The organism is Streptomyces sp. OZ13 (genome assembly GCF_052068155.1).
GTDB lineage: Bacteria > Actinomycetota > Actinomycetes > Streptomycetales > Streptomycetaceae > Streptomyces.
This window is the reverse complement of record NZ_JBQHCZ010000016.1, coordinates 114,341-170,924: the sequence shown is the minus strand read 5'-3', so window position 1 is coordinate 170,924 and position 56,584 is coordinate 114,341. Positions and strand designations below refer to the sequence as shown.

Annotated in this window: 52 protein-coding genes, 5 tRNA genes and 1 pseudogene (1 of these 58 only partly in view); 44 read left to right on the top strand and 14 right to left on the bottom strand. The window is 70.9% G+C overall.

The window, feature by feature from the left end; genetic code table 11:
* The 6 genes from ACTMTU_RS29305 to ACTMTU_RS29280 all read left to right on the top strand — a co-directional run.
* A protein-coding gene (locus tag ACTMTU_RS29305; RefSeq protein ID WP_441266449.1) for an HAD family hydrolase crosses the window boundary here: on the top strand, positions 1–207 show its end. It extends 516 nt beyond the left edge of the window; 207 of the gene's 723 nt are visible here — the last part of the coding sequence; its start codon lies beyond the left edge, outside the window; it ends in the stop codon at positions 205–207.
* A gap of 90 nt (positions 208–297) precedes the next feature.
* A tRNA-Gln gene (locus tag ACTMTU_RS29300) sits at positions 298–369 on the top strand.
* Positions 370–390: 21 nt separating this feature from the next.
* A tRNA-Glu gene (locus ACTMTU_RS29295) sits at positions 391–463 on the top strand.
* Between the two features lie 87 nt (positions 464–550).
* Positions 551–623 (top strand) — tRNA-Glu (locus ACTMTU_RS29290).
* Between the two features lie 16 nt (positions 624–639).
* A tRNA-Gln gene (locus tag ACTMTU_RS29285) sits at positions 640–711 on the top strand.
* 17 nt (positions 712–728) lie between these two features.
* Positions 729–801: transfer RNA gene (locus ACTMTU_RS29280), tRNA-Glu, on the top strand.
* Positions 802–984: 183 nt separating this feature from the next.
* On the opposite strand, the gene ACTMTU_RS29275 is transcribed toward ACTMTU_RS29280, so the two are convergent.
* Together ACTMTU_RS29275 and ndgR are read right to left on the bottom strand one after the other, a co-directional pair.
* On the bottom strand, positions 985–1,233 hold the full coding sequence (locus ACTMTU_RS29275; protein WP_441266448.1) for an SCO4226 family nickel-binding protein: 249 nt from the start codon (positions 1,231–1,233) through the stop codon (positions 985–987).
* Positions 1,234–1,357: 124 nt separating this feature from the next.
* Positions 1,358–2,074, bottom strand: a complete 717-nt coding sequence (gene ndgR, locus ACTMTU_RS29270) for an IclR family transcriptional regulator NdgR (protein WP_005311436.1) — start codon at positions 2,072–2,074, stop codon at positions 1,358–1,360.
* Positions 2,075–2,218: 144 nt separating this feature from the next.
* Here ndgR and leuC point away from each other — a divergent pair, with 144 nt between their 5' ends.
* The 4 genes from leuC to ACTMTU_RS29250 all read left to right on the top strand — a co-directional run bounded on the left by leuC (position 2,219) and on the right by ACTMTU_RS29250 (position 5,368).
* Entirely contained in the window at positions 2,219–3,643 is a 1,425-nt protein-coding gene (leuC, locus tag ACTMTU_RS29265; protein WP_441266447.1) for a 3-isopropylmalate dehydratase large subunit, read from the top strand.
* A gap of 5 nt (positions 3,644–3,648) precedes the next feature.
* The gene (gene leuD, locus ACTMTU_RS29260) at positions 3,649–4,242 is read left to right on the top strand and encodes a 3-isopropylmalate dehydratase small subunit (protein ID WP_441266446.1); all 594 of its coding nucleotides are present in this window, start codon (positions 3,649–3,651) and stop codon (positions 4,240–4,242) included.
* A 104-nt stretch (positions 4,243–4,346) separates the two neighbouring features.
* Positions 4,347–4,574, top strand: coding sequence for a hypothetical protein (locus ACTMTU_RS29255; protein ID WP_005311433.1), 228 nt, complete (start codon positions 4,347–4,349; stop codon positions 4,572–4,574).
* Positions 4,575–4,717: 143 nt separating this feature from the next.
* Positions 4,718–5,368 carry an HU family DNA-binding protein gene (locus tag ACTMTU_RS29250; RefSeq protein WP_441266445.1) on the top strand — a complete coding sequence of 217 codons (651 nt, stop codon included), beginning with the start codon at positions 4,718–4,720 and terminating at the stop codon, positions 5,366–5,368.
* A gap of 134 nt (positions 5,369–5,502) precedes the next feature.
* On the opposite strand, the gene ACTMTU_RS29245 is transcribed toward ACTMTU_RS29250, so the two are convergent.
* Positions 5,503–5,706 carry a hypothetical protein gene (locus ACTMTU_RS29245; RefSeq protein ID WP_053556895.1) on the bottom strand — a complete coding sequence of 68 codons (204 nt, stop codon included), beginning with the start codon at positions 5,704–5,706 and terminating at the stop codon, positions 5,503–5,505.
* A 10-nt stretch (positions 5,707–5,716) separates the two neighbouring features.
* Entirely contained in the window at positions 5,717–6,433 is a 717-nt protein-coding gene (gene cofC, locus ACTMTU_RS29240) for a 2-phospho-L-lactate guanylyltransferase (RefSeq protein ID WP_441266444.1), read from the bottom strand.
* Positions 6,434–6,581: 148 nt separating this feature from the next.
* Between cofC and ACTMTU_RS29235 the strand changes: the two genes are divergently transcribed.
* The 3 genes from ACTMTU_RS29235 to ACTMTU_RS29225 are packed head-to-tail and all read left to right on the top strand — an operon-like array spanning position 6,582 to position 9,533.
* Complete coding sequence (locus tag ACTMTU_RS29235; protein ID WP_441266443.1) at positions 6,582–7,334, top strand: lysophospholipid acyltransferase family protein; 753 nt, start codon at positions 6,582–6,584, stop codon at positions 7,332–7,334.
* Positions 7,331–8,341 (top strand): NAD(P)H-dependent glycerol-3-phosphate dehydrogenase, encoded by a 1,011-nt coding sequence (locus ACTMTU_RS29230; RefSeq protein ID WP_307708487.1) that lies wholly within the window; start codon positions 7,331–7,333, stop codon positions 8,339–8,341. Before ACTMTU_RS29235 ends, ACTMTU_RS29230 begins: the two co-directional genes overlap by 4 nt.
* Positions 8,342–8,375: 34 nt before the next feature.
* A complete protein-coding gene (locus ACTMTU_RS29225; RefSeq protein ID WP_441266442.1) occupies positions 8,376–9,533 on the top strand; it encodes a D-alanine--D-alanine ligase family protein in 1,158 nt (385 codons plus the stop codon).
* A gap of 10 nt (positions 9,534–9,543) precedes the next feature.
* On the opposite strand, the gene ACTMTU_RS29220 is transcribed toward ACTMTU_RS29225, so the two are convergent.
* Both ACTMTU_RS29220 and ACTMTU_RS29215 read right to left on the bottom strand, forming a co-directional pair.
* A complete protein-coding gene (locus ACTMTU_RS29220) occupies positions 9,544–10,014 on the bottom strand; it encodes a DUF3515 domain-containing protein (RefSeq protein WP_441266441.1) in 471 nt (156 codons plus the stop codon).
* Positions 10,015–10,034: 20 nt separating this feature from the next.
* Positions 10,035–10,268, bottom strand: a complete 234-nt coding sequence (locus ACTMTU_RS29215; RefSeq protein WP_159686611.1) for an Lrp/AsnC family transcriptional regulator — start codon at positions 10,266–10,268, stop codon at positions 10,035–10,037.
* Positions 10,269–10,507: 239 nt separating this feature from the next.
* Here ACTMTU_RS29215 and ACTMTU_RS29210 point away from each other — a divergent pair, with 239 nt between their 5' ends.
* Positions 10,508–11,479 carry a thiamine-phosphate kinase gene (locus tag ACTMTU_RS29210; RefSeq protein WP_441266440.1) on the top strand — a complete coding sequence of 324 codons (972 nt, stop codon included), beginning with the start codon at positions 10,508–10,510 and terminating at the stop codon, positions 11,477–11,479.
* Positions 11,480–11,489: 10 nt separating this feature from the next.
* Positions 11,490–12,278 (top strand): bifunctional hydroxymethylpyrimidine kinase/phosphomethylpyrimidine kinase, encoded by a 789-nt coding sequence (gene thiD, locus ACTMTU_RS29205; protein WP_441266439.1) that lies wholly within the window; start codon positions 11,490–11,492, stop codon positions 12,276–12,278.
* Between the two features lie 159 nt (positions 12,279–12,437).
* Here the strand turns inward: thiD and rpmB are convergent, their stop codons facing one another.
* Positions 12,438–12,623 (bottom strand): 50S ribosomal protein L28, encoded by a 186-nt coding sequence (rpmB, locus tag ACTMTU_RS29200; RefSeq protein ID WP_003957616.1) that lies wholly within the window; start codon positions 12,621–12,623, stop codon positions 12,438–12,440.
* A 270-nt stretch (positions 12,624–12,893) separates the two neighbouring features.
* Between rpmB and ACTMTU_RS29195 the strand changes: the two genes are divergently transcribed.
* The gene (locus tag ACTMTU_RS29195; protein WP_441266438.1) at positions 12,894–14,483 is read left to right on the top strand and encodes a DAK2 domain-containing protein; all 1,590 of its coding nucleotides are present in this window, start codon (positions 12,894–12,896) and stop codon (positions 14,481–14,483) included.
* 387 nt (positions 14,484–14,870) lie between these two features.
* Here the strand turns inward: ACTMTU_RS29195 and ACTMTU_RS29190 are convergent, their stop codons facing one another.
* On the bottom strand, positions 14,871–17,846 hold the full coding sequence (locus tag ACTMTU_RS29190; RefSeq protein ID WP_441266437.1) for a tetratricopeptide repeat protein: 2,976 nt from the start codon (positions 17,844–17,846) through the stop codon (positions 14,871–14,873).
* A complete protein-coding gene (locus tag ACTMTU_RS29185) occupies positions 17,843–19,663 on the bottom strand; it encodes an HSP90 family protein (RefSeq protein WP_441266436.1) in 1,821 nt (606 codons plus the stop codon). The genes ACTMTU_RS29190 and ACTMTU_RS29185 overlap by 4 nt, the downstream gene beginning before the upstream one ends.
* Before the next feature lie 163 nt (positions 19,664–19,826).
* On the opposite strand from ACTMTU_RS29185, the gene recG reads away from it, so the two are divergent.
* The 8 genes from recG to mutM all read left to right on the top strand — a co-directional run bounded on the left by recG (position 19,827) and on the right by mutM (position 27,225).
* Positions 19,827–22,013, top strand: a complete 2,187-nt coding sequence (gene recG, locus ACTMTU_RS29180) for an ATP-dependent DNA helicase RecG (protein WP_441266435.1) — start codon at positions 19,827–19,829, stop codon at positions 22,011–22,013.
* Positions 22,014–22,067: 54 nt separating this feature from the next.
* Positions 22,068–22,652 carry a 16S rRNA (guanine(966)-N(2))-methyltransferase RsmD gene (rsmD, locus tag ACTMTU_RS29175; protein WP_441266434.1) on the top strand — a complete coding sequence of 195 codons (585 nt, stop codon included), beginning with the start codon at positions 22,068–22,070 and terminating at the stop codon, positions 22,650–22,652.
* Positions 22,653–22,678: 26 nt separating this feature from the next.
* Positions 22,679–23,161 carry a pantetheine-phosphate adenylyltransferase gene (coaD, locus tag ACTMTU_RS29170; RefSeq protein WP_053556892.1) on the top strand — a complete coding sequence of 161 codons (483 nt, stop codon included), beginning with the start codon at positions 22,679–22,681 and terminating at the stop codon, positions 23,159–23,161.
* 94 nt (positions 23,162–23,255) lie between these two features.
* A complete protein-coding gene (locus tag ACTMTU_RS29165) occupies positions 23,256–24,353 on the top strand; it encodes an ATP synthase F0 subunit B (protein WP_441266433.1) in 1,098 nt (365 codons plus the stop codon).
* Between the two features lie 166 nt (positions 24,354–24,519).
* Positions 24,520–25,125, top strand: a complete 606-nt coding sequence (locus ACTMTU_RS29160) for a YceD family protein (protein ID WP_441266432.1) — start codon at positions 24,520–24,522, stop codon at positions 25,123–25,125.
* A gap of 2 nt (positions 25,126–25,127) precedes the next feature.
* The gene (rpmF, locus tag ACTMTU_RS29155) at positions 25,128–25,301 is read left to right on the top strand and encodes a 50S ribosomal protein L32 (protein WP_026165248.1); all 174 of its coding nucleotides are present in this window, start codon (positions 25,128–25,130) and stop codon (positions 25,299–25,301) included.
* 19 nt (positions 25,302–25,320) lie between these two features.
* A complete protein-coding gene (gene rnc / locus ACTMTU_RS29150; RefSeq protein WP_441266431.1) occupies positions 25,321–26,214 on the top strand; it encodes a ribonuclease III in 894 nt (297 codons plus the stop codon).
* 150 nt (positions 26,215–26,364) lie between these two features.
* On the top strand, positions 26,365–27,225 hold the full coding sequence (mutM, locus tag ACTMTU_RS29145) for a bifunctional DNA-formamidopyrimidine glycosylase/DNA-(apurinic or apyrimidinic site) lyase (protein ID WP_441266430.1): 861 nt from the start codon (positions 26,365–26,367) through the stop codon (positions 27,223–27,225).
* A 98-nt stretch (positions 27,226–27,323) separates the two neighbouring features.
* On the opposite strand, the gene ACTMTU_RS29140 is transcribed toward mutM, so the two are convergent.
* A complete protein-coding gene (locus ACTMTU_RS29140) occupies positions 27,324–28,334 on the bottom strand; it encodes a CAP domain-containing protein (protein ID WP_441266429.1) in 1,011 nt (336 codons plus the stop codon).
* 139 nt (positions 28,335–28,473) lie between these two features.
* Here ACTMTU_RS29140 and ACTMTU_RS29135 point away from each other — a divergent pair, with 139 nt between their 5' ends.
* From ACTMTU_RS29135 to ACTMTU_RS29120, 4 genes are all read left to right on the top strand, one after another.
* The gene (locus tag ACTMTU_RS29135; protein ID WP_307708502.1) at positions 28,474–28,755 is read left to right on the top strand and encodes an acylphosphatase; all 282 of its coding nucleotides are present in this window, start codon (positions 28,474–28,476) and stop codon (positions 28,753–28,755) included.
* Between the two features lie 391 nt (positions 28,756–29,146).
* A complete protein-coding gene (locus ACTMTU_RS29130; RefSeq protein ID WP_005311394.1) occupies positions 29,147–29,365 on the top strand; it encodes a hypothetical protein in 219 nt (72 codons plus the stop codon).
* 189 nt (positions 29,366–29,554) lie between these two features.
* Positions 29,555–33,118, top strand: a complete 3,564-nt coding sequence (gene smc / locus ACTMTU_RS29125) for a chromosome segregation protein SMC (RefSeq protein WP_441266428.1) — start codon at positions 29,555–29,557, stop codon at positions 33,116–33,118.
* Positions 33,119–33,333: 215 nt separating this feature from the next.
* Positions 33,334–34,755, top strand: a complete 1,422-nt coding sequence (locus ACTMTU_RS29120; RefSeq protein WP_441266427.1) for a sugar porter family MFS transporter — start codon at positions 33,334–33,336, stop codon at positions 34,753–34,755.
* Between the two features lie 40 nt (positions 34,756–34,795).
* Here the strand turns inward: ACTMTU_RS29120 and ACTMTU_RS29115 are convergent, their stop codons facing one another.
* Both ACTMTU_RS29115 and ACTMTU_RS29110 read right to left on the bottom strand, forming a co-directional pair.
* Positions 34,796–35,767: an LLM class flavin-dependent oxidoreductase gene (locus tag ACTMTU_RS29115; RefSeq protein ID WP_441266426.1), complete on the bottom strand. Its 972-nt coding sequence runs from the start codon at positions 35,765–35,767 to the stop codon at positions 34,796–34,798.
* 59 nt (positions 35,768–35,826) lie between these two features.
* Positions 35,827–37,281 carry a cytosine permease gene (locus ACTMTU_RS29110; RefSeq protein WP_441266425.1) on the bottom strand — a complete coding sequence of 485 codons (1,455 nt, stop codon included), beginning with the start codon at positions 37,279–37,281 and terminating at the stop codon, positions 35,827–35,829.
* A gap of 167 nt (positions 37,282–37,448) precedes the next feature.
* Between ACTMTU_RS29110 and ftsY the strand changes: the two genes are divergently transcribed.
* A complete protein-coding gene (gene ftsY, locus ACTMTU_RS29105) occupies positions 37,449–38,672 on the top strand; it encodes a signal recognition particle-docking protein FtsY (RefSeq protein ID WP_441266424.1) in 1,224 nt (407 codons plus the stop codon).
* Positions 38,673–38,739: 67 nt separating this feature from the next.
* On the opposite strand, the gene ACTMTU_RS29100 is transcribed toward ftsY, so the two are convergent.
* Positions 38,740–39,402, bottom strand: a complete 663-nt coding sequence (locus ACTMTU_RS29100; protein ID WP_441266423.1) for a bifunctional DNA primase/polymerase — start codon at positions 39,400–39,402, stop codon at positions 38,740–38,742.
* 427 nt (positions 39,403–39,829) lie between these two features.
* Between ACTMTU_RS29100 and nsdA the strand changes: the two genes are divergently transcribed.
* The 5 genes from nsdA (at position 39,830) to ffh (ending at position 47,567) form a co-directional block, all read left to right on the top strand.
* Entirely contained in the window at positions 39,830–41,302 is a 1,473-nt protein-coding gene (gene nsdA, locus ACTMTU_RS29095) for a transcriptional repressor NsdA (protein ID WP_441266422.1), read from the top strand.
* A gap of 314 nt (positions 41,303–41,616) precedes the next feature.
* Positions 41,617–42,975 (top strand): ammonium transporter, encoded by a 1,359-nt coding sequence (locus ACTMTU_RS29090; RefSeq protein ID WP_441266421.1) that lies wholly within the window; start codon positions 41,617–41,619, stop codon positions 42,973–42,975.
* Complete coding sequence (locus ACTMTU_RS29085; RefSeq protein WP_005311372.1) at positions 42,972–43,310, top strand: P-II family nitrogen regulator; 339 nt, start codon at positions 42,972–42,974, stop codon at positions 43,308–43,310. Before ACTMTU_RS29090 ends, ACTMTU_RS29085 begins: the two co-directional genes overlap by 4 nt.
* 28 nt (positions 43,311–43,338) lie before the next feature.
* Positions 43,339–45,789 (top strand): [protein-PII] uridylyltransferase, encoded by a 2,451-nt coding sequence (locus tag ACTMTU_RS29080; protein ID WP_441266420.1) that lies wholly within the window; start codon positions 43,339–43,341, stop codon positions 45,787–45,789.
* Between the two features lie 224 nt (positions 45,790–46,013).
* Complete coding sequence (gene ffh, locus ACTMTU_RS29075) at positions 46,014–47,567, top strand: signal recognition particle protein (protein WP_441266419.1); 1,554 nt, start codon at positions 46,014–46,016, stop codon at positions 47,565–47,567.
* 75 nt (positions 47,568–47,642) lie between these two features.
* Here ffh and ACTMTU_RS29070 read toward each other — a convergent pair whose 3' ends face one another.
* Positions 47,643–48,443: a class I SAM-dependent methyltransferase gene (locus ACTMTU_RS29070; RefSeq protein ID WP_441266418.1), complete on the bottom strand. Its 801-nt coding sequence runs from the start codon at positions 48,441–48,443 to the stop codon at positions 47,643–47,645.
* Positions 48,444–48,651: 208 nt separating this feature from the next.
* Between ACTMTU_RS29070 and proS the strand changes: the two genes are divergently transcribed.
* From proS to lepB (ACTMTU_RS29020), 10 genes and pseudogenes are all read left to right on the top strand, one after another.
* Complete coding sequence (proS, locus tag ACTMTU_RS29065) at positions 48,652–50,064, top strand: proline--tRNA ligase (RefSeq protein ID WP_441266417.1); 1,413 nt, start codon at positions 48,652–48,654, stop codon at positions 50,062–50,064.
* Positions 50,065–50,216: 152 nt separating this feature from the next.
* Positions 50,217–50,846, top strand: a complete 630-nt coding sequence (locus ACTMTU_RS29060; protein ID WP_441266416.1) for a hypothetical protein — start codon at positions 50,217–50,219, stop codon at positions 50,844–50,846.
* A 251-nt stretch (positions 50,847–51,097) separates the two neighbouring features.
* Positions 51,098–51,541, top strand: a complete 444-nt coding sequence (rpsP, locus tag ACTMTU_RS29055) for a 30S ribosomal protein S16 (RefSeq protein WP_005311362.1) — start codon at positions 51,098–51,100, stop codon at positions 51,539–51,541.
* Between the two features lie 2 nt (positions 51,542–51,543).
* Positions 51,544–51,783, top strand: coding sequence for an RNA-binding protein (locus tag ACTMTU_RS29050; RefSeq protein WP_005311361.1), 240 nt, complete (start codon positions 51,544–51,546; stop codon positions 51,781–51,783).
* A 163-nt stretch (positions 51,784–51,946) separates the two neighbouring features.
* Positions 51,947–52,504 carry a ribosome maturation factor RimM gene (rimM, locus tag ACTMTU_RS29045; protein ID WP_441266415.1) on the top strand — a complete coding sequence of 186 codons (558 nt, stop codon included), beginning with the start codon at positions 51,947–51,949 and terminating at the stop codon, positions 52,502–52,504.
* On the top strand, positions 52,504–53,325 hold the full coding sequence (gene trmD, locus ACTMTU_RS29040) for a tRNA (guanosine(37)-N1)-methyltransferase TrmD (RefSeq protein WP_441266414.1): 822 nt from the start codon (positions 52,504–52,506) through the stop codon (positions 53,323–53,325). The genes rimM and trmD overlap by 1 nt, the downstream gene beginning before the upstream one ends.
* Positions 53,326–53,451: 126 nt before the next feature.
* A complete protein-coding gene (gene rplS, locus ACTMTU_RS29035) occupies positions 53,452–53,802 on the top strand; it encodes a 50S ribosomal protein L19 (RefSeq protein ID WP_159686518.1) in 351 nt (116 codons plus the stop codon).
* Positions 53,803–53,873: 71 nt separating this feature from the next.
* Positions 53,874–54,653, top strand: coding sequence for a signal peptidase I (gene lepB / locus ACTMTU_RS29030; protein ID WP_441266413.1), 780 nt, complete (start codon positions 53,874–53,876; stop codon positions 54,651–54,653).
* Positions 54,646–55,681 (top strand): annotated as a pseudogene (gene lepB, locus ACTMTU_RS29025) (signal peptidase I). The gene lepB (ACTMTU_RS29030) and the pseudogene lepB (ACTMTU_RS29025) overlap by 8 nt, the downstream one beginning before the upstream one ends.
* The gene (gene lepB, locus ACTMTU_RS29020) at positions 55,623–56,522 is read left to right on the top strand and encodes a signal peptidase I (RefSeq protein WP_441266457.1); all 900 of its coding nucleotides are present in this window, start codon (positions 55,623–55,625) and stop codon (positions 56,520–56,522) included. Before lepB (ACTMTU_RS29025) ends, lepB (ACTMTU_RS29020) begins: the two are co-directional and overlap by 59 nt.
* The last annotated feature ends 62 nt before the right edge of the window (positions 56,523–56,584 follow it).

Genomic DNA, 56,584 nt, shown 5'->3' with positions numbered 1-56,584 from the left:
GAACTGGCTCCGCACGAGGTGGCGTACGTGGGGGACCAGCCGGACATCGACGCCCGGGGCGCCGTCGAGGCCGGACTCACCGGGATCTGGCTCGACCGCGCGGGGCTCGGCGGGCGTCCCGAACTGATCAGGATCACCGGTCTCGACGAGCTTCCGGGCCTGCTCCGCGCCGATACCCGTTTTGGAGCGCCGTCCACCTTCGGGTAATGTTCTTCCTGCGCCAAGGAGAGCGGGCCGAAAGCCCGGGAGCCGGAAGCGCAGACCGAACAAGACCCCCAGCCGGGGGTTGAGTTTTGGTGGCCTATGGTGTAATTGGCAGCACGACTGATTCTGGTTCAGTTAGTCTAGGTTCGAGTCCTGGTAGGCCAGCTCGCAGAGCTTATCTGCAAAGCCCCCGTTGTGTAGCGGCCTAGCACGCTGCCCTCTCAAGGCAGTAGCGCCGGTTCGAATCCGGTCGGGGGTACAGATCCTTCCCACGTGATCATCCGGGTCGCACCCGATGCTTCACGCGGTGACAACATCCGGCTGTCGCCGGGTGAGGATCGCTAGGGCCCCCGTTGTGTAGCGGCCTAGCACGCCGCCCTCTCAAGGCGGTAGCGCCGGTTCGAATCCGGTCGGGGGTACTGGTCTAAACCACCATGGGCTATGGTGTAATTGGCAGCACGAGTGATTCTGGTTCATTTAGTCTAGGTTCGAGTCCTGGTAGCCCAGCGCGTCGCAGGATGCATGCCCCCGTTGTGTAGCGGCCTAGCACGCCGCCCTCTCAAGGCGGTAGCGCCGGTTCGAATCCGGTCGGGGGTACAGAGTCCGAAGGGGCCTTCCGAGCAGTCGGAAGGCCCCTTCGGCGTTTCCGGCAACGCCTCTCCCGGTGGATGCTGTGGATCCCGGACCCGCTCCATCTCCCGTGCGCCCGGGACGAGTTCGGCGCGAGGACACAGCAAGAGGCTCCCGCCGCCGGGGCAGCAGGAGCCTCGGGGACCGGCTTCACACAACGAGAGGCACCGGGTGGATCTCGTCGGCGGGGTGGCCCGTGCGCTCGTGGATGCGCTGCACGGCGTCCGCGGAGGGGCCCTCGGACAGGCAGTACACGGTGCCCGTCTCCGGGTCCGCCCACGCGTTCTTGAAGTGCACGCCCTCCTCGCCCTCGATCGCGAGGTCCGCGCGGTGCGCCTCCATCAGCTGATCACTCGTGATGCCCTTCATCCCGCGGTGTACGTCCATGAACTCGGTCATCGCTCCAGCACCTCCGTCGCTCGCAGGTACTTCCATGCTGCACCTGCACGGGCCCGGGAACACCTCCGGCCGACCCCTGCGGCGTTGAAGGGGCCGGCCGGACGTGGACGTACGGAATGTGGGATCAGCCGTTGCGGCGCAGCGCCTCGCTCAGGCGGGCCGCGGCGTCGATGACCGCCTGGGCGTGCATACGGCCCGGGTGGCGGGTCAGGCGCTCGATCGGTCCGGAGACCGAGACGGCGGCCACCACGCGGTTGGAGGGGCCCCGCACGGGCGCGGACACGGATGCCACGCCCGGCTCGCGCTCGCCGATCGACTGTGCCCAGCCACGGCGCCGGACGCCGGACAGGGCGGTCGCCGTGAAGCGCGCGCCCTGGAGCCCGCGGTGAAGGCGCTCCGGCTCCTCCCAGGCCATCAGGATCTGGGCCGAGGAGCCGGCCTTCATCGTGAGCGTGGAGCCGACGGGCACGGTGTCCCGCAGTCCGGACAGCCGCTCGGCCGCCGCGACGCAGATCCGCATGTCTCCCTGCCGGCGGTAGAGCTGCGCGCTTTCGCCGGTCACGTCACGCAGGTGTGTGAGTACCGGCCCGGCCGTGGCCAGCAGCCGGTCCTCGCCCGCCGCGGCGGCGAGCTCCGCCAGCCGCGGGCCGAGGATGAAGCGGCCCTGCATGTCGCGCGCCACCATACGGTGGTGCTCCAGTGCCACGGCCAGGCGATGTGCTGTAGGTCGTGCGAGTCCCGTGGCCGCGACCAGCCCCGCGAGGGTGGCCGGACCGGACTCCAGGGCGCTCAAGACAAGGGCCGCCTTGTCGAGGACGCCGACGCCGCTAGAGTTGTCCATGCAACGATACTCGCGTCTCACTCTGTGAAACGCAAGTTCAATTTTCTCCGGAACTTGCCACGCTGTAGTGGCGGCCCGCGGACCAACGGGCACTGCACAAGATCTCTAGATGCGTCGGCGGCACAGCCGGCCGGAGGGAAAGCGATGGGTAGGACACTCGCGGAGAAGGTCTGGGACGACCATGTCGTCCGGCGCGCCGAGGGCGAGCCCGACCTCCTCTTCATCGATCTGCATCTGCTGCACGAGGTGACCAGCCCCCAGGCCTTCGACGGTCTGCGGAAGAACGGCCGGCAGGTGCGCCGCCTCGACCTCACCATCGCGACCGAGGACCACAACACCCCGACCCTCGACATCGACAAGCCGATCGCCGACCCGGTCTCCCGCGTCCAGCTGGAGACCCTGCGCAAGAACTGCGCCGAGTTCGGCGTACGGCTGCACCCGCTGGGCGATGTCGAGCAGGGCGTCGTGCACGTCGTCGGCCCTCAGCTGGGTCTGACCCAGCCCGGCACCACCGTGGTCTGCGGTGACTCGCACACCTCCACGCACGGCGCGTTCGGCGCGCTGGCCTTCGGTATCGGCACCTCCCAGGTCGAGCACGTGCTGGCCACCCAGACGCTGCCCATGTCCCGCCCCAAGACCATGGCCATCACCGTCGAGGGCGAGCTGCCCGACGGTGTCACGGCCAAGGACCTGATCCTCGCCATCATCGCGAAGATCGGTACCGGCGGCGGCCAGGGCTATGTCCTCGAATACCGCGGCTCCGCCATCGAGAAGCTGTCGATGGAAGCCCGGATGACCATCTGCAACATGTCGATCGAGGCCGGCGCCCGCGCGGGCATGATCGCCCCCGACCGCACCACCTTCGACTACCTCCAGGGCCGCGACCACGCGCCCCGGGGAGCCGACTGGGACGCCGCGGTCGAGTACTGGAAGACGCTGCGCACCGACGACGACGCGGTGTTCGACGCGGAGGTCTTCATCGACGCCGCCGAACTCGCCCCGTTCGTCACCTGGGGCACCAACCCCGGCCAGGGCGCGCCGCTGTCGGGACATGTCCCCGACCCTGCTTCGTACGAGGACGCGTCGGAGCGCCTGGCCGCCGAAAAGGCCCTGGAATACATGGGGTTGACCGCCGGACAGCCGCTGCGCGACATCAACGTCGACACCGTCTTCGTAGGCTCCTGCACCAACGGACGCATCGAGGACCTGCGCAACGCCGCCGCGATCCTGGACGGCCGCAAAGTCGCGGACGGCGTACGGATGCTGGTCGTCCCCGGCTCGGTCCGCGTCGCGCTGCAGGCCGTGGAAGAGGGCCTGGACAAGGTCTTCAAGGAGGCCGGGGCCGAATGGCGGCACGCCGGCTGCTCCATGTGCCTCGGCATGAACCCGGACCAACTCGCGCCCGGCGAGCGTTCCGCCTCCACCTCCAACCGCAACTTCGAGGGCAGGCAGGGCAAGGGCGGCCGCACGCACCTGGTCTCCCCGCAGGTCGCCGCAGCCACCGCGGTTCTCGGCCACCTCGCCTCGCCCGCCGACCTGTCCGAAACCCCTGCGCCCGCCGGAGTCTGAACACCATGGAAGCTTTCACCACGCACACCGGCCGGGCCGTCCCGCTGCGCCGCAGCAACGTCGACACCGACCAGATCATCCCGGCCCACTGGCTGAAGAAGGTCACCCGCGACGGCTTCGAGGACGGGCTGTTCGAGGCCTGGCGCAAGGACCCCGAGTTCGTCCTCAACCGCCCCGAGCGCAACGGCGCCTCGGTTCTCGTCGCCGGACCCGACTTCGGCACCGGATCGTCGCGCGAGCACGCCGTCTGGGCCCTCCAGAACTACGGCTTCAAGGCCGTGATCTCCTCCCGCTTCGCCGACATCTTCCGCGGCAACTCCCTGAAGAACGGCCTGCTGACCGTGGTCCTCGAGCAGTCCGTCGTGGACGCGCTGTGGGAGCTGACGGAGGCCGACCCGACGGCCGAGATCACCGTCGACCTCGAGAAGCGACAGGTTCTCGCGCCCGGAATCACCGCGGACTTCGAGCTCGACGAGAACGCCCGCTGGCGACTGCTGAACGGACTCGACGACATCAGCCTCACCCTTCAGAACGAAGCGGACATCGCGGCGTACGAGGCGGGCCGGCCGTCCTTCAAGCCCCGGACAATTGACGCCTGAGCAGCGGTTTTCCCGAACTGCGCCCCTCGCCTGAAGGCGGGGGGCGCAGTCGTATGTTGAGGCCCCATGGGGCGACAACTCGCCCCAGATGGCACAATCGGTGCATGGAACGCGACAGCCAACTCGAGCTCTACGAGGCGGTCGCGGCCCGGTTGAAGGAAGCGCACACCACGGTGCGCGAACTGCAAGTCCCGGAGGGCGTAAGGATGGCGCTGTCCCGGAAGCTGCTGGTCATCACGGCAGCGGCGAAGCACGATCTCCCCGGCGCGGCAACGCGTCTGGACCGGTTGATGAAGGACCTGGAAGAGGGGCGATTCCCCGAAGGCGGCTGACCTCAGAACTCCGCCGAGGTCGACTTCGTTGCGGCACTAGGGTGATTAGCCCGTTTCGTGTTTGATTTGCGGTATATATCTGCCTAACGTGCGAAAAAGCCAGGACGCGATCGTTCCGGCCAAATGTCTCCGAAGGGGAAGACGTGAACAAGGCGCAGCTCGTAGAAGCGATTGCCGACAAGCTCGGCGGGCGTCAGCAGGCCGCTGACGCCGTCGACGCGGTGCTTGACGCGATCGTCCGCGCAACGGTCGCCGGAGACCGGGTCTCGGTCACCGGCTTCGGCTCGTTCGAGAAGGTCGACCGCCCCGCTCGCTACGCCCGCAACCCGCAGACCGGCGAGCGTGTCCGGGTCAAGAAGACGTCCGTGCCCCGCTTCCGCGCAGGGCAGGGCTTCAAGGACCTGGTCAGCGGCTCGAAGAAGCTCCCCAAGGGAGGCGAGGTCGCGGTCAAGAAGGCCCCCAAGGGCAGCCTCTCCGGCCCGCCGCCCACCATCTCCAAGGCCGCGGCCAAGAAGGCCGCCGCGAAGAGGACCGCGGCGAAGAAGACGACCACGGGCGCCAAGAAGACCGCCGCGAAGAAGACGACCCCGGCAGCGAAGAAGTCGACGGCCAAGACCACCGCCAAGAAGACCACGGCCGCCGCGAAGAAGGCGACCCCGGCGAAGACCACCGCCAAGAAGGCCACGGCGAAGAAGACCGCCCCGGCCAAGAAGGCCACGGCCAAGAAGGCGCCGGCCAAGAAGGCCACGGCGCGCAAGACCACCGCCAAGAAGACGACCTCGAGGAACAAGTAGCGCCGAGAGCGCGACACCAGCACAAGCGGCCGAGCGCCGCACAGCCACTCACGCGCCGGGCCGGTCTCCCGCTGGGAGACCGGCCCGCGGCGTGCGGTCCGCCGGCGTCCCTTCGGAACGTGTCCGCGGCGCTCTCAGAACGTGTACAGCGTCACCAGCGTGACGCGGCGGCTCTCGCCCTCGCCCTCGGTCTCGATCCGCACCCGCTGCCCCGGCCGCAGCAGCCGCAGGCCGCCCGCGTCGAAGGCCGCCGCGTCGAAGTCCACGGGGGTGCCGTCGTCCAGCAGCACACTGCCGCTGCGGGTCTCGGGGTCGTAGGTGTACGAGGTCGCCTGCATGGCCGCCAGCCTAGTGCCCCTGACCGGCGTGCTTCCTCGGTACGGCCGGAGCGCCGCCGGCCAGGCGTTCCGCGGTGTACCGGCCCACGCCCAGTGCGAGCGCGGCCGCCAGATCCTCGCCGGTGTCCACGTCCTGGCGCACGGAATCAAGACCGCCGGACATGATTTCCGTGGCACCGGAAGCCAAATGCGCAAGGCGTGAAGGACCGCCGAAAGCGGGGCGCAATTCCGCGCCCGGCAGGGCGGAGAGCAAAGTCGTGCCGATTCCGGCCGCATCCGTCAGAAATGCCCGGGTAAATACCGAAGCCGCTGCCAGTGCCCTCGCCAATTCGGCGGTACGCAATGCGGGCAGGTCGGCGTTGAGCGCTGCGACCGCCGCGGAGGGGCGCGCGGCGCGCACCACTTCGGCGCCGTGCGCCAGCGCCGCGTTGAGGCCCGCGGCCGGGGAGTCCGGCACGATCCTCGCCCCCAGCGCCGCGAGCCCGGCGGCGGCGGTCGGATCGTCCGTGACGACCGCCACATCCCGTACGGCAGGGCAGGCCAGCGCGGCCGCCACGGTGTCCTGGGCGAACGCGAGGGCGAGACGCGGCCGCAGCCTGTCGTCCGCCGCTCCCGCCAGCCGGCTCTTGGCCAGGGCCAGCGGCTTCAGGGGTACGACCAGGGACCAGAGGCGGGCAGGTGCGGGGACCGGCTCCGTGTCCGTGGCGAACTCTTGGTCCATGCGCATCGCGCCCATTGTCGCCCGGATCTCACAAGGCCCCGAGGGGAGGGGGCGCGGTCGGGGCGTACCGTGTTCTCGACAGACCAGAGGCCTGGGGCGACACTTGACCCCCAGCAGCCAGGCAATAGCCCGGTCGTAAGAGGAAGGTGTCCGAGTGTCCCGCCGTAGAATCGGCTTCTGGTACCGCCTGGCCGCGGTCATCGCAAAGCCGCCGCTGTTGCTTCTGTTCAAGCGGGACTGGCGGGGAACGGAACACATTCCGGTCGAGGGCGGATTCATCACTGCCATCAACCACAACTCGTACCTCGACATGTTCTCGTACGGGCACTTCCAGTACAACACCGGACGGGTCCCGCGGTTCCTGGCCAAGGCCGCGCTGTTCAAGACGCCCGTCGTCGGGGTCCTGCTGCGGGGCACCCGGCAGATTCCCGTCTACCGCGAGTCCTCCGACGCCGTCGGTGCCTTCCGTGCCGCTGTCGACGCCGTCGAGCGCGGCGAGTGCGTCGCCTTCTACCCGGAGGGCACGCTCACCCGAGACCCCATGATGTGGCCGATGACCGCCAAGACGGGTGTGGCGCGGGCCGCCCTGCAGACGAAGGCGCCGGTCATCCCGGTCGCCCAGTGGGGCGCCAACTTGGCGATGCCGCCGTACGCCAAGGAGGGCAAGGTCCGGCTCTTCCCGCGCAAGACGCTCCAGGTGCAGGCCGGCCCGCCGGTCGACCTCTCGCGCTTCTACGACCTGGATCCCACACCGGAAGTCCTCAGGGCCGCGACCGAGGCCATCATGGCCGCCGTCACGGAGCAGCTCGAGGAGCTGCGCGGCGAGAAGGCGCCGGAGAAGCCGTTCGATCTGCGCGAAGTCCGCGCGGAGCAGCGCCGCAAGGCCGCCGGGGAGGAAGCGAAGTGACAAAGCCGGTCAAGGCCGCCGTCTTCGGAACGGGCTCGTGGGGCACGGCGTTCGGCATGGTGCTGGCCGACGCCGGCTGCGAGGTGACCCTGTGGGGACGCCGCGCGAACCTCGTCGACGCCGTCAACACCACCCGCACCAACCCCGACTACCTGCCGGGGATCGAGCTTCCTGAGAAGCTGCGGGCCACCACGGACCCGGCGGAGGCGCTGCACGAGGCCGACTTCACCGTCCTCGCCGTCCCGTCCCAGACCCTGCGCGGCAATCTCGCCGCGTGGGTACCGAAACTGCCCGCCGACACCGTGCTCGTCTCCCTGATGAAGGGCGTCGAACTCGGCACCGCCAAGCGGATGAGCGAGGTCGTCGAGGAGGTCGCGCACGTGCCGGCCGACCGCGTCGCCGTGGTCACCGGTCCCAACCTCGCCAAGGAGATCGCCCAGCGCCGGCCCGCCGCCGCCGTGGTCGCCTGCCGTGACGAGGCAGTCGCGCAGCGTCTTCAGGCGGCCTGCCACACCCCCTACTTCCGCCCGTACACCAACACCGACGTGGTGGGCTGCGAACTGGGCGGCGCGGTCAAGAACGTCATCGGCCTCGCCGTCGGCATCGCCGACGGCATGGGACTCGGCGACAACGCCAAGGGCTCCCTGATCACCCGCGGTCTCGCGGAGACCACACGGCTGGGCCTCGCCATGGGCGCCGACCCGCTGACGTTCTCCGGTCTCGCGGGCCTCGGCGACCTGGTGGCGACCTGCTCGTCGCCGCTGTCCCGCAACCACACCTTCGGCACCAACCTGGGCCGCGGGATGACGCTCCAGGAGACCATCGCGGTCACCAAACAGACCGCGGAGGGTGTCAAGTCCTGCGAGTCGGTGCTGGACCTGGCCCGCCGGCACGGAGTGGACATGCCGATCACGGAAACGGTCGTCGGCATCGTCCACGAGGGGAAGCCGCCGGTCGTTGCTCTCAAGGAGTTGATGTCCCGCGCCGCCAAGCCCGAGCGACGCTGACGTCGTTCGAACCAGCGGGTAGTCTCATCGCGATATGAGCACCGAGAACCTCCCCCAGAGCCCCGAGCAGCAGCTCCGCAAGCCGCGCGTAGCCGTCGTCTTCGGCGGCCGCAGCTCCGAACACGGGATCTCCGTGGTCACCGCGGGCGCGGTGCTGCGGGCCATCGACCGCACCAAGTACGACGTCCTGCCGATCGGCATCACCGCCGACGGCCGGTGGGCGCTCACCGCCGACGAGCCGGACCGGATGGCGATCACCGACCGCAGGACGCCGAACGTCGAGGAGCTGGCCGAGTCCGACGAGGGCGGCGTGGTGCTCTCCGTCGACCCCGGCAGCCGTGAGGTCGTCTACAGCGAGCCCGGCTCCGTGCCCAAGGCGCTCGGCGAGGTCGACGTCGTCTTCCCGATGCTGCACGGCCCGTACGGCGAGGACGGCACGCTCCAGGGCCTGCTCGAACTCTCCGGCGTCCCGTACGTCGGCTCCGGGGTGCTCGCCTCGGCCGTCGGCCAGGACAAGGAGTACATGAAGCGGGTCTTCGTCTCCTTCGGCCTGCCCGTCGGCCCTTACGAGGTGATCCGGCCGCGCGAGTGGGCGAACGACCCGGCGGCCGCCCGTAAGAAGATCGTGGACTTCGCGGGCGAGCACGGCTGGCCGCTGTTCATCAAGCCCGCCCGCGGCGGCTCCTCGATGGGAATCACCAAGGTCGACGGGCTCGCGGGCCTGGACGACGCGATCGCCGAGGCGCAGCGCCACGACCCCAAGATCCTCGTGGAGTCGCTGCTGCGCGGCCGGGAGATCGAGTGCGGCGTGCTCGAGTTCGAGGACGGCCCGCGCGCCAGCGTCCCGGCCGAGATCCCGCCGGTGACGGCCCACGACTTCTACGACTTCGAGGCCAAGTACATCGATTCGGCGGCCGGTCTGGTCCCCGCCCCGCTCACCGACGAGCAGACCGCCGAGGTGCAGCGGCTGGCGGTCGCGGCGTTCGACGCGGCGTCGTGCGAGGGCCTGGTCCGCGCGGACTTCTTCCTCACGGAGGACGGCGAGTTCGTCATCAACGAGATCAACACCATGCCGGGCTTCACGCCGATCTCCATGTACCCGCGGATGTGGCAGGAGAGCGGCGTCGCCTACACCGAACTGGTTGACCGGCTGATCCAGGCCGCCCTGACCCGCTCGACGGGGCTTCGGTAGGACCCGCAGGTCAAAGCGTGGCCGGGACCGTCTTCTTGACGGGCCCGGCCAGCTCCGTGAGTGGGCCGATGTCGTGCATGTACCGGCTGCCGAGCGTGACCTCCACATACGTCTCGCGGTACGTGGTGGTGAAGCGGGGACCGTCGTCCCGCTCCTCCAGCAGCCAGTTGACGCCGTCCACCTCGACGCCCTGGCCCTGCGGATCACTCATCCCCACCGGCCGGGCCACACCGCAGCGCAGTACGATCGCGGCATCGCCCCAGCCGGCGGTGAGTTCGGACGACGGCTCGGGGTCGTCGCGGTCGTGCCCGTCGACCGAGTCCGGCAGCTCCCCGTCCAGCGCACGGCACAGGGCCGCTTCCTCGGCCGGGGGGCTGGGAACCGTGATCGATGCCGACGCGTCGGTGGAGGAGCAGCCCGCGGCGGCCACCAGCACGGCGGCTGTGGACAGGATCAGGGACCGGCGGCCGAAAGACGTCACCGGCCAAGGGTAGACGGGGGCTAGATGTGCACGACCGGGCAGGTCAGGGTGCGGGTGATGCCGTCCACTTGCTGGACCTTGGCGACCACCATGCGACCCAGGTCGTCGACGGTGTCGGCCTGCGCGCGCACGATCACGTCGTACGGGCCGGTCACATCCTCGGCCTGGATCACACCGGGAATCTTTCCGATGGTCTCGGCGACGGTCGACGCCTTGCCCACCTCGGTCTGAATGAGGATGTACGCCTGTACCACGGAGCCTCCAGGGCGGCACGAGGATCATGTCCCCTACCGTCGGTGGGGAGATCCCAGGGAGAGGGGTCGCCACGGTATCGCGTCGTCGCGGGCCACGGGGAGACCCTCGCGGCGGACGGCGCCCGCAGCGTGGCGTACGGCGAACAGAAGTTGACGTATCTCTTGACGGTACCGACAGCAGTGGCAGCTCGCGACCGCAGCAATCACGCGCGGCGTCCACGACAAGGAGAGGTGACTCGGTGAAGGGAACTGTGGGCGAGTTGGGGGAGTTCGGTCTCATCAAGGAACTCACCGCCAAGCTCACCACCACCCCCGCGGTGCGGCTCGGGCCCGGCGACGACGCCGCGGTCGTGGCCGCACCCGACCGACGGGTCGTGGCCAGTACGGACATCCTGCTCGAGGGGCGGCACTTCCGCCGCGACTGGTCCACCGCCTACGACGTGGGACGCAAGGCCGCCGCGCAGAACCTGGCCGACATCGCCGCCATGGGCGCCGTGCCGACCGCACTGCTCCTCGGGCTGGTCGTCCCTGCCGAACTTCCCGTCACCTGGGCCACCGAGCTCATGGACGGCATCCGCGACGAGTGCCAGGTCGCCGGCGCGGCCGTCGTCGGCGGTGATGTCGTCCGCGGCGAGACCATCACCATCGCGATCACGGCACTCGGTGATCTGCGCAACCACGAACCGGTGACCCGCGCGGGCGCGCAGTCCGGCGATGTCGTCGCCTACACCGGCTGGTTGGGCTGGTCCGCGGCCGGGCACGCCGTCCTGTCGCGGGGTTTCCGCTCCCCGCGGGCCTTCGTCGAGGCGCACCGCAGACCGGAGCCGCCGTACCACGCGGGCCCCGCGGCCGCCGGGCTCGGCGCCACCGCGATGTGCGACATCAGCGACGGACTGGTCGCCGACCTCGGGCACATCGCGGAGGCGAGCAAGGTCCGGATCGATCTGCGGTCGGGTCTCATCGACATCCCCTCGCAGATGAGCGACATCGGCCAGGCCGTCGGCGTCGACCCGCTGCAGTGGGTGCTGACCGGGGGAGAGGACCACGCGATCGTCGCCACCTTCCCGCCGGACGTGAAGCTGCCCGCCCGCTGGAAGGTCATCGGCGAGGTGCTCAACCCGTCGGCGCTGCCCCAGGTGACCGTCGACGGGGCACCGTGGACGAGCAAGGGCGGCTGGGACCACTTCGGGGGCATCGAGGACGGCAAGTAGATTTCCGGGTATGGACATACCCCCTCGCGTGCTCACCGTCGCCGGGTCCGACTCCGGCGGCGGTGCGGGCATCCAGGCCGATCTCAAGACCATGCTGGCCCTCGGTGTGCACGGCATGAGCGTGCTGACCGCGATCACCGCCCAGAACTCGCTGGGCGTCCAGGGTGCGTGGGAGCTGCCCGTCGAGGCGGTGCGTGCCCAGTACCGGAGCGTCGTCGACGACATCGGCGTACAGGCCGTGAAGACCGGGATGCTGTCCTCCGCCGAGCTGGTCGAGACCGTGGCGGAGCTGCTGGCCGGCACGGACGCGCCCGTGGTCGTCGACCCGGTGGGCGTCTCCAAGCACGGTGACCCGCTGCTGGCCGCCTCCGCGCTCGACTCGGTGCGGACGAAGCTGCTGCCGGCCGCGACCGTGGCCACGCCCAACCTGGACGAGGTGGCCCAGCTGACCGGCATCGAGGTCCGCGACGAGGCCGGCATGCGCCGGGCGGCGGACGCCGTCCTCGGATTCGGGCCCCGGTGGGCGCTGATCAAGGGCGGGCACCTGGCCGGTGACGCCGTGGACCTGCTCACGGACGGCGGCGAGGAACACTGGCTTCGCGCATCCCGCCACGACAACCGCCACACCCACGGCACGGGCTGCACGCTCGCTTCCGCGGTGGCCTCGGGTCTGGCACAGGGCATGACCGTCCCGGAGGCCGTCCACGCGGCCAAGGAGTACGTCACCGGGGCGATCGCCGCGGGATTCGCGCTGGGGGCGGGAATCGGTCCCGTGGACCACGGCTGGCGCTTCCGCTAGAGCGCCCGCCCCCCGGGAAGTCGCCCGGAGGGCCCGGCCCGTCCCGGAGCACGGCAAAAAGCCGGTCCACCGAGGTGGACCGGCTTTTCAAGGCAACCGGAGGGCTGCGCTACGACGAGACGTCGGCGGGATCATCCCCGCTGACGCGGGGAGCATCACTTAGCGCGAGACCTTGCCGGCCTTGATGCACGAGGTGCAGACGTTGAGCCGCTTCGGCGTCCGACCGACCACTGCACGCACACGCTGGATGTTCGGGTTCCAGCGACGGGACGTACGGCGGTGCGAGTGCGAAATGTTGTTGCCGAAGCCCGGCCCCTTGCCGCAGACGTCGCAGTTGGCAGCCACGGGTCACTCCAAAGACTTCAGATGCACTTACGGTGAATCCGGCGCGCCGGAATCAGTAGATCTGAAGTGGCTTGCCGGGGGAATGGCCCGACTCTCATCGGGCAACTGGAGCAGCATACATCCACTGCTTCCGAGAGACGAAACTAGCATGCTGCCGCCTCCCCCGACCTGCTCACCCGCGGCGGCCGGGGTCTACGCTGCGGGACGACCCGCAGCCCGAGGCCCCGCCGGCCACCAGGATCTGCCCGGCCGCTCAAGGAGGATCACCAGGTGCCGCAGAGTCTCGACGCCTCGGCCGTACGCGACTGGTGCTCCCTGGCGCTGGAGGCCCTGGGCCGGGAGCGCGAGGAGATCGACGCGATCAACGTGTACCCCGTCGCCGACGGGGACACCGGTACGAACCTCTACCTGACCGTGGAGTCCGCCGCACAGGCCGTGGAGGCCGTGTTCGCCGCTCACGAGACGGGCCACACCTCTCCGGCCCTCGCCGACGTGGTCCGGGCCATGGCCCACGGCGCCCTCATCGGAGCCCGCGGCAACTCGGGCACGATCCTCGCCCAGCTCCTGCGCGGCATGGCCGAACGGCTCGGTGACGGAGATCACTTGGCCGGGGCACTGCGTCGGGCCGCGGAACTGGCGCGTGAGGCGGTGGCGCACCCGGTCGAAGGAACGATCCTCAGCGTCGCCGGGGCCGCGGCGGACGCCGCGGAGAACGCCCCCACCGACGCCCTGAGGGCCGCCTACGCGGGCGCGCGGGCGGCCCTGGACGCCACACCCGGGCAGCTGGCCGTGCTGGAACGCGCGGGCGTCGTGGACGCCGGCGGACAGGGGCTGCTGACCGTCCTCGGAGCGCTGGTGCAGGCGGTCTCCGGCGAGGCCCCACCGGCCCCCTCGCCGGCTCACGCACGGCCGGCCCGGCAGAACCGGACCGCCGAGCCGTGCTGCGACAGCGGCCCCGCCTTCGAAGTGATCTACCTCCTCGAGGCGGACGACGCGTCCGTCGCCCGGCTGCGGGCACGGCTCGACGGCCTCGGCGACTCCCTCGTCGTCGTCGGCGGCGACGGCCTGTGGAACGTCCACGTCCATGTGGACGACGCCGGCGCGGCCGTGGAAGCCGGTGTCGAGGCCGGGCGGCCCTACCGGATCCGCATCACGCACTTCGACACCGCGACCGACCCCACCCCGAAGGAACAGGCCCAGCGGGCGGTCGTCGCGGTGGTGCAGGGCGAAGGGCTGGCGGACCTGTACCACCGGGCCGGCGCCACCACGGTCCTGGCCCGGCCGGGAGAACCGCCGGCCAGCGGCGAACTCGTCGAGGCGATCCGCCGGGCGCACGCCCGCGAGATCGTCCTCCTCCCGAACGACACGTCCCTGCGCCACACGGCCGCCGCGGCCGCGGAGCAGGCCCGCACGGCGGGCGTCCGCGTCGCCCTGATCCCGACGCGCTCCGCGGTCCAGGGCATCGCGGCCCTCGCCGTCCACGCACCGGACCGCCGCTTCGACGAGGACGTCGTCGCCATGACGGCCGCGGCCGGGGCGACGCGCTACGCCGAACTGGCCGTGGCGGAACACCGGTCGTGGACCTCGGCGGGCGTGTGCCAGGCCGGCGACGTACTGGGCCTGATCGACGGCGACGTCGCCGTGATCGGCGAGGACCTCACGCAGACGGCGCTGACCCTGCTGGACCGCATGCTCTCCTCCGGCGGCGAACTGGTCACGCTGGTCCTGGGCGGCACGGCGCCGCAGGGACTGTCCGACAGGCTGGAGTCCCATGTCCGCGAGGGCTACTTGGCGGTGGACACGGTCACGTACGAGGGCGGCGGGGACCGGTCGACGCCGCTGCTGATCGGGGTGGAGTAGGGAGCGGGTGCGTGGCGCCTGCGGCGTTCCCCTATCCGCCCCTTCCCGCCGTACCGATGTGCGGCTCCGCCGCCTGCGCGACACGCCCCGGGCCCCGTACCGCGCTTCGCGCGGTGCCCTCGATCTCCCCCGGCCTGGCGGCCGGGGGAGGTGCCCCAGGCCGGGCTGAAATGCCGCTGCGCAGCACTCGGCCCAGCCGGGCCACTTCAGCCCCGCCGGCGCTTGAGGCGCGGGGGCCCGGGGGCAGAGCCCCCGAAACACCGCGCGCAGCGCGGTGACGGGTCCGGGCGGAGTCCGGTTTCGGGAAGTGGGGGTCCCCCCACGGCCGCCAGGCCGAAGGGGGAGGGGTGGGGAAACGCCCCGCGCAGCGGACCCGCCCCCACCACCTCACCCACCGCCGACCTCCGTCAGCACCGCCCGCGCCTCCGCGCACCGCGACTCCGCGGTCTCGTCAGCCGGGCCGTCCCCCGAGGCCTCGTACGTCGCCAGAACCTCCCGCGCAAGCGCCACCGCCGCGGAGGCGTCACCGAGCGAGGCGTGCAGCCAGGACGCCATGAGCTGCGCGCCCGTGCGCAGGTCGGTGAACTGCTCGCCCGCCTCCTCGAAGACCGCCACCGCCCGCAGGACGAGGGCGACGGCCTCCTCGTACGCGGCCCGTGCCGAGCCGTCCGTGTCGTCGTCCCCGGGCTCGCCCTCGCAGGAGCTCGCGATCAGGTCGCCGGTCTGGCGGTAGGTGTCCGCCAGTTCGGCGCGCAGCGCGGCACGGGCATCCCCGTCCGCCGACCCGGCGAGCGCCGACTCGCATTCCGTCGCCGCCGCGGCCATCAGCTCACGCGCCGCGCCGATGCCCGCCTGCCCGTCCCGTACGGCGATCCAGGCCCGGACCCGCAGCGTGCGCACGAGTGCGTGCAGGTCGCCGAGGTCGCGCCACAGGTCGCCCGCGCGCTGGTAGGCCAGTTCCGCCTGCGGGTTCAGCTGCGCACGGAACAGGGCCTGCCCGGCCAGGTTCGCGAGCATCGCGTGGTCCCGTTGTTCCGGCCAGCCGCGTGCGATGTCCGCCGCCTTCAGCCAGTGCTCGGCGGCTTCCCGCGGCTCGCCCAGTGCCGTGCAGCAGTCGCCCAGCCACCAAAGCGTCTGCACGATCATGCCGTCGCCGTGGTCCTGTTCGGTCAGGTCGGGCAGTACGGACTCCAGCACGGCCGCCGCCTCGTCGGCCCGGCCCAGTCGGAGCAGGAATCCGCCGAGCCGGTGCCGTGCGTACGCGCCGTTGCCCGCGCCTTCGCCCGCCTCGTCGGCCCAGTGCGCCGCTTCGAGCGCGTGATCGGCCGCCTCGTCGAGCTTGCCGCTGTCGGAGAGCGTCTCGACGAGCTGGAGGTGCAGGCGGGCCCGCCCGCCCGGTCCGGCGAAGGGGGCCGCGTGTTCCAGCGCGGCCCGTGAGGCCCGCTCGGCGGTCTCCAGGTCGCCGAGGTGCCTGCTGACGCCCGCCAGTTGGCTCTCCGGCTCCACGGCGAACCAGGGGCGGCCCGCCCGGACGTACGCGTCGGCGGCGCGCGTGTACAGCTCGGCCGCCCCGGGCGCGTCGCCGCGGAACGCGGTGATGTCGCCGAGGTAGCCGAGCGCCTCGCCGATGACGACGCCGACCCCGGGCTCCGCCTGCTCCGGCTCCGCGAGGCCGAGGAGCGCGTGCGCCGCCTCTTCCAGGGATGTGACGGCCGCCTCCACGGCTTCCTGGACCTGCATGCCGCCGATCATGTCGTTGAGTATCCGCGCCCGGCAGAGCAGCGCCCGGCCCGTCTGCCGCGCGGTGGACCGGCCTTCCGCGTGCAGGGCCAGCGCACGGTCGCAGGGCTCCTGCACGGCTTCCAGCGCCTCGGCGGGCCGCCCGTCGAGGCTGACGCAGTAGGCCGCACGGGCCAGTGCGGTGGCCGCGCGACCGGGCTCGCCGGCCGCTTCGTACAGCCCGGCCGCGGAGGTGAACAGCCCGATCGCCTCGGCCGGCGGTGTCGAGGGTGCCATTGCGCGGTGCTCGTCGATCTCCGCCCGTTCGAGAACGGCGAGTTCGGTGCCTTCCCGGCCTGCCGCCTCGGCGGCGGCGGCCCATGCGTCCGTCGCGTGGGGATGCTGGGCCTCGGAGAGCCGGCGTGCCTCGGCCAGCAGGCCCGCCAGATCCTCCCCGGAACCGGAACCGGAACCGGCCGCGCCGGACGCCGTGGCCGGTGCCTCGCGTGGCGCGGGCGCCGGCCGTACCGAACGCACACCGAGCGGCAGCCGGTCCAGCAGCGGCGCACGGTCCATGCGTTCCGCGCTCTGCTCGCCGAAGTACGTGTTGCCGTTGCGCGCGTCGAAACGGGCGGCGATCGCACGCGCCTCCGTACGCGCGTGGACGGCGAGTTCACGCACGGTCCAGGGCCGGCCGCCGGGACCGGTCAGGCTCGTGTCGCCGTGTCCCAGCGCGGTGAGCCGGTCGGTGAGCAGCGCGGTGACCTCCAGGTAGCTGAGCAGGCTGCTCGGCTCTCCGGTGTCCGTGAAGTACGAGGGACGCTCGGCCAGGATCTCCAGGCCGCGCGCCTCGTTGCCGGTCAGCGCGCAGAACTCGACATGCCGGGCGACGGCGCTGCGCATGCTCTCCTTCGAGCGCACCAGCCGGTAGCCGCGCAGATGATGGGCGCGGGCCTCCTCGGCGCGCCCCAACCGCAGCAGGGGCAGCAGGGAGGCGGCGAGCACGGCGTGCGGCTCGTGGGCGCAGGTGAACTCGCCGTCCAGCACCGGCCGCCAGGTGACGAGCGCACCCTCGTCGTCGTCCCGCAGGGCCTGCCACGAGCCCTGCGTCCGCAACTCGCAGGCATGGCAGTCGCTCTTGTCGTCCCGGTCGGCGGCCTGCCAGGCGTCGTACGCCCGCTGGGCGCGCTCCAGGTCGCCGACGTGCCGCGCGATCCGCAGTTCGCCCTGCCGCACCGCTCGCTCGGAGTGGCCCGCGAGCCGGTAGCGGTGCTCCATCTCCGCCTGCCACTTCTCGATGGAGGCGAGGGGGATGTGCGGCTGGTCGACCATGCCGCTGGAGACCCACTTGAACATCCAGAACAGGGAGTGGACCTGCTGCCCGTCGAACTCCTCCGGCCGGTCGTCCCACATCCGCAGCAGCCGGGCGAAGGGGACGAACATCTTGTCCGCCTCCGAGCTGTAGTTGTAGACCTGCATCAGATGGTCGAGGCCGTCGATGACGAGTGACGTGTCGCCGAGTTGCTCGATCTCGGCGAACAGCCGCTCCGCGCGGGCGTTGCGGGCGGGCCCCTCCGGCTCGCGGTTGTTGTCGCGCAGCGCCTGGCGCAGCGCTTCGGCGTCCATGGGGGTGTCGAGGGTCATCGTCCGTTCTCCTGGTCGTGGGTGGCCCACTCCAGCAGGCCCATGAACGCGCGGTTGAGGAGCGCGGAGTCGGCCGGCCGCAGCGGTCGCTGCGCCATCAGAAGGGCTTGCCCGTACAGCGCTTCGGTCGCCGTGCCCGCCAGTTCCCCGTCCAGGGAACCGATCCTGCGGATCAGCGGGTTGAGGTGGTTGAGCACGAGCCGCGCGCGGGGCGCGCTGCCGCGCAGCGAGCCGAGGATCCCGGCCCACAGGTCGTCGGCCCGGGCTTCTTCCTCCGCGCGTGCCTGCTCGTGCCGTGCGGCCCTGTCGTCGAGATGGAGCGCCGGCACGGTCAGCGGGTGGAAGGCGCGCAGCACGACGTCGCAGCCCAGCGGCTCCAGCCTGGTCCGCGCGGCGGCCAGGAAGCCGGCGAGGGTCAGCTCCTCCCCGGGATCGACCGCGTCGAGGTGCGCGGTGACCGTGTCGGCGTCGAGTTCGGCGACGACCGTGCCGGGCCGGACCTCGGGCAGGCGCTCGACCAGTTCGCTGTCGTAGGTGTAGCCGCCGTTGATCAGGCCGATGCCCTGCGCAGAGGCGATCGGTGCGACCTGCCGGTACTCCTCGACCGTCCGGGCGAAGTGCACCACGGGGTGCCGCTGGGCGAACTCCTCCAGCGACAACCGGCCGTCCGTCGTCTCGAACGGCAGCCACGGCAGCATCGTCCGCAGCATGTCGCTGTCGTGCCGGGCCAGCGACTTCACGCCCAGGTGGTGGACGGAGAGGAACTGCGCCAGCCGTTCCGGGTCCCCGGCGGCGAGCCCCGTCAGCCACTCCCGGATACGGTCGCCGAGCGCCTCACGCACGGCGGCGAGCGTCTCGTCCGCGTACAGCGACTCGCGGGAAGCCGTCGGGCGCAGGCTGTCGGTGTCGACGACGCACCGCACGAAGAAGGCCCAGTCCGGCAGGAGTTCGTCGGCCCGGTCGGTGAGCAGCATGCCCTTCAGATGCACCCGGTGACCGGAACGCTGCGCGGGGCTGACGGCGGACGGCAGCACGTACGCGACCCCGCGGACACCGGCGACCGGCAGCGAGAGGTCCACCGAGTCGAGCGGGGTGAAGCCGAACACGTCGTGGCAGTGGCGCGCGAGAGCCACCCGCCGCGCCGCCGGACCGGGGTACGCGCGGTCCCAGGGCGCCGGCAGTTCGCTCACCGGGGTGTCGCCCACCCGGACGTCGTAGGGCAGCAGCGAGCCGAAGTCCCGGGCCAGAGCGGTCACCCGCTCCTCGGTGAGCCAGTCGGCGGTACCGGGCCGGGGGGCGAGGTACACCGTCGTGCCGGGCTCCGGCCGGGCACTGTCGGGCAGGGTCCGCACCGTGTACGACCCGTCGTCGCGGGCCGACCACTCCACGGGCGGCGCCCCCGGCGTACGGGCGCTGCGGCTCACCACCCGGATCTCGGCCGCCACGACGAAACAGGCGAGCAGCCCGATGCCGAACTGACCGAGGAACCCGGCCCGTGCGGACTCGAGTCCCTCGCGCTTGGAACTGCGGCCGATCGTCGCGAGCAGACTGTGCAGGTCCGTCTCGGTCAGGCCGATGCCCGAGTCCTCGACGCGCAGACCGCCGCCGGCGGCGTACAGCCGCACCCGCGCGGGCGCCCCGGGGTCCTCGGCGCGCCTGGCGGTGATCGCGTCCACGGCGTTCTGGAGGAGTTCGCGCAGGTAGACCCGCGGGCTGGAATAGAGGTGGTGGGAGAGAAGGTCCACCAGGCCGCGCAGATCGACCTGGAAGGTGTGCGGTGTCGTCGTACCGCCGGACGGTGTCGTCTCAGATGTCATCGTCGCTGCGCCGGTGGGGGGTCGGGCGACGGCGCGGGTCGGGCGATCCCGTACGGCGGTGATCGCGAAGGGGGCGGAAGAGGGGCCATCGTAGGGCTCGCGGCGCCGCGTTGACCAGGAGTTATCAACAGGTGTGCGACGACTGTCGGTGCAGTGGTGTGCAATGGATCGCGTGTCCGCGCTCGACGAACCCCTCAAGAAGACGCTCGGTGCCGCCACCGCCAAGGTGATGGCCGAGCATCTCGATCTGCACACCCTCGGTGACCTCCTGCACCACTACCCGCGGCGGTACGCGGAGCGCGGTGAGCTGACGTCCCTCGCGGAGCTGCCGCTGGACGAGCACGTCACCGTGGTCGCCCAGGTCGCCGACGCGCGGATCCACACGTTCAACCAGGGCCGCGGCAGGCGCCTCGAGGTGACCATCACGGACGGCAGCGGCCGGCTCCAGCTGGTCTTCTTCGGCAAGGGCGTCCACAAACCGCACAAGGACCTGCTGCCGGGCACCCGGGCGATGTTCGCCGGCAAGGTGTCCGTCTTCAACCGCAAGCTCCAGCTGTCCCACCCCGCGTACGAACCGCTGAGCGGCGGAGCGAGCGCGGCCGACGCCGTGGACGCCTTCGCCAACCAGCTCATCCCGATCTACCCGGCCTGCAAGCAGCTGGAGTCCTGGAAGATCTCCAAGGCGGTCGACGCGGTGCTGGACCGGGCCGCGGAGGCGGTGGACCCGCTGCCGCCCGCGCTGCGCGAGGGGCGGGGCATGGCGACCCTGCCCGACGCCCTGCGCAAGATCCACCGCCCGCGCACCAAGGCGGACATCGAGGTGGCCAGGGAGCGGCTGAAGTGGGACGAGGCGTTCGTCCTCCAGGTCGCCCTCGCCCGCAGGCGGTACGCCGACACCCAGCTCCCCGCGGTGGCCCGGCGCCCCGTGCCCGGCGGGCTCCTCGACGCCTTCGACGCCGAGCTCCCCTTCACCCTCACCGAAGGCCAGCAGTCGGTCAGCAAGGAGATCTTCGACGACCTCGCGACCGAGCACCCCATGCACCGCCTCCTTCAAGGAGAAGTGGGCTCCGGCAAGACGATGGTCGCGCTGCGGGCCATGCTCGCCGTCGTCGACGCGGGCGGACAGGCCGCGATGCTGGCGCCCACAGAGGTCCTCGCCCAGCAGCACCACCGCTCGATCACCGAGATGATGGGCGAGCTGGCCGAGGGAGGGATGCTCGGAGGCGCCGAGCAGGGCACCAAGGTCGTGCTGCTGACCGGTTCCATGGGCGCCGCGGCCCGCCGGCAGGCGCTGCTCGACCTCGTGACTGGCGAGGCGGGGATCGTCATCGGCACCCATGCCCTGATCGAGGACAAGGTCCAGTTCCACGACCTTGGCCTCGTCGTCGTCGACGAGCAGCACCGCTTCGGCGTGGAGCAGCGCGACGCCCTGCGTTCCAAGGGGAAGCAGCCGCCGCACCTGCTGGTCATGACCGCCACCCCCATCCCTCGTACGGTCGCGATGACCGTCTTCGGCGACCTCGAGACGTCCGTGCTCGACCAGCTGCCGGCCGGCCGCTCGCCGATCGCCAGCCATGTCGTCCCCGCAGCCGACAAGCCGCACTTCCTGGCGCGGGCCTGGGAGCGGGTCCGGGAAGAGGCAGAGGGCGGGCACCAGGCGTACGTGGTGTGCCCCCGCATCGGCGACGACGACGAACAGCCGAAGAAGAAGACGGCTGAGGACGAGGCGGAGAAGCGCCCGCCGCTCGCCGTCCTCGATGTCGCCGACCAGCTCGCCAAGGGGCCGCTGAGCGGGTTGCGCGTGGAGGTCCTGCACGGGCGGATGCCGCCCGACGACAAGGACGACGTGATGCGCCGCTTCGGCGCCGGTGACGTGGACGTCCTGGTCGCCACCACCGTCATCGAGGTCGGCGTCAACGTCCCCAACGCCACCGCCATGGTGATCATGGACGCGGACAGGTTCGGCGTCTCCCAGCTCCACCAGCTGCGCGGCCGGGTCGGCCGCGGCTCCGCCCCGGGCCTGTGCCTGCTGGTCACCGAGATGCCGGAAGCGAGCCCGGCCCGTCAGCGCCTGGCCGCGGTCGCCTCGACGCTCGACGGTTTCGAGCTGTCCCGGATCGACCTCGAGCAGCGCCGCGAGGGCGATGTGCTGGGCCAGGCCCAGTCCGGGGTGCGCTCCTCCCTGCGGATGCTCACCGTCATCGAGGACGAGGAGGTCATCGCCGCCGCCCGCGAGGAGGCCGTCGCGATCGTCGGCGCCGACCCGGACCTCGAGCGGCTGCCCGAACTGCGCACCGCTCTGGACGCCCTGCTGGACAAGGAGCGCGAGCAGTACCTCGACAAGGGCTGAGAGACTCGGGGCTGAGACACTTGAGGATGTGAGCCCGCTCAAGAGAGGCCCTTCATGACCCGCGTGATCGCCGGCGCTGCCGGCGGACGCCGCCTCGCCGTCCCGCCAGGCACCGGCACCCGCCCCACCTCCGACCGTGCCCGGGAAGGGCTGTTCTCCAGCTGGGAGTCGCAGCTCGGCACCCTCGACGGCATCCGCGTGGCCGACCTCTACGCCGGGTCGGGCGCGGTGGGCCTCGAAGCGCTGTCCCGCGGCGCGGCCCACGCCCTGCTGGTCGAGGCGGACGCCCGAGCGGCCCGCGTCGTCCGGGAGAACGTCCGGGCGCTCGGCCTGCCAGGCGCCGAGGTGCGTACCGGCAAAGCGGAACAGATCGTCACGGGTCCGGCGCCGGAGAGCCCCTACGACGTGGTCTTCCTCGACCCGCCGTACGCCGTCACGGACGACGATCTTCGGGAGATTCTGCTCACACTCCGCCTACAGGGCTGGCTCGCGGACGATGCCCTCGTCACCGTGGAGCGCAGCACCAGAGGCGGAGAATTCAACTGGCCCAAGGGCTTCCAGCCACTGCGGGCCCGTCGCTACGGCGAGGGGACGCTTTGGTACGGTCGCGCCGCCGCTACGTGCGAAGACGCACCATGACCGGACCGGAGAGCGAGGGACTTCAGTTGCGCCGCGCAGTCTGTCCGGGGTCATTCGACCCCATCACCAATGGGCATCTGGACATCATCGCCCGCGCCTCCAAGCTGTACGACGTCGTACACGTCGCGGTGATGATCAACAAGTCCAAGCAGGGACTCTTCACGGTCGACGAGCGGATCGCGATGATCCGCGAGGTCACCGGCGAGTACGGGAACGTCGTGGTGGAGTCCCACCACGGTCTCCTCGTCGACTTCTGCAAAGAGCGCGACATCCCCGCGATCGTCAAGGGGCTCCGCGCGGTCAGCGACTTCGACTACGAGCTCCAGATGGCCCAGATGAACAACGGCCTGTCGGGCGTGGAGACGCTGTTCGTGCCGACCAACCCCACCTACAGCTTCCTCTCGTCCAGTCTGGTCAAGGAAGTCGCCGCCTGGGGCGGCGACGTCTCCCACCTGCTGCCCGACACCGTCCACCGCGCGCTCGTGCGCCGGCTCGCGGAAAAGGGCTGAGCTGACAACTCGTCACCCGGTGTCGGGCGGGGACGGACTGCCCGTACAGTCGTCCCGTCCGTCTCCAACCCGCAGCAGAGAGTGGCGAACCACGGTGGACGTGCAGAAGAAGCTCGACGAGATCGTCGCGGCGGTCGGGAACGCCCGCTCCATGCCCATGTCGGCGTCCTGCGTGGTCAACCGCGCCGAGCTGCTCGCCATGCTCGAAGAGGTGCGCGAGGCTCTGCCCGGCTCCCTGGCCCAGGCCCAGGAGCTCATCGGCGGCCGCGAACAGCTCGTCGAGGAGGCCCGCCGCGAGGCCGAGCGGATCATCGAGTCCGCCCACGCCGAGCGCGGTTCGCTGATCTCCGACACCCAGGTCGCCCGCCGCTCCCAGGACGAGGCCGAGCGCATCCTCGCCGAGGCCCGCCGCGAGGCCGAGGAGATCCGCGCGGAGGCCGACGACTACGTCGACTCCAAGCTCGCCAACTTCGAGGTCGTTCTCACCAAGACCATCGGCTCCGTCGACCGCGGCCGCGAGAAGCTCCTCGGCCGGGGACCCGGACTCGACGAGCACGGCTACGCCGACGAGGACGCGCCGGAGCACAGCAACGACCCGCAGACCCTCATCCAGCGGGCCGACCAGTACGTCGACGCCAAGCTCGGCGCCTTCGAGGCCGTGCTCTCCAAGACGCTCGACGCCGTCGGCCGCGGCCGTCAGAAGCTGCACGGACGTATCGCCACGGACGATCTCGGCGCGCACATGGCCGCTCAGGACGCCGCCGGCCTTCAGCACACCAGCGACGCGGACTACCTCGCCGGCCTCGCCGAGCTCGCCGACCCCGTTCCCGCCCCCGCCCCCGCCGCCGCACCGGAACGCGAGCAGCAGGACGCGTACGCCTACCCGCCGCAGCCCGCGCCGCAGATCCCGGCCCAGCACGACCCGTACACGTACCAGCCGCAGGAGGCGTACGCGGGCTACCAGCAGCCCGACCCCTACGCCGCCTACCAGGACCAGGGCTACGCCCAGCAGTACGCCCAGCCCGACCCGTACGCCTCGGGCGCCCCCGCCCATGCCGGCGGCTACGGCGAGCAGCCGCCCCCGCCGCCGCAGACCCCGCCCCAGCAGGGCACGGCCCTGGACGAGACCAGCCTCTTCGACACCAGCATGATCGACCTGGAACAGCTGAACCGGTACGAGCAGGGGCGCTGAGGGCCCGGATTGGGTCTATCGCGGCTGTTGAAGTACCCTGGTTCTTCGGTCGCGCGTAGATCGCGATCCCGGCTGTCCGCTTCGCCCCACGAACCGGGACGGCCCCTCCCACGAACCGAAAGCAGGAAGTCCCCTGAGCACGCGCCTCGACCATCGCAATCCCCTCGTGTTCGACACGCACGAGCTGGGACGGCGACCGGGTGCGCTCCAGCGGCTCTCCCGCACGGTGGACGCTCCCAAGGACCTCGGCATCGCCGATGTCATCGGTGTGCCGGAAGGCGCGCCCGTGGAGCTTGACCTCCGCCTCGAGTCCGTCATGGAAGGTGTGCTTGTCACAGGCACCACCCGTGCGACCGCCGAGGGGGAGTGCGTAAGGTGTCTGGAGCCGCTGCGCCAAGAGGTCGCGGCGGACTTCCAGGAGATGTTCACGTACCCCGACGCCGACGACAGGGGCCGCAGTCGCACTGCGGAGCCTGCCGACGACGAAGAGGACGAGGACAGGCTCTTTCTCGAGGACGGTCTTTTCGACCTCGAGCCCGTGCTGCGTGATGCGGTGGTGCTCGCACTGCCGATGCAGCCGGTGTGCCGGGAGACCTGCGAAGGCCTGTGCCCCGAGTGCGGGGTCAGGCTGGACGAGAACCCGGACCACCACCACGACGCCGTCGACATCCGTTGGGCGGCACTGCAGGGACTCGCCGAGACCGTTCAGGACGGCGAGAAGGACAACATGGGCGGCGCCGAAGCGGGCGTCGACGAGAAGCAGGAGAAGTAGCCGTGGCTGTTCCGAAGCGGAAGATGTCGCGCAGCAACACGCGCCACCGCCGGTCGCAGTGGAAGGCTGCGGTCCCCACCCTGGTTTCGTGTGAGCGTTGCCAGGAGCCGAAGCAGCAGCACATCGCGTGCCCGAGCTGCGGCACCTACAACAAGCGCCAGGTCCTCGAGGTCTGAGCGGCTGGTGAGAGGCGCGATGTCTGAGTCCAACAAGACGGACAATGCCTCGTCCCACACGCTTCTGGAAGGGCGGCTCGGGTATCAGCTCGAGTCCGCCCTTCTGGTGCGCGCGCTGACCCACCGTTCGTACGCGTACGAGAACGGCGGTCTGCCCACCAACGAGCGCCTGGAGTTCCTCGGGGACTCCGTGCTCGGCCTGGTGGTCACCGACACGCTGTACCGCACCCACCCCGACCTGCCGGAAGGCCAGCTGGCCAAACTGCGGGCCGCTGTGGTCAATTCGCGTGCGCTGGCGGAGGTCGGGCGTGGCCTCGAACTCGGCTCCTTCATCCGGCTCGGCCGTGGCGAAGAGGGCACGGGGGGCCGGGACAAGGCATCCATCCTCGCCGACACCCTGGAAGCGGTGATCGGCGCGGTCTATCTCGACCAGGGCCTCGATGCGGCGTCCGAGCTGGTTCACCGGCTCTTCGACCCGCTCATCGAGAAGTCCTCGAACCTCGGTGCGGGCCTGGACTGGAAGACCAGTCTCCAGGAGCTCACCGCGGCAGAGGGCCTCGGCGTCCCGGAGTACCTGGTCACCGAGACCGGTCCGGACCACGAGAAGACCTTCACTGCTGCCGCCCGCGTCGGTGGTGTCTCGTACGGCACCGGCACCGGCCGCAGCAAGAAGGAAGCGGAGCAGCAGGCGGCGGAGTCCGCGTGGCGGGAGATCCGTGCCGACGCGGACCGGCGCCTGGCAGCGGCGAAGGCCGCCGCCGAGAGCGGGGCCGCCACGGACGAAGGGGACGCCGACACCCCTTCCGAACCGGCAGCGGCGGATGCACCGGCACCGGCGGACGAACCGGTTCCGGCGGGCGAACCGGTACCGGCGGACGAGCAGCAGGCATCCGCGGACCGGGCTTCGGCCTGATTCGCGGAGCTCCGTCGCACGACAGCAGTTCCGGTGAGGCCCCCCGCCACAGGCGGGGGGCCTCACCGCTGTTCCCGCCCGTCAACGGCCCACGGCCCGGCGGTACCCTGCGGGCAACAACCATGTGACTCGCAGAAGGAGACGCGACCCGTGCCCGAGCTGCCCGAGGTCGAGGTCGTGCGCCGTGGTCTGCAGACCTGGGTCAGCGGTCGCACGATCGCCGACGTGCAGGTGCTGCACCCGCGCGCGATCCGCAGACACCTGCCCGGCGCGCAGGACTTCGCCGCACGGCTCACCGGCAGGACCGTCGGCGACGCGTGCCGGCGCGGCAAGTACCTGTGGCTGCCCCTCGCGGACACCGACACCTCGATCCTCGGCCACCTGGGCATGAGCGGTCAGCTCCTCGTGCAGCCCCAGGACGCGGACGACGAGAAGCATCTGCGCATCCGCATCCGGTTCGCTGATGCGCTGGGCACCGAGCTGCGCTTCGTCGACCAGCGCACCTTCGGCGGCCTGTCCCTCCACGAGAACGCGCCGGACGGCCTGCCCGACGTCCTGTCGCACATCGCCCGCGACCCGCTCGACCCGCTCTTCGACGACGCGAGGTTCCACACCGCGCTGCGGGCCCGACGCACCACCGTCAAACGAGCCCTGCTCGACCAGTCCCTGATCAGCGGCGTCGGCAACATCTACGCCGACGAGGCCCTGTGGCGCGCGAGACTCCACTACGAGCGCCCCACCGCGACCCTCACCCGGCCCCGCTCCGTCGAACTCCTCCGCCATGTGCGCGAGGTGATGACCGCGGCCCTCGCCGTCGGCGGCACCACCTTCGACAGCCTGTACGTGAACGTGAACGGCGAGTCCGGCTACTTCGACCGCTCCCTCGACGCGTACGGCCGCGAGGACGAGCCCTGCCGACGCTGCGGCACCGCGATGCGCCGCCGCCCGTGGATGAACCGCTCCAGCTACTTCTGTCCCCGCTGCCAGCGCGCCCCGCGCCCGGTCGCCTGACCGCGGCCGCGCTGTCTGCCGGGCAGAGATGACCGCACGTACGGGAGGGCCCCGGACACCTCAGGTGTCCGGGGCCCTCCCCTATGTGTCCCGGCCGGTCAGTAGCCGAAGTTCTGCGTCCACCAAGGGCCGCCGTCGGCCATGTGCACACCGATGCCCAGTGTCGTGAAGTCGCAGTTCAGGATGTTCGCGCGGTGTCCCTCGCTGGTCATCCAGGAGTTCATGACCGCGTTGGCGTCGGCCTGGCCGCGGGCTATGTTCTCGCCGCCGAGATTGCTCACGCCGGCCTGCTCCGCACGGTCCCACGGTGTCTCGCCGTCGGGGTTGGTGTGGTCGAAGAAGCCGCGCGCCGCCATGTCCTTGCTGTGCGCGCGGGCCAGGTCGGACAGGGCGCCGCTCGCCTTCATCGGGCTGCAGCCGACCTTCGCGCGCTCCTCGTTGACCATGTCGATCACCGCGGCCTCCGCGGCAGCGGCGGCCGACGGGTCCGGGGCGGCCGTCTTGGACGGGGCGGCGGTCTTGGACGGCGCGGCGGTCTTCGACGGGGCGGCGGTCTTCGACGGGGCGACCGTGCGTTCCGGGGTGCGCGTCTGCTCGCGGGTCGGCTCGGGGGCCGGCTTGCTGGTCGTCGCCGGGCTCCTGGTCGTTTCCCTGGACGGCGTCGCCGAGGGCTTGGGCGACACGGGCTTCTTCGACGGCACCGAGGTACTGGGCGTCTTGAAAGGCTTCGCGGACGCCTTCTTCGAAGGGCTCTTCGAAGGGCTCTTCGAAGGGCTCTTCGACGGCTCCGTGCTGCGGCTCGGCGAGGCGGAAGGGCTCACGGAGGGGCTCGCGCTCGCGTCGCCCTGGGCCTGGAGCCGCGACGGCACCTCGGTGCGCATCTCGGTCCGGACGTCGGAGCCCGCGCCCACGGTGTGCGTCTCGTCGCCACCGGGCAGGACGACGGTCGTGACGACCACCGCGCCGATCGCCATTGCGGCAGAGGCGCCGAGCAGTCCGGTGCGTACGGGCAGGCTCTTACGCCCCGCACCGCCACGGTGCCTGCCTTCCGTGCCTGCCGCGTGATCGGTCACGGCCGGCGCGGGGGCCGAGCGTCGGTGGCGACCCATGTGCTGTGCCTTCCTGGTGCGCGACGTTCGAACGTCAACGGACTCACCCGTACGAGTGAGGCTGATTGCGTCCGGACTGTACGCCATGCGGCGCGAGGCCGAAGTGATGCAGAAGCAATCGGCCGGTTACGGTGCAGCCATGAACGACACCGCACGGCTGACCGCCTGGGTACGCGGCCGAGTACAGGGAGTGGGCTTCCGATGGTTCACCAGGGCAAACGCTCTGGAGATCGGGGGACTCACCGGCTTCGCCCTCAATCTGGACGACGGCAGGGTGCAGGTCGTGGCCGAAGGTCCACGTGAGAATTGCCACCGTTTGCTGGAGTGGCTTCGCTCCGACGACACACCCGGCCGCGTCGACGGAGTCACTGAGATCTGGGACACCCCCCGCGGCGGCTATCCGGACTTCGCCATCCGCTGACGGTGTCCGGCCGAGCCTGCTCCGAGCGCCTCCCGCCGGCGGTCGGGAGGCCCGGTCGCGGGCAGAAACCCCTGGTGGTTGCCAAGAAGGGCTTGCTCTGCCAGGCTGCGGCAGGAAAGATGATCGTGACGCCCCCAGGGCCCCGCAGGTCAGGCACGCCGCACTCTTCAGCGGCCGTATGCCCCCGGGCCGCCCGTCGATACGGGGTGTGATCGTGTTGACCGTCAAACTTTTTGGTGAGACTCTGGAAGCCCCGCGCACCTCAGCTGTTCGGCAGTCAAGAACCGCAGCACGGCAAGCAGTAAAACCAGGACTGCCGAGCACCGCGGGTGCGAATCCCTCACGACCCACACCGCTTCGGTCGGTCACTCAGTGTGGAGGACCATCCATCATGGCAAAGGCGCTTCTCGGTTACGTCGGCGGTTCCGACCCGCGACTCCTCGCCGAGATGCGACGGCTTCAGCAGCGCGTCCAGGACCTCGAATCCGAGCTTGTACGGATCCAGTCCGAGAATGACGCGCTCAACGCCGCCGTCGCTCAGCACCCCGGAGAGTCGCTGCTCGAAGGTATGGACATCGACGTACCTCGGGCGGAGCCCGCGCTCACCTGAGCACGGCGTCCGCCAGGGCATCGCGCAGCAAGATATGCAAGGGACGCCCTCGGCGTCCCTTCTTTCTTTTCCGCTTCCGCTCCCGCCCCTGCCCCCGTCCCCCGCAGTTCCTGAAGTGTTTCCTTCAACGTCTGATCTGCCCTGCACCTTCATGGGTGAAACCGCAACCGAAAGGTAGAGTCCGGGGGCGTGCACCTCAAGGCCATGACCCTGCGCGGTTTCAAGTCGTTCGCCTCGGCCACCACCCTGCGGTTCGAGCCCGGCATCACCTGCGTCGTGGGTCCCAACGGCTCCGGCAAGTCCAACGTCGTGGACGCGCTCTCCTGGGTCATGGGCGAGCAGGGCGCCAAGTCCCTGCGCGGCGGCAAGATGGAGGACGTCATCTTCGCCGGGACGACCGGCCGGCCGCCGCTGGGCCGGGCAGAGGTCTCCCTGACGATCGACAACTCCGACGGCGCCCTGCCCATCGAGTACGCCGAGGTCACCATCACGCGGATCATGTTCCGCAACGGCGGCAGCGAGTACCAGATCAACGGCGACACCTGCCGGCTGCTCGACATCCAGGAACTGCTCTCCGACTCCGGCATCGGCCGCGAGATGCACGTCATCGTCGGCCAGGGCCAGCTCGATTCCGTGCTCCACGCCGACCCGATGGGGCGGCGGGCCTTCATCGAAGAGGCGGCAGGCGTCCTCAAGCACCGCAAGCGCAAGGAGAAGGCGCTGCGGAAGCTGGACGCGATGCGGGCCAACCTCGCCCGCGTGCAGGACCTCACCGACGAACTGCGCCGCCAGCTCAAGCCACTGGGGCGGCAGGCGGCCGTGGCCAGGAGGGCCGCGGTCATCCAGGCGGACCTGCGTGACGCCCGGCTCCGGCTGCTCGCCGACGACCTCGTACGCATGCAGGAGGCGCTGCGCACCGAGGTCGCCGACGAGGCCGCGCTCAAGCAGCGCAAGGAGGCGGCCGAGGCCGAGCTGAAGGCGGCGCTGACCCGCGAGGCGGACCTGGAGGACGAGGTGCGGCGGCTCGCCCCGCGGCTCCAGCGCGCCCAGCAGAGCTGGTACGAGCTCTCCCAGCTCGCCGAACGGGTGCGCGGCACGATCTCCCTGGCCGACGCCCGCGTCAAGAGCGCGACGGCGCAGCCGGCGGAGGAGCGGCGCGGTCGTGATCCGGAGGACATGGAGCGTGAGGCGGCCCGCATCCGTGAGCAGGAGGCGGAGCTGGAGGCCGCTCTCGAAGCGGCGGAACGCGCCCTCGAGGACACCGTCGCGCACCGCGCCGAACTGGAGCGCGAGCTCGCCGTGGAGGAACGCCGCCTGAAGGACGTGGCGCGTGCCATCGCCGACCGTCGTGAAGGGCTCGCCCGGCTGAGCGGCCAGGTCAACGCGGCCCGTTCGCGGGCCGCGTCCGCCCAGGCCGAGATCGACCGGCTGGCCGCCGCCCGTGACGAGGCGCAGGAGCGGGCCGTCGCCGCGCAGGAGGAGTACGAGCAGCTCAAGGCCGAGGTCGACGCGCTGGACTCCGACGATTCCCTGCTGGCCGACAGGCACGACGCGGCGAAGCGCGAACTGGCCGGCGCGGAGACCGCGCTGAGCGAGGCCCGCGAGGCTCTCACCACGGCGGAGCGCAAGCGCGCAGCCGTGGCGGCCCGTCGGGAGGCGCTCGCGCTGGGCCTGCGGCGCAAGGACGGCACGGGCGTGCTGCTCGGAGCCCGTGACCGTCTCGCGGGCCTGCTCGACCCGGCGGCGGAACTGCTCACGGTGACGCCCGGTTACGAGATCCCCGTAGCGGCGGCGCTGGGAGCGGCGGCGGACGCGGTGGCCGTCACCGACGCCTCCACGGCGGCAGAGGCGATCCGCCTGCTGCGCAAACAGGACGGCGGCAGGGCGGCCCTGCTGCTCGCCTCCGCCACCTCCGCCGCCGACGGTCCTGAGCCCGACCTGTCAGGAGCGGACGGCAAGCGCGCCGCGGACCTCGTCCGGGGGCCCGACGAATTGATGCCGGCCGTACGCAGGCTGCTGCGCACGACCGTGGTAGTGGGAAGCCTCGAGGACGCCGAGGACCTGGTCGGAGCACGCCCCGGACTCACCGCCGTGACCGCGGAGGGCGACGTGCTCGCGGCGCACTTCGCGCAGGGCGGCTCCGCCGGGGCGCCGAGTCTCCTGGAGGTCCAGGCGTCCGTCGACGAGGCGGCGGCCGAACTCGAGGACCTGGCGCGGCAGTGCGAGGAGCTGGCTGCCGCACAGCAGCGGGCCACCGTCCGCCGTGCCGAATGCGCGACGCTGGTCGAGGAGCTCGGGGAGCGCAGGCGCGCCGCCGACCGGGAGAAGTCGGCCGTCTCCGGCAGGCTCGGCCGTCTCTCCGGTCAGGCCCGTGGTGCCGCCGGTGAGGCGGAGCGGACCGCCGCGGCGGCCGCCCGCGCCCAGGAGGCGCTGGAGCGGGCGGCCGAGGAGGCCGAGGAGCTTGCGGAGCGGCTGCTCGTCGCGGAGGAGGCCCCCGCCCAGGAGGAGCCGGACACCCACGTACGGGACCGGCTCGCCGCCGACGGCGCCAACGCGCGGCAGACGGAGATGGAGGCCCGTCTCCAGGTGCGTACGCACGAGGAACGGGTGAAAGGCCTGGCCGGGCGCGCCGACGCGCTCGACCGGGGGGCGCGCGCCGAGCGCGAGGCGCGTGCGCGGGCGGAGCAGCGGCGCGCCCGGTTGCGCCACGAGGCCGAGGTGGCGGCGGCCGTCGCCGCCGGCGCCCGGCAGCTGCTGGCGCATGTCGAGGTGTCACTGGTGCGGGCGGAGGCCGAGCGGGCCGCGGCCGAGGCCGCCAAGGCCGAGCGCGAGCGGGAGCTGACCGCCGCCCGGGGCACGGGCCGCGACCTCAAGGCCGAACTGGACAAGCTCACCGACTCGGTCCACCGCGGCGAGGTGCTGGGCGCGGAGAAGCGGCTGCGGATCGAGCAACTGGAGACGAAGGCGCTGGAGGAGCTGGGCGTGGAACCGGCCGGTCTGGTGTCCGAGTACGGCCCCGACCAGCTGGTACCCCCGTCCCCGCCGGCCGAGGGCGAGGAGCTTCCGGAGGACCCGGAGCACCCCAGGAACCAGCCGCGGCGTTTCGTCCGCGCGGAACAGGAAAAGCGCCTGAAGTCGGCCGAACGGGCGTACCAACAGCTCGGGAAGGTGAATCCGCTCGCTCTGGAGGAGTTCGCGGCGCTGGAGGAGCGCCACCAGTTCCTGTCGGAGCAGCTCGAGGACCTGAAGAAGACCCGGGCCGACCTGCTTCAGGTCGTGAAGGAGGTGGACGAACGCGTCGAGCAGGTCTTCACCGAGGCCTACCGGGACACCGCCCGTGAGTTCGAGGGCGTCTTCTCCCGCCTGTTTCCCGGCGGTGAGGGGCGGCTCGTGCTGACCGACCCGGACAACATGCTCACCACCGGCGTGGACGTGGAGGCGCGCCCGCCCGGGAAGAAGGTGAAGCGGCTGTCGCTGCTGTCGGGCGGGGAGAGGTCCCTGACCGCCGTGGCGATGCTGGTCTCCATCTTCAAGGCCCGGCCGAGTCCGTTCTATGTGATGGACGAGGTCGAGGCGGCGCTCGACGACACCAATCTCCAGCGGCTGATCCGGATCATGCAGGAGCTCCAGGAGAGTTCGCAGCTGATCGTGATCACGCACCAGAAGCGGACGATGGAGGTCGCGGACGCGCTGTACGGCGTCTCCATGCAGGGCGACGGCGTCTCCAAGGTCATCAGCCAGCGCCTTCGTTGAGGCGTAGCCATCGCTGATTCTTCAAGACTTGAAGCTATTGCTGCCTCAGGAGGTCCTGAGTCGATTTGGATCAGGGTCTTGACTTCGAAACTTGAAGGCATAGTCTCTGCAACGTTGCTTTTACCTTCAAGTGGTGCGCGCCCCAAACTTGTGCCCCACTTGTAGGGCTCGCCCCCCACGTCCGGCGGTGCTGCCGGACGGCCCCAGGAGTACACGTGACCAGCACTGCGCAGCCGCCACCGGCATCAGGGGCCCGCTCGGCCCACCCCGACCATCTCGGGCATGTCATCTTCATCACGGCCGCCGCCGCGATGGGCGGCTTCCTCTTCGGTTACGACAGCTCTGTCATCAACGGCGCCGTCGAAGCCATCCGGCACCGCTACGAGATCGGCTCCGGCACCCTCGCCCAGGTCATCGCCGTCGCGCTGATCGGCTGCGCCGTCGGCGCCGCGACCGCCGGCCGTATCGCGGACCGCATCGGCCGGATCCGCTGTATGCAGATCGCCGCCGTGCTCTTCACCCTCAGCGCCGTGGGCTCCGCGCTCCCGTTCGCGCTCTGGGACCTCGCCATGTGGCGGATCATCGGCGGCTTCGCCATCGGCATGGCGTCCGTCATCGGCCCGGCGTACATCGCCGAGGTCTCTCCCGCCGCCTACCGCGGCCGGCTGGCCTCCTTCCAGCAGGCCGCGATCGTCATCGGCATCGCGGTCTCGCAGCTGGTGAACTACGGCATCCTCCAGCTCGCCGACGGCGATCAGCGCGGGGAGATCGCCGGCATCGAGGCGTGGCAGTGGATGCTCGGCGTCATGGTCGTCCCGGCGGTGCTGTACGGCCTGCTGTCCTTCGCGATCCCGGAGTCGCCGCGCTTCCTCATCTCGGTCGGCAAGGTCGGCCGGGCGAAGGAGGTCCTCGCCGAGGTCGAGGGCAAGGGCGTCGACCTGGACGCCCGGGTCACCGAGATCGAGCTCGCCATGCGCCGGGAGCACAAGTCCTCCTTCAAGGACCTGCTCGGCAGCCGCTTCGGCTTCCTGCCCATCGTCTGGGTAGGCATCGGCCTCTCGGTCTTCCAGCAGCTGGTCGGCATCAATGTCGCCTTCTACTACTCGGCCACCCTGTGGCAGTCGGTGGGCGTCGACCCGTCCAGCTCCTTCCTCTACTCGTTCACCACGTCGATCATCAACATCATCGGCACCGTGATCGCGATGGTGCTGGTCGACCGGATCGGCCGCCGGCCGCTCGCGCTCATCGGCTCCACCGGTATGGCGATCGCACTGGCCCTCGAGGCCTGGGCCTTCTCCGCCGACCTCGTCGACGGCAAGCTGCCGGAGACCCAGGGTGTCGTGGCCCTGATCGCCGCCCACGTCTTCGTGCTCTTCTTCGCGCTCTCGTGGGGCGTCGTCGTCTGGGTCTTCCTCGGCGAGATGTTCCCGAACCGGATCCGCGCCGCCGCCCTCGGCGTCGCCGCCTCCGCGCAGTGGATCGCCAACTGGGCCATCACGGCAAGCTTCCCGAGCCTCGCGGACTGGAACCTCTCCGGCACCTATGTGATCTACACGGTCTTCGCCGTGCTCTCGATCCCCTTCGTACTGAGGTACGTCAAGGAGACGAAGGGCAAGGCGTTGGAGGAGATGGGCTAATCCCCGCTGCCCCTCTCCTCGTCACGGAAACTGCCCCGGCTCAGCGCGTGAGCCGGGGCAGTACGTGTTCGCACAGCAGCTGAAGGCTGCGCCATCCCTCGTCCACCGGCATGCCGCCGCACAGGGGGTGCAGCACCAGACTCTCCGCGCCCAGTGCCACGCACTCGTCGGGGGTCACGATGCGGTAGACGCCCTCGTCGCGCAGGTCCCGGACGTTCCCGGCCGCGGACCGCACCGCGGAGCGGATGTCCGGCGACTGCCACGACGCGTACGTCCGTGCCTCGTGCAGGAAGTGCTCGCCGTACAGCGCCCAAGCCCGGTCGGGATCCTCCGACACGTGCAGCAGCGTCGTCTTCTCGGCGGGCATCATGCAGAAACCGTCGGTCCCGTACTCGGCCCGCCGCTCCTCGTAGTACGCCTCCAGCTCCGGCAGGTGGGCGCTGGGGAAGAACGGGAGACCGAGGCGGGCGGCGCGGCGCGCGGCGGCACGGGAGGACCCGCCGACGATCAGCAGAGGGTGCGGCCGGGTGTACGGGCGCGGGGTGACCCGCACGGTACGGCCCCGGTATACGAAGCTCTCGCCGGTCCATGCGGCCAGCAGCGTCTCCAGCAGCTCGTCCTGGAGCTGCCCGCGCCGGCTCCAGTCGACGCCGAACTGCGCGTACTCCTCGGGCCGGTAGCCGATCCCCGCCACGGTCACCAGCCGGCCCTGGCCGACCAGGTCCAGCACGGCGATGTCCTCGGCCATCCGCAGCGGCTCGTGCAGCGGGCCGATGACGGCGGACACGGTGACCGCGATGCGGCGGGTGGCGCCGAGGACGGCGCCGGCGAATGCCAGCGGGGACGGCAGCCAGTTGTTCCCGGCGCCGTGGTGCTCCTCGGTCTGGACCGTGTCGACGCCGCGGTCGTCGGCGTACACGGCCATCTCCAGGGCCGCACGGTAGCGGGCCGCGAGGGTCTCGGGTGTCGCGGCCGGATCGACCATGTTGAACCGGGCAACCGTGAAGGCCATGGGAAGTCCCCCTCCGCCAGATGTGGGCACGGCGAAGGGGGACGTTAGCTGACGTAGCGTCAGATGGACAGGGTCTCGGGCTCGGTTTCGGGGGCCGCGGTCGCGGGGTCCACCTGAGCGGCCGTCCCCGCACGCGGCAGCACCGCGTACAGGCCCGCGGCCACCAGGACCGTCACCGCCCAGCCCAGGCCGTTCTCGCCGGCCCAGGACGACGCGAGCGGGCCGGCGAACCAGTCGACCCGGGTGAACAGCAGCCCCACCACCAGCGCCGACGCCCACGACACCATCGCCTGCCAGGCGAAACCGCCGCGGTACCAGTAGGCGCTCGTGCGGGTGGTGTCCATCAGCGCCGCACCGTCGTACGAGCGCCGTCGCAGCATGTCGACGCCGAAGACGCCGATCCACGCGGAGAAGGCCACCGCGAGCAGCGTCAGGAACGAGATGAAAGAGCCGATGAAGCTGGTGGCCACCACCATCAGCAGGAAGCCGAAGACCAGGCTGATCAGGGCGTTCACGCTCACCGCCCAGGCGCGGGGCACCTTCACGCCCAGGGTCTGCGCGGTGAAGCCGGCGGAGTACATCGACATGGAGTTGATCAGCAGCATGCCGACGAGGGCGACCAGCAGATACGGCACCGCCAGCCACATCGGCAGGATCTCGCCGATGAAGGCGACCGGGTCCTGGGCGCTCGCCAGGTCCGGTGTGGACACCGCCATCACGGCGCCCATCAGCACCATCGGCAGAACGACGACGCCCGCGCCGCCGACGGTGGCGCCGACCATCGCCCGGCCGGAGGCCGTGCGCGGCAGGTAGCGCGTGAAGTCCGGACCCGTCGGGACCCAGCTGATGCCGCCCGCCGCGATGGTGCCGATGCCCGCCACCATCATCGCCGTCGAGCCGGCCGGCTTGTCGAAGACGGCGGGCCAGTCGGTGTTCGCGACCAGGTAGATCAGAACCAGCACGCTGAACGCGCCGAACAGGTACGTCGACCACTTGCTGCACACCTGGAGGGCGTTGATGCCGAGCCCCGAGACGAGGAAGGTGCAGGCGACGAAGAGCAGCAGGGTCGTGATGATCAGGGCCGTACTGCTCCGGATCCCGAAGAGCAGGTCCAGCACCGTGAGCACGGCGTAGGCGCCGGTGACCGCGTTGATCGTCTCCCAGCCCCAGCGGGCGACCCAGATCAGCGAGCCGGGGAAGAGGTTCCCGCGCTGTCCGAAGACCGCCCGGGACAGGGCCATGCCGGGTGAACCCCCGCGCTTGCCCGCGACGGAGATCAGGCCCACGAGCCCGTACGAGAGGACGGGCGCCGCGACGGCGACGGTCAGCACCTGCCAGAAGTTCAGGCCGTTGTAGACGACCAGTCCCGCCCCCATCGTCAGCAGCAGCACGCTGATGTTGGCGGCGACCCAGGTGGGAAACAGTTCCCGGACGCGTCCCGTGCGCTCCGCGTCGGGGACGGGTTCGAGGCCGCGGGTCTCTATCGCGCCTTCGGACTCGGAGGCGTGGGGCATGGAAGTGGCTCCGTACGGGGTGGGGGGACGCCAGTGGGGGCTGCCGGAGAAACCGGAAGCCACAAGCATCGTACGAACACCTCATAACGTCCAAATGGGTGAGGGTGCCTTTGTGTGATCCTCTGACCTCTTCTGTGTGCGCGGCCGTGGCCGATACTGGACGGGTTATGGAAATCGTCATCCTTGCCGTAGTCATCGCCCTGGTCGCGATCGGCGCGATCAGCGGCCTCGTGGTCAGCAGCCGCAAGAAGAAGCAGCTGCCGCCGCAGGCGCCGCCGGCCCCGCCGACCATCACTGCTCCGCCCGCCGAGCCGCACGTCGGCGACGAGGCGGAGACGCCGCGGGAGGAACCCCGCCGCACCATCGAGGAGGTCGACCTTCCGACGGCCGACGAGGCCGTCGAAACACCAGTCGCCGTCGAGGACCCGGTCGTCGCCGAGGCGCCCGCCCCCGCCGTCGAGATCCCGGAACCGACCGCCGGCCGGCTCGTCCGGCTCCGTGCCCGTCTCGCCCGTTCGCAGAACTCGCTCGGCAAGGGGCTGCTCACGCTCCTCTCGCGTGAGCACCTCGACGAGGACACCTGGGAGGAGATCGAGGACACGCTCCTCACCGCCGACGTCGGCGTCACCCCCACCCAGGAGCTCGTCGAGCGGCTGCGTGAGCGGGTGAAGGTGCTCGGCACCCGTACGCCCGAGCAGCTGCGCACCCTGCTGCGCGAGGAGCTGCTGCACCTCGTGGGCACCGACTTCGACCGCGCGGTCAAGACCGAGAGCGGTCTGGACACGCCCGCCGTCGTCATGGTCGTGGGGGTGAACGGCACCGGTAAGACCACCACCACCGGCAAGCTCGCCCGCGTTCTCGTCGCGGACGGCCGCTCGGTCGTACTGGGCGCCGCCGACACCTTCCGTGCCGCCGCCGCCGATCAGCTCCAGACCTGGGGCGAGCGCGTCGGCGCCCGCACCGTGCGCGGGCCGGAGGCCGGCGACCCGGCCTCGGTCGCTTTCGACTCGGTCAAGGAGGGCATCGCCGAGGGCGCGGACGTCGTGCTGATCGACACCGCCGGCCGGCTGCACACCAAGACGGGCCTGATGGACGAGCTCGGCAAGGTGAAGCGGGTCGTGGAGAAGCACGGCCCGCTGGACGAGGTCCTGCTCGTCCTCGACGCCACCACCGGTCAGAACGGTCTGGTGCAGGCGCGGGTCTTCGCCGAGGTCGTGGACATCACCGGCATCGTGCTGACCAAGCTGGACGGCACCGCCAAGGGCGGCATCGTCGTCGCCGTCCAGCGTGAGCTGGGCGTGCCCGTGAAGCTCGTGGGTCTGGGCGAGGGCCCGGACGATCTCGCCCCCTTCGAGCCCGAGGCGTTCGTCGACGCCCTGATCGGCGACTGAGCGCACCTTCCGCGCGTACGAGAGCGCCCGGCCGTCACGGGACGGCCGGGCGCTCCCGTGTCCGGGATCAGGGCCGGCTGCGGTGGCAGATGTACGCCAGGGTGCCGAGCAGCAGCCGGGCCTCCGGCGGGACCGCCGCCGTGTCCAGGGAAGGCGGCCGCAGCCACCGGACGGGGCCCAGCCCGCCGTGGTCGGACGGCGGGGCGGTGATGTGGTCGCCGGGACCGAGGCAACGCAGGTCCAGGTCGGCGTCGTCCCAGCCCATCCGGTACAGCAGCCGGGGCAGCTCGGCCGCCGCGCCGGGAGCCACGAAGAACTGGCAGCGGCCGTCGGGTGTGACCGTGACCGGGCCGAGGGGCAGCCCCATGCGCTCCATGCGCACCAGGGCCCGGCGGCCCGCCGGTGCGGCGACGTCCAGGATGTCGAAGCTCCGGCCGACCGGCAGCAGCAGCGATGCCCCGGGCACATCCGCCCAGGCCTTGCCGGCCTCGTCGAGCGTGGCGCCGGCCGGGACCTCGAGCGCGAAGTCGAGGGGATGCGCTCCCGGCGCCTCGCACTGTGCCCCGCCGCAGGAGCACTTGCCCGCCGCGGCCCGTGCGCCGGGAACCACCGCCCAGCCCCACAGTCCGGTGTACTCGGCCACCGCTGTGGCCTCTGTCGCGCGCCCGCGGCGCCGGGAGCCGACCCGGATCTGACTGATCCCTCGGGTGCCGCCGATCGTGAAGCCCATGCCCCCTCCAACGGGTCCTGCTCGCCGGTGGTTACGACTCGAAGTCCCCCTGTGACTCTCCGTCGTCCCCGGTCGGGGCGTCGGCGGGGTGCGGTGGTGCGCGGGGGAGTGCGGAACGTGGCGCGCGCCTGCACGCGCAACCCTCCATCGGGTGCTGTTTTTCGTCTGTCAAGTGAATCGCGCCTGGCGGCAAGTGGGTTCACTCGGAGGGGTGGCGAATGGTGGCGATTCTGCAATCCCACTCGCTGGAGGCGTGATCGTAGGATTACCGTCGGTACATCGACCTGCAATTGCAGTCGGCTTCCGGGTATGCCGGGGGCAACCCGTCTCTCTGTTCGACGGGTGCAACCCGGTCACAGGAAGTCCCAACAGGCGGCATTCTGGTACGGGTTCGGGCGATGAGGCTTCGGCGGATGGGGGCATTCCAGTGAGCGGCAGCGGCGCAGACGGTACGAACACCGGCAAGCGCCCCAACGAACAGCTGAACTCCTGGTTCATGCGCAGCGGCTGGTCGAAGGGCGAGCTGGCGCGCCAAGTGAACCGCCGGGCACGGCAGATGGGCGCACACCACATCAGCACGGACACCTCCCGGGTGCGCCGCTGGCTGGACGGCGAACAGCCGCGCGAGCCGATCCCCAGGATCCTGTCCGAGCTCTTCAGCGAACGCTTCGGCAGTGTCGTCGCAGTCGAGGACCTCGGCCTGCGCTCCGCCCACCAGGCACCCTCCGTGTCCGGCGTCGACCTGCCCTGGGCCGGTGACCAGACCGTCGCCCTGCTCAGCGAGTTCTCCAGAAGCGACCTGATGCTCGCGCGCCGCGGCTTCCTCGGCACCTCGCTCTCGCTCGCCGCCGGGGCCGCCCTCGTCGAACCCATGCAGCGCTGGCTCGTCCCCACCCCGGCCGCGGAGGCCGCGGAGGAGGCGCCCCCCACGACCCGCAGGGGCGGCCGCCTGTCGGCGCCGGAGCTCGACCTGCTCGAGGCCACCACCGCGATGTTCCGCCAGTGGGACGCCCAGTGCGGCGGCGGCCTGCGCCGGAAGGCCGTCGTCGGCCAGCTCCACGAGGTCACCGACCTGCTTCAGGAACCGCAGCCCCCCGCCACCCTGCGGCGCCTGTTCAAGTGCGCCGCGGAACTGGCCGAGCTGGCCGGATGGATGAGCTACGACGTGGGCCTCCAGCCCACCGCCCAGAAGTACTTCGTCCTCGCGCTGCACGCCTCCAAGGAAGCCGGTGACAAACCGCTCGGCTCGTACGTCCTGTCCTCCATGAGCCGGCAGATGATCCACCTCGGCCGGCCCGACGACGCCCTCGAACTCATCCACCTCGCCCAGTACGGCAGTCGCGACTGCGCCACCGCACGCACCCAGGCCATGCTGTATGCGATGGAGGCCCGCGCCTACGCCAACATGGGCCAGCCCAGCAAGTGCCGGCGGGCCGTGCGGATGGCGGAGGACACCTTCGCCGACATCGGCTTCGACACCGAGCCCGAGCCCGACTGGATCCGCTTCTTCTCCGAGGCCGAGCTCAACGGAGAGAACGCCCACTCCTACCGCGACCTCGCCTATGTGGCGGGCCGCAGTCCCACCTACGCCTCACTCGCCGAGCCGATCATGGAGCGCGCCGTGGAGCTCTTCCGGCAGGACGAGGAGCACCAGCGGTCGTACGCACTCAACCTGGTCGGGATGGCCACCGTCCACCTCCTCAAGAGGGAGCCGGAACAAGCCACCGCCCTGGCCGGCGAGGCGCTCACGGTCGCCAAGCGGGTCCGCTCCGAGCGGGTCAACACCCGGCTGCGCAAGACCGTCGACACGGCGGCCAGGGACTTCGGCGATGTCGCGGAAGTCGTCCAGTTCACCGACCTGCTCACCGCCCAGCTGCCCGAGACCGCCGAAGCGGTCTGACCGGCAGCACCTCAGACCCCGGCCGCGACGCCCACCCCGAACTGCCCGACTCGGCTCCCCCTGTGCCAAGTCATCCGGGTGAGTGTCGCGGCCGGTTTCCGATGTGCGCAGAGGATACTCTCGGTGACCGCGGACGATCAGCCTGTTCATGACGGCGTAACACGCCGGACCTCTTCGTCACGGCCGCGAAACATCGAGCGGCATCTGCGGAAACGGCGCTGCGCCAACCTCATGGCGCAAAGGGGCTGTCCGGCCCGCCCCTCCACCGCACTGGCTCCGCCCGCACGCGGCCGCACGACGACGAGGAGACGCCGATGCCCCCAGGCATCTCGACCCTTGCCGCAGACGCCCCTGAGCTGTCTGCCGCCAACACAGGGTTCATGCTCATCTGTTCCGCCCTGGTGATGCTCATGACCCCGGGACTGGCCTTCTTCTACGGAGGCATGGTCCGGGTCAAGAGCACCCTGAACATGCTGATGATGAGCTTCATCAGCCTCGGGATCGTCACCATCCTCTGGGTGCTGTACGGCTTCAGCCTTGCCTTCGGCACCGACTCCGGTTCGATCATCGGCTGGAGCTCCGACTACGTCGGTCTCAGCGGCATCGGCATCACAGAGCTGTGGGACGGCTACACCATCCCGGTGTACGTCTTCGCCGTCTTCCAGCTGATGTTCGCGATCATCACACCGGCCCTGATCAGCGGCGCCCTCGCGGACCGCGTCAAGTTCACCGCCTGGGCCCTGTTCATCACCCTGTGGGCCACGGTCGTCTACTTCCCGGTCGCGCACTGGGTCTGGGGCGCGGGCGGCTGGCTGTTCGAGATGGGCGTCATCGACTTCGCGGGCGGCACGGCCGTCCACATCAACGCCGGTGCCGCGGCCCTCGGCGTGATCCTCGTCATCGGCAAGCGCGTCGGCTTCAAGAAGGACCCGATGCGCCCGCACAGCCTCCCGCTGGTCATGCTCGGCGCCGGTCTCCTGTGGTTCGGCTGGTTCGGCTTCAACGCCGGCTCGTGGCTCGGCAACGACGACGGCGTCGGCGCGGTGATGTTCGTCAACACCCAGGTCGCCACCGCCGCCGCCATGCTCGCCTGGCTCGCGTACGAGAAGATCCGCCACGGCGCCTTCACCACCCTCGGCGCAGCGTCCGGCGCGGTCGCCGGCCTCGTCGCCATCACCCCGTCCGGCGGCGCCGTCTCGCCGCTCGGCGCGATCGCCGTCGGCGCCATCGCCGGTCTGCTGTGCGCCATGGCCGTCGGTCTGAAGTTCAAGTTCGGCTACGACGACTCCCTGGACGTCGTCGGCGTCCACCTCGTCGGCGGTGTCGTCGGCTCCCTGCTGGTCGGCCTGTTCGCCACCGGCGGCGTCCAGTCGGAGGTCAAGGGCCTCTTCTACGGCGGCGGCCTCGACCAGCTCGGCAAGCAGGCCGTCGGAGTCTTCGCGGTGCTCGCCTACTCCCTGGTCGTCTCCGCGATCCTCGCCTTCGTCCTCGACAAGACGATCGGCATGCGGGTGGACGAGGACGTCGAGGTCTCCGGCATCGACCAGGTCGAGCACGCCGAGACCGCGTACGACTTCAGCGGCGCCGGCGGCGGAACGGGCTCCCGCAAGGCCGTACCCCCCGCCGTGGACGCCGTGGCCGGCGCTGGACAGAACAAGAAGGTGGACGCATGAAGCTCATCACCGCAGTCGTGAAGCCGCACCGGCTGGACGAGATCAAGGAGGCCCTCCAGGCCTTCGGCGTCCAGGGCCTCACGGTCACAGAGGCAAGCGGCTACGGCCGGCAGCGCGGCCACACCGAGGTCTACCGCGGCGCGGAGTACACCGTCGACCTCGTCCCCAAGATCCGCATCGAGGTGCTGGTCGAGGACGACGACGCCGAACAGCTCGTGGACGTGATCGTCAAGGCCGCCCGCACCGGAAAGATCGGCGACGGCAAGGTCTGGAGCGTCCCGGTCGACACGGCGGTCCGGGTACGGACCGGCGAGCGCGGCCCCGACGCCCTGTAAGAGCGAACACGGACAAGGGAGCTGCTGGGTGAGCCTGGACGTGACCGAAGAAACGGAAGACAGCGGACCCAGCGGCTATGCGGCGGCCCGGCTGCTCCTTCTCACCGAGAAGGAGCGGTCCGGGCCGCCGCGCCGTGCGGCCCTGGCGAAGCTGACCGACGAATGGCTGTCGGCCCTCTTCGCCGCCGCGGCGCTGGAACAGGGCGTCCGGGGCGCGGCGCTCGTCGCCGTCGGCGGCTACGGCCGCGGCGAACTCTCCCCGCGCAGCGACCTCGACCTCCTGCTGCTCCACGACGGCAGCGCGTCCCCCGCCGCGGTCGCCGCGATCGCCGACCGGATCTGGTACCCGGTCTGGGACCTCGGCCTTGCCCTCGACCACTCCGTCCGCACACCCGCGGAGGCCCGGAAGACCGCGGGCGAGGACCTCAAGGTGCAGCTCGGGCTCCTCGACGCCCGGCCGGTCGCCGGTGACCTCGGGCTGGTCGCCTCCCTGCGTACCGCCGTGCTCGCCGACTGGCGCAACCAGGCACTGCGGCGGCTGCCCGAGCTCGACGAACTCTGCCGAGAGCGGGCCGCCCGGCAGGGCGAGCTCCAGTACCTCCTCGAGCCCGATCTGAAAGAGGCCAGAGGCGGACTGAGGGACGTCACCGCACTCCGCGCGGTGGCCGCCTCATGGCTCGCCGACGCCCCCCGCGAAGGGCTCGCCGAAGCCCGCCGCGTCCTCCTCGACGTCCGCGACGCGCTCCACCTCACCACCGGACGCGCCACCGACCGGCTCGCCCTCCAGGAACAGGACCAGGTCGCGGCCGAGCTGGGCCTCCTCGACGCCGACGCCCTGCTGCGCCAGGTGTACGAGGCCGCGCGGACCGTCTCGTACGCCACCGACGTCACCTGGCGGGAGGTCAGCCGGGTCCTGCGCTCCCGTGCCGTACGGCCGAGGCTCCGGGCCATGCTCGGCGGGCGGTCCCCGCAGCCCGAGCGCACCCCGCTCGCCGAGGGGGTCGTCGAACTCGACGGCGAAGTGGTCCTCGCCCGCACAGCGCGCCCGGACCGCGACCCGGTCCTCCCCCTCCGCGCCGCCGCCGCGGCGGCCCAGTCCGGTCTGCCGATCTCCCGGCACGCGGTCCGGCGCCTCGGCCACTCCATGGCCGCCGGCCCGCTGCCCGTGCCCTGGCCCGCGGAGGCCCGGGAGGAGCTGGTCACACTGCTCGGCGCGGGGGAGCCGACCGTCCCCGTCTGGGAGGCACTCGAGGCCGAGGGGCTGATCACCCGGCTCGTGCCCGACTGGGAACGCGTCCGGTGCCGGCCCCAGCGCAACGCCGTGCACACCTGGACCGTCGACCGGCATCTCGTCGAGACGGCGGTCAAGGCGTCGGAGCTGACCCGGCACGTCGGCCGCCCGGACCTCCTGCTCGTCGCCGCCCTGCTGCACGACATCGGCAAGGGCTGGCCCGGCGACCACTCGGTCGCCGGCGAGACCATCGCCCGCGACGTGGCCACCCGGATCGGCTTCGACCGCGCGGACGTGGACGTCATCGCCACCCTCGTCCGCCACCACCTGCTGCTCATCGAGACGGCGACCAGGCGCGACCTCGACGATCCGGCGACGGTCGCCTCCGTGGCCTCCGTCGTCGGCTCGGCCGGAACCCTGGAGCTGCTGCACGCGCTCACCGAGGCGGACGCTCTCGCCACCGGCCCGGCGGCCTGGTCCTCCTGGCGCGGTTCCCTCGTGGCCGACCTGGTCAGGCGGGTGGCGGCGGTCCTCGCGGGCGACACCCCGGCCGAGCCGGACCAGGCGGCACCCAGCGCCGAACAGGAACGCCTGGCGATCGAGGCCCTGCGCACCGGCGAACCCGTGCTCGCCCTGCACACCCATCCGGAGGCCCCCGCAGAGGACGGCGGGCCGGAACCCGTCGGCGTCGAACTGCTCATCGCCCTGCCCGACCAGCCCGGCGTGCTGCCCGCGGCCGCCGGGGTCCTCGCGCTGCACCGGCTCACCGTCCGGGCCGCGGACCTCAGGGCGATCGACCTGCCCAGCGAAGTGGGGGACGGGACCGTCCTGGTCCTCGACTGGCGGGTCGCCGCCGAGTACGGCTCTCTTCCGCAGGCGTCCCGCCTCCGCGCCGACCTCGTGCGCGCCCTGGACGGCTCACTGGACATCCGCGGCCGCCTGGCGGAGCGGGAGGCAGCCTACCCACGGCGGCGGGGCGTCAAGGCGCCCCCGCCGAGGGTGACGGTGGCCGCGGCCGGATCGCGCCTCGCCACGGTCATCGAGGTCCGCGCCCACGACGCCCCTGGCCTGCTGCACAGGATCGGCCGGGCCCTGGAGGGTGCGGCGGTCCGGGTCCGCAGCGCCCACGTCTCGACGCTCGGCGCGAACGCCGTGGACACGCTGTACGTGACGGACGAGGCGGGCTCTCCGCTCGGTGAAGCGGAGGCGGCGGCCCTGGCGAAGAGCGTGGAGGAGGCGCTGCGGTGAGGGGGTGACGGGCGGCACGGCCGCTCGTTGACCAGGGCGAGCTTCCCGACCCGGCGGGGACGGCCCGGAGGAACCCACAAGGCTCCTCGGGGCCGAGATCTGCTCCCCGCCGCCCCGGGGATCGCCCTCCGTCCGCCCGTTACGGCGGGCGGGGGCATGAATGTTCCGACGCCCGATACCCTTGGGGCGACCACCAGGCCCCGACCCGAGGAATCGCGACCACCGTGTTCGATACGCTTTCCGACCGCCTCAGCGCGACTTTCAAGAACCTCAGGGGCAAGGGACGCCTGTCCGAGGCTGACATCGACGGCGCGGCCCGGGAAATCCGTATCGCCCTGCTCGAGGCCGACGTGGCGCTCCCGGTCGTCCGGGAGTTCATCAAGCAGGTCAAGTCCCGCTCCCTCGGCGCCGAGGTCTCCAAGGCTCTGAACCCGAGCCAGCAGGTCATCAAGATCGTCAACGAGGAGCTCATCGGCATCCTCGGCGGCGAGACCCGCCGTCTGCGGTTCGCCAAGACGGCGCCGACCGTGATCATGCTCGCCGGTCTCCAGGGTGCCGGTAAGACCACCCTCGCCGGAAAGCTCGGTCTCTGGCTCAAGGCCCAGGGGCACTCGCCCCTGCTCGTCGCCTGTGACCTGCAGCGCCCCAATGCCGTCAACCAGCTCTCGGTCGTCGCGGAGCGGGCGGGTGTCGCCGTCTACGCGCCCCAGCCGGGCAACGGCGTCGGCGACCCGGTCCAGGTCGCGAAGGACTCCATCGAGCACGCGCGGACCCGCCAGTACGACGTCGTCATCGTCGACACCGCCGGCCGTCTCGGTATCGACCAGGAGCTGATGCAGCAGGCCGCGGACATCCGCGACGCCGTCAGCCCCGACGAGATCCTCTTCGTCGTCGACGCCATGATCGGTCAGGACGCCGTCAACACGGCGGAGGCCTTCCGCGACGGCGTCGGCTTCGACGGCGTGGTCCTGTCGAAGCTGGACGGTGACGCCCGAGGCGGTGCCGCGCTCTCCGTCGCGCACGTCACCGGCAAGCAGATCATGTTCGCCTCCAACGGCGAGAAGCTGGACGACTTCGACGCGTTCCACCCGGACCGCATGGCGTCCCGCATCCTCGGCATGGGCGACATGCTCTCGCTGATCGAGAAGGCCGAGCAGACCTTCAGCCAGGAAGAGGCCGCCAAGATGGCCTCCAAGCTGGCGAGCAGCAAGGGCAAGGAGTTCACGCTCGACGACTTCCTGGCCCAGATGGAACAGGTCCGCAAGATGGGCTCCATCTCGAAGCTGCTCGGCATGCTGCCCGGCATGGCCCAGATGAAGGACCAGATCAACAACATCGACGAGCGTGACGTGGACCGTACGGCCGCGATCATCAAGTCGATGACTCCGGGTGAGCGCCAGGACCCGACGATCATCAACGGTTCCCGCCGCGCGCGCATCGCCAAGGGTTCCGGTGTCGAGGTCAGCGCGGTCAAGGGCCTGGTGGAGCGGTTCTTCGAGGCGCGCAAGATGATGTCCCGGATGGCTCAGGGCGGCGGCATGCCCGGTATGCCGGGGATGCCCGGCATGGGTGGCGGCCCCGGCCGGCAGAAGAAGCAGCAGAAGCAGGCCAAGGGCAAGCGCAAGAGCGGCAACCCGATGAAGCGCAAGGCCGAGGAGCAGGCGGCCGCGGAGCGGCGCGAGCAGGCGGCGGCACAGGGCGGCGCCTTCGGGCTGCCGGCCGGCGAGCCGGGCAAGGACTTCGAGCTGCCCGACGAGTTCAAGAAGTTCATGGGCTGATCCACTGCCCCAGAGGGACAGCCGAAGGGCCCGCGACCGGCACGGTCGCGGGCCCTTCGTGCGCGGGTCAGGGCATCAGGGCGTCCGGGCGATCAGATAACGGAACACGTTGGGCATCCAGACCGTCCCGTCCGGCCGCCGGTGGTCGTGGAGCGCCTCCGCGATCTCCTTCCCGACCTGTGCCTGGTCGGTCTCGCGCACGGCCGCGTCGTAGAGACCGGTCGACATCAGGCCCCGTACCGCGCTGTCCACGTCCGCGTAACCGAACGGGCAGGCCACCCGGCCGGAGCCGTCCGGGTTCAGGCCGGCGCGCGCGGCGATGTCCTCCAGGGCGTCGCGGTGGGCGGGACGCCGGCGCTCCCCGGCCACCCGCAGCACCCCGGACGTGGCGCACCGCTCCGGCGGGCCCCACCCCGTGAGCACCACGAGGCTCCTGCGCTCGACGAGACCGACCGCGTCCTTGAGCGCCTGTTCCAGGTCCTCCGCGTCGCGCGCGCCGCACCCGATCGGCTGAAACGCGGTGACCAGGTTGTAGGCGGGGCGGGCGGGGCCCGCGTCGCCCGGTCCGCCGTCCACCAGCCGGGCCGTCGGACTGCCGTCCATCCGTTCCCGGGCGAGGGCGAGACGGTCGCTGTCGGTGTCGACGCCCGTCACCGTGGCACCGCGGGTCCTGGCGATCAGCAGGGCGAGGCCGGATCCGCAACCCAGGGCCAGCAGCCGTGTACCGGCGCCCACCTCGAGGCGTTCGTAGACCGCTTCGTACAGCGGCACGAGCATGCGTTCCTGGATCTCGGCCCAGTCCCGGGCACGTGTGCCGGCTTCCGCAGAGGTCGCCGACGCCTTGTGGGGTCGGTGCTGGACGAGCGTGGATGTCATCGAAAGCGCCCCAATCCGCAGAGAGGTCGGTAATACCCTGAAGGTCAGCCCCCGTGTGCGTACGAACCGCGCTTCCCCGTATGCCAGAGAACTGCGCGGGCGTCCCCACGTCCAGGGGTTGTGCGGCACTGCTTGCGCCCCGAGGCGTACGCCCCGGGCAACCTGGCCGATTCACGTGTAGGTCCCGTATCGCCGTACGATGCCCGCCATGGCAAAGGCACCCGTTCTCACGCCCCAGTCGGAAGACTTCCCGCGCTGGTACCAGGACCTGATCAACAAGGCCGAACTGGCGGACAACGGCCCGGTGCGCGGCACCATGGTCATCCGACCGTACGGCTATGGCCTGTGGGAGCGGATGCAGCAGGAGATGGACGCCCGCATCAAGGCCGCGGGCGCTCAGAACGCCTACTTCCCGCTCTTCATCCCCCAGTCTTACCTGACTCGCGAGGCTGAGCACGTCGAGGGCTTCGCGCCCGAACTCGCGGTGGTCACGCACGGCGGGGGCAAGGAGCTCGAGGAGCCGGTCGTGGTGCGCCCCACGTCCGAGACGATCATCAACGACTACTTCTCAAAATGGGTGCAGAGCTACCGGGATCTGCCGCTGCTGATCAACCAGTGGGCCAACGTGGTCCGTTGGGAGATGCGCCCCCGGGTCTTCCTGAGGACGACCGAATTCCTCTGGCAGGAGGGGCACACCGCCCACGCCACCTACGAGGACGCCAGGAACTACGCCGCCCACATCCACCGCGACGTCTACGCGGACTTCATGGTCAACGTCCTCGGCATCGACGTGGTGCTCGGCCGCAAGACGCCCAGGGAGCGGTTCGCCGGAGCGATCAACACCCTCACCCTGGAAGGGATGATGGGCGACGGCAAGGCCCTCCAGATGGGCACGAGCCATGAGCTCGGCACCAACTTCGCCAAGGCCTTCAACACGTCGTACCTGTCGAAGGACGGGCAGCAGGAACTGGTCTGGCAGACGTCGTGGGGTGTGTCGACCCGCATGGTGGGCGGACTGATCATGTCCCACGGCGACGACAACGGCCTGCGCGTCCCGCCGCGGCTCGCGGCCGTCCAGGTCGTCGTCATGGCCATCAAGGGCGACGAGGCCGTCGCCAAGGCGCACGAGGTCGGCCGACTGCTCACGGCGGCAGGCCTGCGGGTCCAGGTCGACGACCGCGTCGACACCCCCTTCGGCCGCCGTGCGGTCGACTGGGAGCTCAAGGGTGTGCCGGTGCGGATCGAGATCGGCCCGCGGGACCTGGAGGCGGGCACCGCGATGCTGGCCCGTCGCATCCCCGGAGGCAAGGAGCCGGTGAGCCTCGACTCGCTCGCCGCGCTGCTGCCGAAGATCCTCGAGGACGACCAGGCGCTGCTGCTCGAGCAGTCCCGGTCCCGCCGTGAGTCGCGCACGAGTGACGTCAGCACCATCGAGGAGGCCGCGGAAGCGGCGGCCGCCGGCGGATGGGCCCGCATTCCGTGGGCGACGCTGGGGCAGGAGGGTGAGGCCACGCTGGCGGAACAGGCGGTCTCGGTGCGCTGTCTCGTGGCCGAGGACGGGTCGGTGCCCGATGCGGACGACGCGCCGGGTACTGTCGCGATCGTGGCCCGGGCCTACTGACGGCCCTGCCGGCGGGGGCGGGTCGCTACGTACCACCTTGGTGCGAGCTGTGAAGATCCTCCGTAGATCGACGCACCCGCCCTCGTCAGGACGTATCAACGGCAACTGACAGCAACTGACTGGTACGTGCAAATTATTTGGGATGGCCCGGAATGGAACCCGCGGGCCGTCCGGCTCGTTATCACGACGTGAGCACGACACCACCTGTTCTCGCCGCAGAGCTGGCACAGGCGTGGGCCGACATTCAGCGGCACCACCCCGAGCTGCCGGACCTTGCCGCGCCCGAATCCCTGATCGGAGAGTCCTCGTCCGCCTGCGGCGCCGAGCTCTCCTTCGAGCGACTGCTTCACGAAGCAGTCCACGGCATCGCCGCCGCGCGAGGTGTCCGTGACACCTCGCGCGCCGGCCGCTACCACAACCGTCGCTTCCTGGCCATTGCCGAGGAGATGGGCCTCGACCATGTGGACGAGCCGCACCCCAGCAGCGGCTTCTCGCTGGTCGCGCTCAATCCGGAGGCCAAGCGGCGGTACCGCCCCACGATCGAACGGCTGCAGCGCGCCCTCAAGGCGCACACCGCCGCGACGGCCTCGGACACCAAGCGCACTTTCCGCGGACCTGCCGCACGGCACGGTTCCTCGGGCGGCGGCGTGCGGGTCAAGGCCGTCTGCGACTGCGGCCGCAACGTCAGAGTCGTCCCGTCCGTCCTCGCGCAGGCGCCCATCGTCTGCGGGGGGTGCGGTAAGCCGTTCCGTATCCCGGAGGCAGTGGGCGCGGCGAGCTGATCGTCCGCGCCCGCGGGGGCAGGCTGCCGACGAGCTCGTCGGCCGGCGGGCCGTGCGCCGACGGGCCCGCCGGGATGCCCGGGCGGGTGAAAAGCCGTCGCCGGCATGTGGCACAATGGCTAGCTGTACTCGACAGCCGCACAGGAACCCTCTCGCCTCCGGCTGACGCGTCCATCGGGCACCCGAGTACCGCAACCCCACGTGGCATCTCGTTGTGCCCAACCACGTCAAGACCAGGAGACACCACTCCCGTGGCAGTCAAGATCAAGCTGAAGCGTCTCGGCAAGATTCGCCAGCCCCACTACCGCATCGTCGTCGCCGACTCCCGTACCCGCCGTGACGGCCGGGCCATCGAGGAGATCGGGCTGTACCACCCGACGTACAACCCGTCGCGCATCGAGGTCGACTCCGAGCGTGCCCAGTACTGGCTGTCCGTCGGCGCCCAGCCGACCGAGCCGGTTCTGGCCATCCTGAAGCTCACCGGTGACTGGCAGAAGGTCAAGGGCCTGCCGGCCCCGGAGAAGCCGCTGCTGGCCCCGGCGACGAAGGAAGACAAGCGCGCCTCCTTCGACGCCTTCGCCAAGGCCATCGAGGGTGACGACGCCAAGGGTGAGGCCATCACCCCGAAGGCGAAGAAGGCCGACAAGAAGGCGGACGAGGCCGAGGCCGCGCCCGCCGAGTCCACCGAGGCCTGAGGATGCTCGAGGAGGCTCTCGAGCACCTCGTGAAGGGCATCGTCGACAACCCGGACGATGTGCAGGTGGCTTCCCGCAACCTGCGTCGCGGGCGCGTGCTCGAGGTCCGGGTCCACCCCGACGACCTCGGTAAGGTGATCGGCCGCAACGGCCGCACCGCGCGCGCTCTGCGCACCGTCGTGGGCGCCATCGGCGGCCGTGGCATCCGCGTCGACCTCGTCGACGTGGACCAGGTCCGCTGAACAGTTGAACACCGGCTCGGGCCGGGGAGGGCTCCGGCTCTTCCCGGCCCTTGTCGTGTCGCTGTCGAAGTCCGCAAACCGATAATTGAGTAACCGAGGAACCACGGCGGCAAGCGACCACCCCGCGCTAGCGGCGGCGGTCCGGCCGCAAAGAGGGGTGAGCGTGCAGCTGGTAGTCGGACGGATCGGCCGGGCCCACGGCGTCAAGGGCGAGGTCACCGTCGAGGTACGCACGGACGAGCCGGAACTGCGGCTCGGCCCGGGCGCCGTGCTGGCCACGGACCCGGCCACCGCCGGACCGCTGACCATCGAGACCGGCAGGGTGCACAGCGGCCGGCTGCTGCTGCGCTTCGAGGGCGTGAAGGACCGCAACGCCGCGGAGGCGCTGCGCAACACGCTGCTGATCGCCGAGGTGGACCCGGAGGAGCTTCCCGAGGAGCCCGACGAGTACTACGACCACCAGCTGATGGACCTGGACGTGGTGCTCGAGGACGGCACGGAGATCGGCCGGATCACCGAGATCAGCCATCTGCCCTCGCAGGACCTGTTCATCGTCGAACGGCCCGACGGCAGCGAGGTGATGATCCCGTTCGTCCAGGAGATCGTCGCGGAGATCGACCTGGAGGAGCAGCGGGCCGTGATCACCCCGCCGCCTGGACTGATCGACGACACCGAGGCCGAGGTCGCCTCCGCGCGTGACGCCTCGGAGGACGAGTCCTGATGCGGCTCGACGTCGTCACGATCTTTCCCGAGTACCTCGAACCGCTGAACGTCTCCCTGGTCGGCAAGGCCCGCGCCCGCGGTCAGCTCGGGGTTCACGTCCATGACCTGCGCGACTGGACGTACGACCGGCACAACACCGTCGACGACACCCCGTACGGCGGCGGCCCGGGCATGGTCATGAAGACCGAGCCGTGGGGCGACGCCCTCGACGACATCGTGGCGAGCGGCTACGAGGCGGGCGCCCAGGGCCCCGTACTCGTGGTCCCCACCCCGAGCGGCCGGCCGTTCACGCAGGAGGTCGCCGTCGAGCTCTCCGAGCGTCCGTGGCTGATCTTCACCCCCGCCCGCTACGAGGGCATCGACCGCCGGGTCATCGACGAGTACGCGACCCGGATGCCGGTCCGCGAGGTCTCCATCGGCGACTACGTGCTCGCCGGCGGAGAGGCCGCCGTGCTGGTGATCACCGAGGCCGTCGCCCGGCTGCTTCCCGGCGTCCTCGGCAACGCCGAATCCCACCGGGACGACTCCTTCGCGCCCGGCGCGATGGCGAACCTGCTCGAGGGCCCCGTCTACACCAAGCCCCCCACCTGGCGCGGACGCGCGATTCCCGACGTGCTCGTCAGCGGCCACCACGGGAAGATCGCGCGTTGGCGGCGGGATCAGGCGCTCTGCCGCACGGCCCTCAACCGGCCGGATCTGATCGAGCGTTGCGACCCCGCGGCGTTCGACAAGAAGGACCGCGAGACCCTGTCCATCCTCGGCTGGGCACCCGAGCCCGGCGGCCGATTTTGGCGCAGGCCCGAGGCCGTGGAAGAATAAGCCGCTGCTGTACGTCCGGCCGGCGCCCCTGCCACAGGGGGAACGACGCCCGCCCGACCCGGCACCCCGGATCTCATACCCATATTCCGCTGATGACCTGTGGCATCGGCGAGGAAGCAGACCAAAATGGCTCACCTGCTCGACAGCGTCAACTCGGCTTCGCTGCGCAGCGACGTCCCGGCCTTCCGTCCCGGTGACACCGTGAACGTCCACGTTCGCGTCATCGAGGGCAACCGCTCCCGTATCCAGCAGTTCAAGGGCGTCGTCATCCGCCGCCAGGGCGCGGGCGTGAGCGAGACCTTCACGGTCCGCAAGGTCTCCTTCTCCGTCGGCGTCGAGCGCACCTTCCCGGTGCACAGCCCGATCTTCGAGAAGATCGAGCTCGTCACCCGCGGTGACGTCCGTCGCGCCAAGCTGTACTACCTCCGTGAGCTGCGCGGCAAGGCCGCGAAGATCAAGGAGAAGCGCGACAACTGAGCCTGAGCTCACAGCCGCGACGACGCTTCGGTTCAACCGGTCACAGGGCGGCCGGATAGGCTCTGCCCTCGATGGACACCGAAGCACAGCACACGGAGCGCGACCGCTCTTCCACCCCCGCGGACGGGGTCGAGGAAGAGGGGTCGCGCTCCGCGCGTCGTTACGGCGGCCGCCGCCCGCCGATGTCCCTGCGCACGGCGGGAGTCCTCGGAGGGGCCTGCGCCGTCTTCGTGCTGCTGCTGAGCCACTTCGTGATGCAGCCCTTTCAGATCCCCAGCAGCTCCATGGAGCCGACCCTTCAGGTCGGGGACCGGGTGCTGGTGAACAAGCTGGCGTACCGTTTCGGTGCGGAGCCCCGGCGTGGAGACGTGATCGTCTTCGACGGCACGGGCTCGTTCGTACCGGAGGGAGTGACGGAAAACCCGGTCAGTTCCGTAGTACGAGAAGGGCTCGCCGCACTCGGACTCGCCGAGCCCGCCGAGACGGACTTCGTCAAGCGGGTGGTGGGCGTGGGCGGTGACCGGGTTGTCTGCTGCGACAAGGGGGGCAGGGTCGAGGTGAACGGCGTGCCGGTCGACGAGAGATATCTGCACCCCGATGGCGGGCCCTCCGAGGTGGCCTTCGACATCGTCGTTCCCGAGGGCACGCTCTGGGTCATGGGGGACCACCGCAGCAACTCACGTGACTCCCGCGACCATCTCGGGCAGCCCGGTGGCGGCATGGTGCCCGTCGACATGGTCGTCGGCAGGGCGGACTGGATCGGCTGGCCGGTCGGCCGCTGGTCCGGCATCGACCCCACGGGCGCGTTCTCCGGCGTGCCCGACGCGCCTCCCGGCGGCGCCCATGGGTAACCGCGGGCGTAGTCCCAGCCACCGGGCGGACACCCGGCTGCCGACCGGGACCCGGCCGACGAACGGCGCGAGGCCGCTGCCCGGCCGTGCGGAACGGCGCCGGCTGGCACGGAAGGTCAAACGCAAGCGACGCCGCTCCGCGGTCAAGGAGATACCCCTCCTGATCACGGTGGCGCTGCTCATCGCCCTGGTGCTGAAGACGTTCCTGGTGCAGGCGTTCGTCATCCCGTCCGGCTCGATGGAGCAGACGATCAGGATCCAGGACCGCGTCCTGGTCGACAAGCTCACCCCGTGGTTCGGCTCGAAGCCGCAGCGGGGTGACGTCGTCGTCTTCAAGGACCCCGGCGGCTGGCTGCCGCCGGAGGAGAAGCCGAAGCAGGACGACCCGATCGTGGTCAAGCAGGTCAAGCAGGCCCTGACGTTCATCGGGCTGCTGCCGTCGGACGACGAGCGGGACCTCATCAAGAGGGTCGTCGCCGTCGGCGGCGACCGTGTGAAGTGCTGCGACAAGGACGGCCGGGTCACCGTCAACGGCGTGCCGCTGAACGAACCGTATCTGAACCCCGGGGACGTGCCCTCGACGATGACGTTCGACGTCCAGGTGCCCGAGGGACGGTACTTCGTGATGGGGGACCACCGGTCGGACTCGGCCGACTCCCGGTTCCATCTCGACGAGCAGGGCAGCGGCACGGTGGCTCAGGACCAGGTCGTCGGGCAGGCCGTCGTGATCGCCTGGCCGCTGGACCACTGGCGGCGACTGGAGGAGCCGGAGACCTATGCGTCCGTGCCCGACGGGCGCGCCGGGGGGACGGCGGCACAGCCACCGTCGAATAGTGTGTCCTCCCAGGACCGGAACCAGATGGTCCTGCTCCCGACCCCTGCGGAACTCCCGCTCGTTATGGGAGTGGTGGGCCTGTACCTGCTGTGGCACAGGCGGTTCGCACGGCGTGAGGAGTGGATGTGGGGGACGTGGCGGTCGGCGCACGGTCCGGGCACGACGATCCCGAGGAGCGGAAGGGGTCTTCTGAGACGCCCTCGGACATGACGGACGACTCGGCGTCGGCGACCGGCGACGGCGGCGATTCCTCGGAGGGCAGCGGTACGGATCGGAAGAAGCAGAAGTCCTTCTGGAAGGAACTGCCGCTCCTGGTCGGTATCGCGCTCCTGCTGGCGCTGCTGATCAAGACGTTTCTGGTGCAGGCGTTCTCCATCCCGTCGGACTCGATGATGAACACCCTCCAGCGCGGCGACCGTGTCCTCGTGGACAAGCTCACCCCGTGGTTCGGGTCGGAGCCCGAGCGCGGCGAGGTCGTGGTCTTCCACGATCCGGGCGGCTGGCTCGAGGGCGAGCCCACGCCGGAGCCGAACGTCGTGCAGAAGTTCCTCAGCTTCATCGGGCTGATGCCGTCCGCCGAGGAGAAGGACCTCATCAAGCGGACGATCGCGGTCGGCGGCGACACGGTGGAGTGCAAGAAGGGCGGCCCGGTCAAGGTCAACGGCAAGGCCCTGGACGAGCGGGACTACATCTTCCCCGGCAGCTCCGCCTGCGACGACATGCCGTTCGGGCCGTTCAAGGTGCCCGACGACAAGATCTGGGTGATGGGCGACAACCGCCAGAACTCCCAGGACTCCCGCTACCACATGGAAGACGTGAACCGCGGATTCGTCCCGGTCGAGAAGGTCGTGGGCCGCGCCGTGGTGGTCGCATGGCCGCTGGACCGCTGGTCCACGCTCCCCGTGCCGGGTACCTTCGACCAGCCCGGGATCGACGCTGCCGCCGCCGCTCCCGCGGCGCTCGGGGTGGCCGGCGCGCTGCCGGTCGTGCTGTGGCGCAGGAGGCTGATGACCGGCAGGCGTACCGCCGGGTAGGGTGCCGCCCAGATCGCCGATCCCCGGGGAACGTCCCGGGGGTCGTATCTCCGAGGTGGGGA

Bases quoted from the DNA above. Each gene is read 5' to 3' on its own strand.
- ACTMTU_RS29275 (WP_441266448.1), bottom strand. From the start codon at position 1,233: ATGACCGAGTTCATGGACGTACACCGCGGGATGAAGGGCATCACGAGT.
- ndgR (WP_005311436.1), bottom strand. From the start codon at position 2,074: ATGGACAACTCTAGCGGCGTCGGCGTCCTCGACAAGGCGGCCCTTGTC.
- leuC (WP_441266447.1), top strand. From the start codon at position 2,219: ATGGGTAGGACACTCGCGGAGAAGGTCTGGGACGACCATGTCGTCCGG.
- leuD (WP_441266446.1), top strand. From the start codon at position 3,649: ATGGAAGCTTTCACCACGCACACCGGCCGGGCCGTCCCGCTGCGCCGC.
- ACTMTU_RS29255 (WP_005311433.1), top strand. From the start codon at position 4,347: ATGGAACGCGACAGCCAACTCGAGCTCTACGAGGCGGTCGCGGCCCGG.
- ACTMTU_RS29245 (WP_053556895.1), bottom strand. From the start codon at position 5,706: ATGCAGGCGACCTCGTACACCTACGACCCCGAGACCCGCAGCGGCAGT.
- cofC (WP_441266444.1), bottom strand. From the start codon at position 6,433: ATGCGCATGGACCAAGAGTTCGCCACGGACACGGAGCCGGTCCCCGCA.
- ACTMTU_RS29225 (WP_441266442.1), top strand. From the start codon at position 8,376: ATGAGCACCGAGAACCTCCCCCAGAGCCCCGAGCAGCAGCTCCGCAAG.
- thiD (WP_441266439.1), top strand. From the start codon at position 11,490: ATGGACATACCCCCTCGCGTGCTCACCGTCGCCGGGTCCGACTCCGGC.
- ACTMTU_RS29190 (WP_441266437.1), bottom strand. From the start codon at position 17,846: ATGACCCTCGACACCCCCATGGACGCCGAAGCGCTGCGCCAGGCGCTG.
- ACTMTU_RS29185 (WP_441266436.1), bottom strand. From the start codon at position 19,663: ATGACATCTGAGACGACACCGTCCGGCGGTACGACGACACCGCACACC.
- recG (WP_441266435.1), top strand. From the start codon at position 19,827: ATGGATCGCGTGTCCGCGCTCGACGAACCCCTCAAGAAGACGCTCGGT.
- rsmD (WP_441266434.1), top strand. From the start codon at position 22,068: ATGACCCGCGTGATCGCCGGCGCTGCCGGCGGACGCCGCCTCGCCGTC.
- rnc (WP_441266431.1), top strand. From the start codon at position 25,321: ATGTCTGAGTCCAACAAGACGGACAATGCCTCGTCCCACACGCTTCTG.
- ACTMTU_RS29140 (WP_441266429.1), bottom strand. From the start codon at position 28,334: ATGGGTCGCCACCGACGCTCGGCCCCCGCGCCGGCCGTGACCGATCAC.
- ACTMTU_RS29135 (WP_307708502.1), top strand. From the start codon at position 28,474: ATGAACGACACCGCACGGCTGACCGCCTGGGTACGCGGCCGAGTACAG.
- ACTMTU_RS29130 (WP_005311394.1), top strand. From the start codon at position 29,147: ATGGCAAAGGCGCTTCTCGGTTACGTCGGCGGTTCCGACCCGCGACTC.
- ACTMTU_RS29115 (WP_441266426.1), bottom strand. From the start codon at position 35,767: ATGGCCTTCACGGTTGCCCGGTTCAACATGGTCGATCCGGCCGCGACA.
- ACTMTU_RS29110 (WP_441266425.1), bottom strand. From the start codon at position 37,281: ATGCCCCACGCCTCCGAGTCCGAAGGCGCGATAGAGACCCGCGGCCTC.
- ftsY (WP_441266424.1), top strand. From the start codon at position 37,449: ATGGAAATCGTCATCCTTGCCGTAGTCATCGCCCTGGTCGCGATCGGC.
- ACTMTU_RS29100 (WP_441266423.1), bottom strand. From the start codon at position 39,402: ATGGGCTTCACGATCGGCGGCACCCGAGGGATCAGTCAGATCCGGGTC.
- ACTMTU_RS29090 (WP_441266421.1), top strand. From the start codon at position 41,617: ATGCCCCCAGGCATCTCGACCCTTGCCGCAGACGCCCCTGAGCTGTCT.
- ACTMTU_RS29085 (WP_005311372.1), top strand. From the start codon at position 42,972: ATGAAGCTCATCACCGCAGTCGTGAAGCCGCACCGGCTGGACGAGATC.
- ACTMTU_RS29070 (WP_441266418.1), bottom strand. From the start codon at position 48,443: ATGACATCCACGCTCGTCCAGCACCGACCCCACAAGGCGTCGGCGACC.
- proS (WP_441266417.1), top strand. From the start codon at position 48,652: ATGGCAAAGGCACCCGTTCTCACGCCCCAGTCGGAAGACTTCCCGCGC.
- ACTMTU_RS29060 (WP_441266416.1), top strand. From the start codon at position 50,217: ATGGAACCCGCGGGCCGTCCGGCTCGTTATCACGACGTGAGCACGACA.
- ACTMTU_RS29050 (WP_005311361.1), top strand. From the start codon at position 51,544: ATGCTCGAGGAGGCTCTCGAGCACCTCGTGAAGGGCATCGTCGACAAC.
- trmD (WP_441266414.1), top strand. From the start codon at position 52,504: ATGCGGCTCGACGTCGTCACGATCTTTCCCGAGTACCTCGAACCGCTG.
- rplS (WP_159686518.1), top strand. From the start codon at position 53,452: ATGGCTCACCTGCTCGACAGCGTCAACTCGGCTTCGCTGCGCAGCGAC.
- lepB (WP_441266413.1), top strand. From the start codon at position 53,874: ATGGACACCGAAGCACAGCACACGGAGCGCGACCGCTCTTCCACCCCC.